Raw genomic sequence first — 56,899 nt, 5'->3', positions numbered from 1 at the left:
GGTCCTGTTGCAGCGCCGCGTTTCTCGGACCTTTCCGCGCCTCAGCAGCGCCTGCTTGCTGGGCAAGGGTGGCGGCCGTCGACGCGATGCTCGCTGTCGGCGGCGTGGTGCCGGCCGCTGACGTGGGTGCGGCGGCTGTCGAGTCCGACGGGGCGGAGTCGGTCGGTGCCGACTGGAGGAAGGCGCCCGGCCGGACATCCGCCGTCGTCGTGACGGCGGTCAGGATCGTGGAGATCCGATCGGAGATCTGGGGGAGTGTGCTGTCGTCGACGGCGGCGCGGTCGTACCAGATCACCAGCTCCAGGTGGTCGCCCGGCGGGGCGATCAGGGTGAGCGGGTAGTGGGTGTTGCCGTGGTTGTGGAACTCGCCGCGCCGCAGGTCGTGCGAGTCCGGTTGCCCGGGGCCGGAATTGGGGAAGTTCTCGAACGCGACCAGGGTGTCGAAGAGGGTGCCGAGGCCCGCGATCCGTTCGATCTCCGCGAGCCCCGCGTAATCGAATTCCTGCATGGCGAACTGGTTCTCCTGCAGGTCGGCCAGCTGGTCGAGCAGTGCGCGGTCGAGATCGAAGGCGCAGCGCACCGGCACGGTGTTGGCGAACAGGCCGACCATGCCCGAGACGCCGGGCAGTTCGGCGGGGCGCCCGGACACGGTCGCGCCGAACACGACATCGGTGCGGCCGGTGAGCTCGGCGAGCACCAGTGCCCAGGCACCCTGGACGAGGGTGTTCATCGTCAGGCCACGACGGCGGCCGAGTTCGGCCAGCTCGGCGGCGAGCGCGGTGGACAGCGGAACCTGCCACTGCCGGAATTCGCGCTGATGGGACGTGTCGGTGCGCACCAGTGTGGGTGCGGCGAGCCCGGCCAGCCGTCGTGCCCAGGCCGCGCGGACGGCGGCGCGGTCGCGGGTCCCGATCCAGGCCAGGTAGTCGCCGTACGAGGAGGCGGGCGGCAGTTCGTCGCCGTGGTAGGCGGCCAGGACCTCGCGCAGCACGATCGGGGTAGACCAACCGTCGATCACGAGGTGGTGGGTGTTGAGCACCAGGCGGTGCGCGTCACCGGGCATCCGGATCATGGTGGCGCGCAACATCGGCGACCGGTCCACCGCGAAGCGGTGCCGTGTCGCCTCGGCCTCCAGCAGGTCGGCCGCGGCTCGCGCGGCGCGCACGGGCAGCCCCGACAGGTCGACCTCGCGCCAGGGCATCCCGACCGCGCGGGGCACGGCCTGCACCGGCTGCTCCAGTCCCTCGTAGTGGAAGGCGGCCGCCATCGTCGGGTGCCTGCCCACCACCGTGTCGAATGCCGCCGCCAGCCGGGCGCTGTCGAGCGGTCCGTGCAGGTCGACGCGCGCGCTCAGGGCGTAGACGTCGTCGGCGCCGTCGCGAATCGCGTGGAACAGCAACCCTTCCTGCAGCGGCGAGAGCGGCAGCAGTTCGGCCAGCGGGCCGTGCGCGGCCTCCAGCGCGTCGATGGTGTCCTGGTCGACGGCCACGCCGGGGGCGTCCGACGGGGTGAGCCCGCCGGGGAACAGCGCGGCGTGCGCGGCGAAGGCCTCCAGCGCCAGCGCGAAGTGCCGCTGGAGCTCGGCCACCCGGTCGGCACCGAGTATCCGGCCCGCCGCGGTCCACTCCACGGCGAGGCGGGCGGCGCCCGGCTGCGCACCTGCCGGCTCGTGCACGAAGACATTGAGGGCGAGCACCTCGGTGAGTGCCTTCTCCGGTGGTTCGGTCACCGCGAACGGGTCGTCCTCGGGCAGGCTCCAGCCCGCGGCGCCGCCGCCACCGAACCGGCCCAGGTAGTTGAGCAGGACCTCCGGCGCGCGCCGGTCGGCGAAGCGCGGCGCGGTCACCGGATCGAGTCGGCGCAGCACCCCGTACCCCACGCCGTTGCCGGGCACGGCCCGCTTGGCCTCCTTGACCGCGCGCAGCAGGCGCCCTGCCGCCGCGCCGCCGGCCAGCGCCTCGGCGAGCCCGGCCTCGTCGGTGATGCCGGTCGCGGGGGTCCACACCGGGAACTCGCTGGTGAACCAGCCGACGGTGCCCGCGAAGTCGGTGTCGGGTCGCAGCGCCTCGCGCCCGTGCCCCTCGACGGTGACGGGCCTGCCTGGCTCGAGTGTGTCGCCGCGCTCGCGGCGCCAGGCGTTGAGCGCCAGCATCAGGGCCGCGAGCAACACCTCGTCGGTCTTCACCCGGTAAGCGGCGGGGAGCGCGGTCAGCAGCGCGTCGGAGACCGCCGGATCGGCGAAAGTCCTTGTCTGCTCAGCGGTCTCGACGCGGTCGGCTACGTGATCGAGCGGTCGGTCACCGAGAGTCGGGACCGTGCTGTCGCCGAGCGCGTGCTCCCAGTGCGCCAGCTCCGCGCGGTAATCGCCCGCGGCGCCGGCTTCGGCGAGCAGCGTGGCGTACCGCCGCCACGAACTTCCCTTCGCGGGCAACCGCACTGGGCGTCCTTCGCGGGCGGCCGCGCACGCCTCGTACAGTTCGGGTACCAGGACGCGCCACGAAACCCCGTCCACCACGAGGTGATTCGCGACCAGCACCAGCTTGTCGGCCGTCCCCGGCGCGGTCCGCACCAACGCCGCTCGAAGCTGAATTCCCGCCGAGGGATCCAATTCCGCGGCGAGGCCGATCGCCACCGCCGCGATCGGCGAGTCCGAACCGGCGGCGGTGTGGCTCGGTCGCGACGGTGTACTCGACCCGGCTTCCGTGACGAGTCGTGGCCCGGTGTTCGGGCTTTCGACAGCGGCGGGCACTCGGGTGGTCTCGGCACGCCTCGGGGTAGCCGCGTGCTCTCGGTGCGCCGTCGCGTCGGCGGCCGTCGTACGGGCTGTGGCGCCGGAGCCCTTAGCGCTAGGTGCGGTCAGCGGTGCGCCCTGTGATGGAGCGGCGGAGATCCCGGTGGGCCGGGTCGCATCCGCGGTCTCCGTCCCGTGCCGGCCACCGGCCGAGTCGACTGCGCTGCGTCCGGGCGAGGGGATGCCGCGCCCGTCCTCGGCGGGAAGCGAGTCATCGAGCACCAGTTCGTGGATCAGGTCAGATGCACCCACGGTGCCGACGCCCACGACCTCCAGCCCGGGGTCGCCGTCCGCATCGCGCAGGACGAGGCGCAGGGCGTCGTGCCGGTCCAGCAGGGTTTGCAGGCCGGTCGTGAGGTGGTCGAGGGTGAGGTCCTCGTGCAGGGTCAGGGCCGTCCACTGGGCGTACCCTGCGATGGCGGCGGGGCTCGGATTCGCCGCCAGGAGCGCCGCCACCATGGGCGGGATCGGGACCGGGCCCGTCGCCTCGTCCGGGGCAGGGGCTGCCACCTCGGCGGCGGTCATCTGGGCGGTGGCGGCGATGGTGGCCAGGTCACGCTGGGCGAGCAGGGTTTTCGGCTGGACCTCCCAGCCGAGGGCGCGCAGGCGGCTGCTCACGCCGATGGCGGTGATGCTGTCGCCGCCGAGCCCGAAGAAGTCGTCGGTGGCGTTGACCTGCGCCAGGCCGAGCGCCGCACCCACCACACCGCACAGGGCCCGCTCCTGCTCGGTGCGGGGCGGACGGCCGGTCGAGGTGAACTGCGGCGCGGGCAGGGCGGCGCGGTCGAGTTTGCCGTTGACGGTGGTGGGCAAGGCGTCGAGGATCACGAGCGCGGAGGGGACCAGGTGGTCGGGGACCAGGGTGGTCAGCAGCTGGCGCAGGGCATCGGGGTCGAGGAAGCGGCCCGCTTCGGGCACCAGGTAACCCACCAGGCGGGTGCTGTCACCGGACTTGCGGACGGTGGCGGCCGCGGCCGCCACCCCGGGCAGCGCGCCGAGGGAGGCCTCGACCTCGCCCAGTTCCACGCGGTAGCCGCGCACCTTGATCTGCGCGTCGGCACGCCCGAGATAGTCGTAGCCCTTGCCGGGCAGCCAGCGCGCCCGGTCACCGGTGCGATACATGCGCTCGCCCGGCACGAACGGGTCGGCGACGAAGCGGTCCGCCGTCACCGCTACCCGGCCGAGGTAGCCACGCGCCAATTGCGGGCCCGCCAAATACAATTCGCCGACCTCGCCGTCCGGGACGAGCTGCAGCGCACCGTCGAGCAGATACGCGCGGGTCCCGGCGAGCGGCCCGCCGACATGCGGGAGTTCTCCGGTGACGGCCGCGCTGAGCGCGTCGACCGTGGCTTCGGTCGGCCCGTACATGTTGCGCGCGGCCACCTTCGACGCCACGATCGTCGACCACAGGGCGGGCGGGGTCGCCTCGCCGCCGAGCAGCAGCAGCTCGGGACGATGCGCGCTGCCGAGCAGCCCGTTGTCGATCAGGGCCGCCGCCATCGACGGTGTCGTGTCGACGACATCGATGCGATCGGCGCGCAGGGCCGCGATCTGCGCGGCGGCATCCTTCTGGATGTCGGTGTCGTACAGGTGGACCCGGTGCCCACACCACAGCCACAGCAACTGGTCCAGCGCCGCGTCGAAGGCGAAGGAGTAGGTGTGCGCGACATGCAGCTGCCGCCCGCCGACGCGGTCGGCGGTGTCGGCGTACACGGTCGAGTGGTGGTGGTGCAGCAGCTGCGCCATCGCGCCACAGGAGATCTGGACACCCTTGGGCTTCCCGGTGGACCCGGAGGTGTACACGACATAGGCCAGGTGCGCCGGGGACCGTGGCGCGGCGAGTTCCGCCGCGGTCAGCGGACCGCTCGGCAGACCGGCGATGCCAGCTTGAATCGTGGTGTCCGACAGAAGGATGAGCGCGCCGGCTCGGCCCGCACCCATCCGCCCATTCGGGACCTCGTCGCCGGTCTGCTCGCCTACCGCCCACCGATCCGCGATCTCGGCGCCGGGCCGGTGAGCTACCGCAAGGCTGTCGTCGGGCGTAGCGCCATCGCGCGGGGTGCTCGTAGTCGGGGCGCCGGACCGGACAGCGGGATCGGTGTCTTCGGTACGCGCGGTGGCCGCGCGCCGATTCGCGAACATCGTCTTCGCGACCACGTTGTCCGTCAGGATCAGCACCGGCTCCGCGTCGTCGACGATGTCGGCGAGGCGCTGGGCGGGATGGCCGATGTCGAGCATCAAGAACGCCGCGCCCGCATGCTGCACCGCCAGCAGAGCGACCACCAGGTCCACCGAGCGCGGGAGCGCGATGCCGACGATGTCCTCGGGGCCGACCGCATGCGCACGCAGGTACCGGGCCAGCCGGTGCACGCGCGCGCCGAGTTCGGCGGCCGTGAGGCGCTCGGCGCCGCCGACGAGCACGACGTCGTCGCCGCGAGCCGTGACCATGCTGTCGAAGACCTCGACGGAGTCCCCGGGTACACCGGGCAGTTCCACACCGGCCCGATCGGCGCCGAAGTCGTTCGGGTACAGGGTGATCGCGCCGATGGGCTTGTCCGCGTCGACCAGTTCGGTGATCAGCGCGACGAGCGCGTCCATGCGTCGCTGGACCGTGGCGGCATCGAGCGAGCGGGCGTCGACCTCGAAGCCGAGCTGGACCCGGTCCTCCGACAGCGGGGTGACGGTCAGACCCAGATCCTCCGGCGGACCACCGGCGACATTGCGCAGGGTGCCGGTGGCGCCGTCGAAATCGAGGGCGAAGTCGAAGGCCTTGAGGTTGATGCCGATGCCGTGCAGCAGCGCTCCGGTCTGCGCGCCGCCGAATTCGCGGGCCAGGTCCTCACCGCGAAAACGCTGATGGGCGCGCATCTCCCGCAGCGCGTCGGCCACGCGCTTGCCGAGATCGCCGAGGCGATCCTGACTGGTCACCGGAACCCGCAGGGGCAGCACGTTGACGGCCATGGACGGGGTGGTGAGGGCGGTCTTGCCGACGCGCGCCATCACCGGCAGCGCGATCACCACATCGGTCTCGCCGAGCACCCGGTGGATGAATCCCACGTACCCGGCGACGAGCACGTCGGCCCAGGTGATCCCGGCCGCCGTCGCCGCCGTCTTGACGCGGTCCATCGTCGCGGCGTCGAGGACGGCGCGGACCTCGTGGGTCCGCTCGACCACGCCCTCGGGCGCCGCACCGCGCCCGTCCAGCGGCGGCAGCGGGGTGAGCCGGTCGCGCCAGTACTCGCGGTCGTGCTGATGTGCCTGGCTCGCACGGTATTCGAGGTCCTCGGCCACCAGCGTCTCGATCGAGCCCCAGCGCAGGCGCGGCACGTCACCGCCCCGGCGCAGCGCGGTGTAGTGGGCGGCGACCCGGCGCGAGACCATGGCCGCGCTGTAGCCGTCGATGATCAGGTGGTGGTAGAGCTGGATGCACCACACGTCGGTGTCGGTGAGGCGCAGCAGGGTGTAGGTGTAGAGCTGCCGGTCGACCATCGCCCGGCACGCGGTGGCCGAGCGCGTGCGCTCGGCGGCGACGAGGCGGTGCGCGGCGGCGACCGGGTCGGCCTCGCCGCGCAGATCGACCAGGGGCCGCAGGTCGGGTTCGTGGTCGGTGATCCGCTGCCGCGGCCCGTCGGGCGTGTCGGCGAAACGCAGTCGCATCGTGTCGGTTTCGGCGATGGTGCGGCGAATCGCGGTGTCGAGCAGGGTCACATCGATCGCGTCGGCGCCGGCGATCTCGAGCACCTCGCCGACCATGTAGCTGAGCGAGTCGGGGTCGAGGCGCTGGGCGTTCCAGATGCCCAATTGCGCTCCGGTGAGCGGTAATCCGGGATGTTCGGCGCTCACGTCGTCCCGTTCCACCGAGCTCACAGCAACTCCTTCATCAACGTTCTCGCCCGTCCGCGCGCGGTCCCGGCTCGAGGACCGGGACCGCGGCGGAGGTAGGTTAGCCTAAGTTTTGTTCGTGTAGCGGATTGTGGCCCGCGTCACCGGGGCCACCGGCGACGCGGGCGAGCGATCAGGCGTCGGCTTGGACGCGGGCCGGATCGAGCTGGCGCAGCAGCTCTTCGGTGCCGGTGACGGCGCCGCACCGCCGGGCGACGTAGTTCAGCGCCATCACGTGCTCGTCGCGGCTGAAATCGGCGGTCGCGTCGTGGACGAGGAACGGGCGCACGTCACCCATGAACGCCTCGGCGGCGCTGAGCATGCAGCCCATGTGCGTGTAGACGCCGGTGACCAGCAGCTGATCGCGCTGGTAGTAGCCGAGCAGCTCGCGCAGGTCGGTGCGCTGGAACGCCGAGTAGCGCCATTTGGTGACCTGGATGTCCTGCGGCTCGGGCGCGAGGGCGTTGATCACCTCGGTGTCGGCGCCCTCCGCCATTCCGCTGCCCCAGAAGTCGGCGAGGATGCCGCGCCGGGACGGGTGCTGGTTGCCGGGCTGCATCGTGTAGATCACCGGGATGTCGAGTTCGTGGCAGCGGTCGCGCAGCCGGGCGATGTTCGCGATGAGGGTGCGGGCCGGATCGCGGTGCAGGTCGTAGGCGTCGAGGAAGTACTGCTGCATGTCGTGGACGAGCAGCGCGCAGCGCCCTGGCTCGGCGACCCAGTCGACCTGTGCGGGGGTGAACTCGTCGGCGCCGGGCATCGGATAGGGCGCGATCGGGGGGATAGGCATGACGATCTCTCGTTCGGGGGAAGCCGGCCTCAGCCGACGGTGACGGGCAGATCCGCGATACCGAGCGGACCGAGGATGCGCTGGAATTTGCCGGTGGTCTCGGCCAGTTCGGCGGCCGGATCGGACGCGGCGACGATCCCGCCGCCCGCGTGCGCGAGCAGGGCGGTGCCGTCGGCGGACAGTTCGGCGCAGCGGATGCTCACCATCCACTCGCCGTTGCCGTCGGCGTCGCACCAGCCCACCGCGCCCGCGTAGAAGCCGCGTTCGCCTTCGAGCTCGGCGATCAGGCGTGCCGCGGCGCCGGTCGGCGTGCCGCAGACCGCGGGGGTGGGGTGCAGGGCGACGGCGAGTTCCAGCGCGGACGGCCCGGCGAGCGGGACCGTCGCCGACAGGGGCGTGCCCAGGTGCCACATCGCCGGCGTGGAGGTGAGTTCCGGTGCGGGCGTGACGACGTCGGCGCACCGGTCCCTGAGCACGGCGGCGACCTGGTCGACGACGTAGCGGTGCTCGGCGTGGTCCTTGGCCGAGGTGAGCAGGGCGTCGGCGGCGGCGCGGTCGGCGTCGGCGTCGGCGAGGACGCGACGGGCCGAGCCTGCCAGCGGATGGCTCAGGACCTCGTTGCCGGTGCGGCGCACCAGGATCTCCGGGCTGGAACCGACCAGGTGGCGACCGGTGTAGCGACCGCCCGCCGCGGAGAGGTCGACGAGGAAGCCGTTCGACAGCGGATCGGAGTCGACCATCAGGTCCAGGATGTCGAGCGCCCGCACCGGTGTCGCCGACACCGCGCGAAGTGCCCTGGCCAGCACCACTTTCCGGACCGGGTGTGCCGGGTCGGCGAGGAGTTCGACCGCGGCCGCGACGCGGCGCTGGTGTTCCTCCGGCGCGGGCACCGCCTCGTCGAGCTCGAAGGCGGGCACCGGTACGTGCGGCCGGGGCAGGTGGGGCGACTCGGTGACGGTCACCGAATCCGGCGCCCACAGCGCTGTCGGTGCGCCGGGGGTGAAGGGCAGTGCGCCGACGATGTGGCTGATCCGGCCGCTGCGCAGGGCCGTCACCGCGTCGTGCGCCGAGCGGAAGATCGTCCCGCCCGCGGACGCGGACACCGTCCGCCGTGGACGGGACAACACGAAAGCGGGGTCTGAACTGTCGGTACTGATGGTGATCACCCTTTCGGTCACATATCTAGCGTTGCGCCACCGTCGACCCGCAGGTCGTGCATGGTGATGTGGCGGGCGCCGTCGGACGCCAGGAAGTCGACGGCCGACGCGATGTCGGCGGGAGCGGCGATGCGGCGCAACGGGATGCCGAGCCGATAGGCGGCGGGATCGCCGTCCAGCAGCGCGGTCTCGGCGGCCGCGTCGAGCGGGTCGCCGCCGAACATGTCGCGCAGCATCGCGGTGTCGGTGGAACCGGGGGAGACCAGATTCACGCGCACGCCCAGCGGAGCCACCTGCAGGGCGAGGGATTTGGTGAACGCGGTGGCGGCGGCCTTGGCGGCGCCGTAGGCGGCCATGCCGATCCGGGGCGTGGCCGCCGCATTGGAGGAGACCACGACGATCGCGCCGCGGCCTGCGGCGGCCATGTCGACGGCGGCGCGCTGGGTGACCAGCATGGTGCCGGTGGCGTTGACGGCCAGGCAGCGTGCCCAGCGGGCCGGATCGAGATCGAGCGGAGCGCCGTCGACCATCACGCCCGCGGCGTGCGCCAGCACCTCGACGGTGCCGTGCTCGGCGGTGAGCCGATCGTAGGCGGCGGTGACCGCGTCGGGGTCGGTGATGTCGACGGTGACGCCGTGCACCGCGGCGCGCCGCGTGGATGCTGTTGCCGCACCGGCACTTCCGGTGCGAGTGTGTTCGGTGGCATCATCGATGGACGCGGCGGTCTCGTGTACCGCCGGGTCGAGGTCCCACAGCGAGACCACCCGCTCCGCCGCCGCGAATCGCGCGGCGATCGCGGCGCCGATACCCCCGGCCGCGCCGGTGACGACGACGATCCGCCCGCTGGAATCACCCTTAGACATGAGGTTAGCCTAACCTGAATATACCGTCGGATGGTTAGCTTCCCTCATAACCTCCGGCCGCAACACCGGAATGCCCGCTGGAAAGAGGTGCTCGACTTGACCGATCCCGTACTCCCCGGCTTCACCCCGTGGCCCGCTGACCTGGCACAACGCTATCGCGACGAGAAACTGTGGGTCGGTGAGACATTCGGCGGCATGCTCGCCGCGCGCGCCGCCGCCACGCCGGATCGGATCGCGGTCCTCGACACCACGCACCGCTGGACCTACGCCGAACTGCACCACCGGGCGCGCGCCCTCGCCGCCGGGCTGGCCCGTCTCGGGATCGTGCGGGGCGAGCGGGTGCTGGTGCAACTGCCCAATCGCGCCGAATTCGTCGAGGTGATCTTCGCGCTCTTCGAACTCGGCGCGCTGCCGGTGTTCTGCCTGCCCGCGCACCGCGCCGCCGAACTCGTGCCGATCGCCAGGGCCGCCGGCGCGACCGCGATGATCACCAGCGGGACCCATCAGCGCTTCGACTACGCCGCGCTGGCCCAGTCGGTGCGCGCCGAGGTGCCCGGCCTGCGCCACGTCCTGCTCGTCCTCGACGAAGGGCAGTCCGCCCCCGAGGGCGCCCGTGACCTCGCCGAATTCCGGGACGAGCCGACGGATCTGCCGGGGCCGGACGCCGGTGACGTGGCGTTCCTGCAACTGTCGGGCGGCAGCACCGGCATCCCGAAACTCATCGCCCGCACCCACGACGACTACCTCTACAGCGTGCGCCGCAGCGCCGAGCTCTGCGAACTCGACAGCGACACCGTCTATCTCGCGACGCTGCCGGTCGCGCACAACTTCCCGATGAGTTCGCCGGGCATCCTCGGCGCGCTGTGGGCCGGTGGCGCGGTGGCGATGACGCCGGACCCCACGCCCGCGACCGCCTTCCCGCTGATCGAGCGGTTCGGCGTCACCATCACCGGCCTGGTGCCGCCCCTGGCGCGGCTGTGGACCGAGCGGGCCGAAGCGGGGGAGACCCCCGACCTGTCCAGCCTGCGCGTGCTGCAGGTGGGTGGCGCGCGCTGCCAGGACGAACTGGCCCGCCGGATCGGGCCCGCGCTCGGGGTCACCCTGCAGCAGGTGTTCGGGATGGCCGAGGGCCTGGTCTGCTACACCCGCCTCGACGACCCGATCGACGTGGTGGTGAGCACCCAGGGGCGTCCGATGTCGGCCTTCGATCAGATCGCGGTCGTCGACGACGACGGCGCCGAGGTGGCGCCGGGCGCGCAGGGCAACCTGATCACGCAGGGCCCGTACACGATTCGCGGCTACTACGACAATCCCGAGGCCGACGCCCGCAGCTTCACCGCCGCCGGGTGGTATCGCACCGGCGACATCGTCTCGGTGCGTCCGGACGGCAATCTGGTGGTCGCGGGCCGGGCGGGCGACTGGGTGAACCGGGGCGGGGAGAAGGTCTCGGCCGAGGAACTCGAGGCGCACCTGCTCGAGCACCCGGACGTGCGCGACGCCGTGATCGTCGGCACCCCGGATCCCGTTCTGGGACAGCGCATCTGCGCCTTCGTGCAGCCCGCCGATCCCGCGCGGCGCCCCACCCTCACCACGGTGCGCAAGTTCGTCCGCGGGCGTGGGGTGGCGGCGTGGAAGATGCCCGACGCGGTGGTGGTGGTCGACGAGTTCCCCGAGACCGGGGTCGGCAAGACGAGCCGCAAGGAACTGCGCCAGTTGCTCGCCGACGGCGCGCACGGGAACTGACCGCGGGCGGAGTGGCGTGCCGGGCACGCCACCCCGTCGCTCAGGCCAGCAGCTCGATCCAGGAACCGAGCACGGGATCCCCCGCGAGCGTGGGAAAGTCGATATCCGCATGGCCGGCCCCCCGCCATTTCTCCACCAGTGACATGATGCGCACCGAATCGAGTCCGGCGTCGAGCAGATCGGTCTCGGCGCTCAGCTCGGCCGCCTCGACCCCCAGCGCGGTGGCCACGTCGGCGATCACCTGTTCGTCGGTCATGGTCATTCCTCTCGATCGAAGTCGGCGACGCCGCGCTTCCAGTAGCCCGCGATGAGCGAGTCCTTGGGACCGATGCCCAGGTCGTTGCGGATGATCTTGCGGATGCCGCGCAGCACCCCGGCCTCGCCTGCCACCCACGCGTAGACGCGGTGTCCGGCAGGCACTTCCACCGTGCGCACCGCCTGCTCGAGCACGTCGCTGGTGCCCGGCTCCAGGTCGCCGCGATGCACGTAGCGCACGGTCACCCCGGCGGGCGGGTCGAGCGGGATCTCCTCCGCGGGCCCGGCCACCTCGATGAACGCCCAGCCGGTGGTGTCGCGCGGCATGCGCTCGAGCCAGCGGGCGATGGCGGGCAGCGCGGTGATGTCGCCGGCGAGCAGATAGTCGTCGTAGGTCTCCGGGATCACCACACCGCCGGGCGGACCGGCGATGTGCACCTTGGTGCCGGGGGTCACCGAGGCCGCCCAGTCGGAGGCCAGGCCGCCGGGGTGGATGACGAAATCGATGTCGAGTTCGCCGTCGGCGACGCTGTGCCTGCGCACGGTGTACTCGCGCGAGATCGGCCGCGGGTTGCCCCATTCGAGCATCGTGCCGTCGAGCTTGGGCAGCCGGAGTACGCCGTCCTCACCCGGGAAGATCAGGCGCACATGCTCGTCCGGCACGTAGCTGTGGAACGTCGCGATGTCCGGGCCGCCGAAGGTGATCCGCAGCAGCGCGGCGCCGACGGGAACGACCCGCAGCACCTCCACCTCCTGCAGGCCGATCGGGTACGGGACCTTGGCGTAGTGGTCCCCGGCGAGCACCTCGGCGATGTTCGCGGCGTAGTCACTGCGATCCTTCACCGTTTTCCTTTCTGTGCAGCGGCCCGGCGACGAGCGCCATCAGGCCGGTGAGTACCAGGACGGCGACGCCGTAGAGCACGAGCGCGCGTCCGGGAGCGAATGTCTGGCCGACGACACCGGCCACCATGGAGCCGACCGCGGTACCGGTGACCGACTGCACCATCAGCAGGCCCGACATCCGCCCACGCATGTGGTCGGGCGCGGCCTGCTGCAGCATGGCGTAGCGCAGCACCATGTTCACGGCCCTGGCCAGGCCGAACCCGGCGAGCCCGAGGAACACCAGGGCCGCGTGCGACCACAGCCCGGCCGCGATCACGCCGATCGGCATCAGCGCGAGCGAGATCAGCAGGGCCCGCCCGGTATTGACGCGGCCCATCCAGCCGCTGGTGAGCGTGCCGAGCACCGCGCCCGCGCCGGGCGCCGCGTAGAGCAGGCCGAGCGTGCCCGGTCCCGCGTCGAGTTCGACATCGGCGAAGGCGGGCAGCAGCACCAGCGGACCGCTGACGAGCATCCCGATGAGCCCGGTCGCCAGGATGAGCCGGATCGATTCGTGGCGGAGCGCGAAGGAGATGCCGGAGGCCAACTCGCGCAAGGGGTTCTGCAGGTCGCGCTGCGGGGGCGGCGACGGCCCGATCGCGGTGATCAGCCCGACCGTCGCGGTGGTGGCCAGGGCGCAGAGGAAATAGGCCGTGGCCACACCGGTTTTCGCGACGAGCAGTCCGGCGATCGCCGGGGTGACCATCGTGCCGAGGTCGGTGGTCAACGAGACCAGCGCGCCCGCGGCCGCCACCTTCTCGCGGCCGACCAGCACCGGCACCATGGCCATCAACGCCGAACCGCTGACCCCGCCCGCGAGGCCGTCGATGACGGCGGCGAGGTAGATCGCGGGCAGCACCGGATCGGGCAGGATCGCGTTCACGCCGAGCAGCAGGAACCCGAGACCGGCCGCGCTGCGCGACCACTGGATCACCGTGCGGCGGTCGTACCGGTCGGCGACCACGCCACCGGCGAGACTGCCGAAGAACAGCGCCGCCGCGGTTGTGGTGGCCACCCCGGCGACCTGCACGCTCGATCCGGTCAGCTCATAGACCTGCAGCGGCAGGGCCACCATGAGCAGCCCGATGCCGAGCACCGACACCAGCCGCGCCGCGAAGGCGCACCGGAACGCGCGCGAGGCCCGCAGCGGGCTGATGTCGATGAGCAGACCCGAGGTCACTTGAAGCGCTCCACGAGCAGATCGAGGGTGGTCATCACGGTGCGGTAGTCGGGGCGCGAGCTGGTCGCCGGCAGTTCGAAGACCTTGTTCTGCTGGAAGGAGGGCAGCGAGGCGTAGAGCGGGTCGGCACGTAGTTCGTCGAGCGAGCGGCCGCCGCTGAGCGGGATGGTGAACATCACCGGGGCGTCGATCACCGTGTTGATCAGCTCCGGGCTGAAGCTGATGAAGTCGGCGCTCTGCTCCTTGGCGGGGTTACCGGCCTTGGCCTCCACCTGCGTGTCCAGCGTGAACCCGACCTCGGCGAGCAGGGCGGGCAGCGCGGCGGTCGGCACGAAGACGGTCGGCTTCTGGCTCTTGATCGACTGGAACACCACGGTCGCGCCTGCGGGCGGCTTGATCTTGCCCTTGGCCTCGGTGAGCTTGGCCTGGTAGTTCGCGATCAGGGTGTCGACATTGGCCGGCTTGTTCACCGTTTCGGCGATGAACCGCAGCTGGTCCTGCCAGTTGGTCGTCTCGGTCGGCATCAGCACGGTCGGGGCGATCGCGCTGAGCTGGTCGTAAGCGTTGACCGACTGCTGGCCCGGGTAGCCCTGGCCGCCACCGATGATCAGATCCGGGCGCTGCGCGGCGATGAACTCGAGGTTGATGTTGTCGCCGGACGGCACGGCCTGCGTGCCCTGCGCCTTCGCGTCCTCGGCCCAGCCGGTCGGGAACTCGCCCGGCTTGTTGGGGACGCCGAGCAGCCGTGGATCGGCGGCGACGACCTTCGCCTCGAGGTCGTAGAGGTAACCGGCGAGATTGCCGTTGAGCACGACGACGCGCTGCGGATCGGCGGGCACCTTGATCGGGCCCTTCGCCGAGGGCACCTCACGGGGCCCGGCGTCGGCGGTATCGGAGGACGAGCTGCCACAGCCGGTGAGCACCGCGACCAGCGCGAGAACCAGCAGGGCGAGGGCGGCGCGGAGACGGCCCGAGGAGCGGTTGGTGAACATGGACGGGGTTTTCCTCATTTCTTCAGTGCACCGGAGCGGCGTTCTCCGCCAGCGGAATCACCAGTGGCGTACCGGTTTCCGGGTCGTCGATGATCCGGCAGCGCAGCGAGAACACCTCGTGGACCAGGTCCGCGGTGACGATCTCGGCGGGCTCGCCGGTGGCGACGATTCGTCCGTCTCGCATGGCGATCAGGTGATCGGCGTAGCGGAACGCGTGGTTGAGGTCGTGCAGGACCGCGACGACCGTGCGTCCGGAATCGCGATTGAGCGAGCGGCACAGATCCAGCAGCTGGATCTGGTAGGCGATATCGAGATAGGTGGTCGGCTCGTCGAGCAGGATGATGGGCGTCTGCTGGGCGAGCACCATCGAGATCCATACGCGCTGGCGCTGACCACCCGAGAGTTCCTCGACCGGCCGCGCCGACAACTCGGCGACCCCGGTGGCCGCCATGGCCTCCGCCACCGCCTCCTCGTCGGCGCGCGACCACTGCCGCAGCAGCGTCTGATGCGGATAGCGGCCGCGGGCGACGAGATCCGCCACCCGGATACCGTCCGGCGCCGTCGAGGTCTGCGGCAGCAGGCCGATCTGGCGGGCCAGTTCCTTGGCCGGATAGTCGGTCACGGGCTTGCCGTCGAGCAGCACCGTCCCGGAATCCGGGGGGAGCAGCCGGGCCAGCGCGCGCAGCAGCGTGGACTTGCCGCAGGCGTTCGGGCCGATGATCACGGTGAACTTCCCGTCCGGAATGTCCACGGAGAGTTGATCACTGATCGTGCGACCCTTGTACCCGAGCCGGACCTGGTCGGCGCGCAACCGCGCGGCGTGAGTGTCGTTCATGTCGCTTTCCCTATTTCCGTCGCGCCTCGGCGACGAGCAGATACGCCAGGTACAGGCCACCGATGGACCCGGTGACGATGCCGACCGGGATGGTGGTCGGCGCGAACGCGTGCTGGGCGATCCAGTCACAGGTGACCAGCAGGGTCGCGCCCATCACCGCGGCAGGCAGCAGCGCGATCGATGGGGTGCGGGTGAGCTTGCGCGCCAGATGCGGTGCGGCGAGCGCGACGAACGCGATCGGCCCGGCCACCGCGGTGGCCAGCGAGGTGAACGCGACGCTGAGCGCGATCAGCCAGCCCGTCGCCTTGCCCGCGTCGAGCCCGAGGGCGCGCGCGGCGTCGTCGCCGAGTTCGAGGATCTGCAGGCGGGGCGCGGCCGGGATGAGCGCCAGCGCCAGCACGGCCAGGATGCCGACGGTCGGCGCGACCTGCGGCCACGACAGGCCGTTGAGCGAGCCGGCGCCCCAGGCCGCCGCCGACATCGCCGCGTCCAGGTCGGCCCGCATGATCAGCCAGGTGTTGATCGAGGCGAGCATGGCGCTCACGCCGATGCCGACGATGATCAGCCGGAACCCGGTGACGTTGTGCCGGAAGGCGAGCAGGTGGATCACCAGCGCCGCGCCGAGCCCGCCGATCATCGCGCCCGCCGCGGTCTGGAACTGCCCGCCGCCGAGGGTGAGGATCACCAGCAGCGCGCCGGTGTAGGCGCCGGTGCTGAAGCCGATGATGTCGGGGCTGCCCAGCGGATTCCGGGTCACCGACTGCAGGATCGCGCCGCTCACGCCGAGCGCGGCGCCCAGCGCCAGTGCCAGCAGGATGCGTGGCAGGCGCCAGTCCCAGACCACCAGCCGGTCGAACCGCTCGTCGCCGACGACCAGCGCGCGCAGCACCCTGGCCGGGGCGATCTGGAAGTCGCCGCTGCCCAGCGCCAGCACTGCCGTGGCGACGGCGACGACCAGCAGGATCGCGCACACCACCAGCGTGCGCACGCCGATCCTGGCGGTCAGCCGCAGCCGCGGCGGTCGCACGATCAGCAGGGTGCGGCCGAAATCGATCTTCGAACTCATGTGGCTGCTCCCACTCGCGAGCGGCGGGCCAGCCAGATGAGCATGGGCGCGCCGAGGAATGCCGTGACCAGACCAGCGGGGACCTCGTCGGGCCGGATGATGACGCGGCCGAGCACATCCGCGGTGAGCACCAGCAGCGGGGCCAGCACCAGCGAGTAGGCGAAGATCCAGCGCTGATCGGGTCCGACGAGCCAGCGCGCGATGTGCGGCACCGCCAGGCCGACGAAGGAGATGGGCCCGACGGCGGCGGTGGCCGTGCCGCACAGCAGCACCAGCGCCAGCGCGGTGAGCAGCCGGGTCCGGGTGACGTGCACGCCGAGCGAGCGGGCCAGATCGTCGCCGAGGGCGACGGCGTTGAGCGAGCGCGCGCAGACCGCGGCGAGCACCAGCCCGACCACGATGAACGGCGCCGCGCCCGCGATGACGTCGAAGCCGCGGCCGGTGAGCGAACCGGCGTCCCAGCGCCGCATCTCGTCGAAAGCCTTGGGGTCCACCAGGATCAGGCCCCTGGTGAGCCCGACGAGCACGGCGGTGGCCGCCACGCCAGCCAGGGTCAGCCGGATCGGATCGGTGCCGGAGTGCCCCGCGGTGCCGAGCCGGTAGACGACCATCGACACCAGCGCGGCGCCGGCGAACCCGAACCAGACGTATGACGTGATCTCACTCACGCCGAGCAACCCCACGGCGATCGCGATGGCGAAAGCGGCGCCCGCGTTCACTCCCAGCAACCCGGGATCGGCGAGCGGGTTCCGCGTCAGGCCTTGCATCAGGCAGCCCGCGACGCCGAGTGCGAGTCCGGCGAGCAGCCCGAGGATCGTTCGGGGGAGGCGATATTCGGCGACGGTGACCTGGTCGGGCGAGATTTCCGGGCCGGTCAGCGCCTGCCAGACATCGGCGAACGGAATCGATTTCGTGCCGACAAGCAGGCTGAGCAAACAGGCCGCGATCAGCAAGCCGACCGCCAGCAACCAGCCGCTCCAGCGCGGACTTCTCATCAGGGATCTCTCTCGCAACGAACGTCGGACAGTTCAGAGGTTAGCCTAAGGAACGTCTTGATAGGTGAGCCTAACCTCGCTATGGTCCCATCTCGTTCGGACCGCAGCTAGTGCGCCGCGCACCCTGATGAGGAACACGAAAGGTTCTGCCCCGTGAAGATCACAAAATTCGCTCTGCTGGCTTCCACTGTCAGCGTTGCCCTCGGCATCGCTGCCGGAACCAGCCACGCAGCACCCGCGGCGGATGAGCCGATCAACTACACCGCCACCACCACCGACACCGCGGCGATCGTCAGCACCGACGCGGGCTCGATGGTCGTCGAGGACGGCGTGTTCAAGATCAAGGGCGCCGACGGCACCACCGTCGCGGGCACCGAATTGTCCTTCCGGATCGACGAATTCGTCTTCCCGATCGCCGCCGACATCGCGGGCCGCACCGCCACGCTGACCCCGCAGCTCGACATGGCGCACGCGACCTACAAGCCGGTCGCGTTGCCCTACGAGGACAAGGCGCCGTGGAAGAGCGAGTACGACCGTGAGCAGGCCGCGTGGAGCCGCATGACCGGCACCATCTCCCTGGGCGCCAGCATCGCCACCCTCGTCGGCGGCCTCGGTGGCGCGGCGATCGGTTGTGTCGCGGGCGCGGCCAGTGGCGCCGTCGCCGGTGGCATCCTCGGCTTCCTGGTCGGCACGGTGCCCGGCGGCATCGGCGGCTGCCTCGTCGGCGCCACCGCGCTCGGCGCGCTCGGCACCGTCGCGGGCCAGCTCTTCATCACCGCCCCCGTCGCGATCATGGCCGCGGTGCAGTACTTCACCACCATCAACTCGCCGATGCCGAACAACCCGCAGCCTGCCAAGTAGGCCGCGCGAAGAACCTCGTCGAGGGGACAACTCGAGGAGAGAAGTGAAATCCCACCCGACTCGCACCGGGTGGGATTTCGCTGTATTCAGTTAGTTTAAGCAAAGTCTTGATAGGGAAGCCTGGCCTGACTTAGGGTTTCGAACTGTTCAAGATCGGTACAAACCGGTCATAACAGTGATGAGGACTTCCACGATGCGAAAAATCCTTGCCGCCACGGCGTTGGCCGCGGCCACACTCGCCGTCGCCGGCGGACCGGCGAACGCGGACACCTTCGTTCCGCTACCCGACGGTGAGAAGGCCGGCCCCGGTGTGACGATCAAGCGCGTGGGGGAGAGCGCGCTGATCTCGCCGTCGATGGCCGCCAACGGCGCGGGCCGGGTGGCATGGGTGAGCGGAACCGTCTACGCGGATGTCACGGAAACCCCCAAGGGTGAACCGAAGCCGTTCATCGGCGGCAACAACGCACCGGGTACCAACAACTCCTCGACGCACGGCGCCTCACGCATCAGCACCGGCTACGTCGTCGGCTGCCAGGTCGCCATCTCCGACAGCGCGGTGTCGGCCGGTCTGTCCGGTGGTGTGTCGACCAGCGGGGTGAGTGGCGGCGGGTCCATCGGCGTGCAGCTCGGGCCGGGCGATGTGAAATTCGTTGGCGTGGAAGGCTTCGACATCGTCGAGGCGGGCAACTACTACGTCAGCTACAAGGACGTCGAGCTGCAGATCCAGGGCTGCGGCGGCTACGCGCAGGCCCGCTCCTACACCGTCGTGGAGATCATCGGCGACGACTACACCAAGACCACCCTCTACGGCGCCCCGTTCAGCATCGGCTGACTCCTCGCACGTTCGACGAATAGGAATCTTTCGATGATCATCTTCACGAAGACGACCGCCCGGGTGGCCGCGGCCGCCGCCGCCGCGACCATGGCGCTCGGCCTGTTCTCCACCGGCGCCGCCAACGCCGACACCTTCATCCCGCTGCCCGGCGGCGAGATCACCGAGACCCTGCCCGACGGCACCGCGGTGACCATTCGGCTGACGAATGAATCGGTGACCATCAGCCCCGGCATGGGCGCGACCCCGCTGCACCGCAACGTCTGGGCTTCCGGCCGGGCCGAGGTGCAGGTGCACGGCGAGCACGCCGGCGCCAAGCTCTACCCGGGCTACGTGGTGGGCTGCCAGGTCGACATCAGCGGTGGCGGGTTCAAGGGCGGCGCCAAGGGCGCGGTCAACAACTCGGGCAAGGGCAGCGGCGGGGTCACCTCCGGCGGCAACCTGACCCTGGGTCCCGGTGAGGCCGCCACCTTCTGGCTGCTCGAGATCGAGGGCGCCGACGCCTACGGCGAGCAGAGCTCGGTCCCCGCGATCAAGTTCAAGGGTGCGGACGGCTCGGTGACCTGGGCCGATTCCACCATCGCGCTCGACGGCTGCGCGGGCTACGCCCAGGCGCGTTCCTTCGTCGCGGTCGAGGTGACCACCAAGACCGGTCGCTCCGAGCTGCGCCTGTGGGGCCAGCCGTTCAGCCTCGGCTGATCAGGTGACGAGTACGGCCCCGCCGGGAGCGATCCGCTCCTGGCGGGGCCGTCGTCGTCAGGCCTCGTCGGTGTCGGTGGCCGCCGCGTTCGGTGCCGGGATGTGCCGCAGCAGCACCATCACCAGGCCCGCCGCGACGGCGGTGAGGCCGATGCCGACCAGCGAATTCACTTGCAGCGCATGGGTGTAGGCCTGCCGTGCGATGGTGCTGAGTTCGGCGCCGAGCGCTTCGGGCAGCGTCGCCGCGACCTGCAATGCCCCGGCGAGCGTGTCCTCGGCGGCGTGTGCCAGCTCGGCGGGCAGCCCCGCGGGGAGCTCATCGGCCATCTGCCCGCGATAGACGGCGGTGCCGATGCTGCCGATCACCGCGACACCCAGCGCCGCCGAGAGTTCCTGCCCGGTCTCGGAGATCGCGGACGCGGCGCCTGCGCGCTCCGGGTCGACGGCCCCGACGATGAGATCCAGACCGAGCACGAACATCGGGCTCAGCCCGAGCGAGAACACGACCATGCCGGTGACGATGAGCGCGAGATCGTCGGCGCCGGAGAGCTGGGTGAAGATCGCGTACCCGGCCATGGCGATCACCAGGCCGCCCGTCATCAGATAGGCGGGGCGGATCCGCGGCGCGAGCGCGCTCACCACACCGGCGGCCACCACCATGGCCAGTGCCTGCGGCACCGTCCACAGCCCGGCCTCGAAGGCCGAGAGTCCCAGCACCAGTTGCAGATACTGCGACAGCAGCAGGAACAGCCCGCCCATCGCGAGCATCGCGACCATGAGCGCGACCAGCGACCCGCTGAACCGCACGTTGCCGAACAGGCGCAGATCGATGAGCGGATCGGTGAGCCGCTGCTGGCGCAGCACGAACACCGCGCCCAGCACCAGGCCGCCCACCAGCACGGCGACGGCATCGAGCGCCCACCCGTCCTTGGCCAGTTCCTTGATGCCGTAGATCACCGCCATCACCGACACCAGCGACAGCACGGCGCTGAGCACATCGAGCTTGCCGGGATTCGGGTCCTTGTATTCGGGCAGCAGGATCGGGCCCGCCACCAGCAGCAGCACCATCGACGGCACCGCGACCAGGAACACCGAACCCCACCAGAAGTTCTCCAGCATGGCGCCGCCGACCAGTGGACCGACCACCATGCCGACCATGAAGCTGGTCATCCACACGCTGATCGCGGTGGTGCGCTGGCGGTCGTCGTGGAACATGTTGCGGATCAGGGCCAGCGTCGACGGCATCAGCGTCGCGCCCGCGATGCCGAGCAGGGCGCGGGTGCCGATGAGAGTGGCCGCGCTGGTGGAATACGCGGCGACCACGGAGGCGACGCCGAAGGCGAGCGCGCCGATCATCAGCAGCTTGCGCCTGCCGATGCGATCGCCGACCGTGCCCATGGTGATGAGGAAGCCCGCCACCAGGAAGCCGTAGATGTCGAGGATCCACAGCAGCTGCGAACTGCTCGGATGCAGTGCCTCGCTCAGGTGCGGGATGGCCAGGTAGAGCACGCTCATGTCCATCGAGATCAGCAGCGTCGGCAGCGCGAGGACCGCGAGCCCGATCCATTCCTTGAGCCCCGCCTTCCCCGTGGGTTCGGCGGTGGTCGGCTCGGGCTTGGTGGCGGTCACCTCGTCGACGGTACCGACGGGCACCGACAGGTTGCCACGGGTTTTACGCCGGCTCGGCCAGCGAGAAGTCACTGGACATTCCGCGGCGGGTGCGGCGAGTATGGGCGCGGTGTCCACACGCAATGAACAGCTCAGGCTCGTCGACCCGCCGCATCTGCCGCAGGACCGGGATGAGCCGTTTCCGTGGTCGGCGGCGATCGACTCCACCTACTCCACCCGCGACGCGATCGACGCGCTCGCGCTCGCGCCGTTCCTGCGCGGCGACCAGTCCTTTGCCCGCCAGGCCCACCTGGACCGGGTGCGCGCCGAGGCGCCGCTGCGTCCCGAGGGCTCCCGGATCGTGCGCTCGGTGGCCGACGACGACAGCAGCGCGCTGCTCGCCGCGGGTGAGGGCTGGTCGCTGCGGGCCGTGCGCTGGGCGGGCGGTTCGGCCACCGTCGAGGTGACCGCCGTCAGTGACGAACTCGCCGTCGAGGTGCTGGCCGCGGCGACCGCCGGCGCCGTCGCCGACCCCCGCGCCGACGCCACCGTGGAGATGGGCTTCTGGCACATGGATGTGCGGCGCCCGCTGCGCAGGCGGCGCCGGATCGTCGCGCCCGCCTGGCCGGAGATCCGCGGCAACTACTCGGCGGCGGTGTCGTCGAGCATGGATCAGCTCATGGCGCTGCGGGTCGACGACATCCGGGGCAGGCTGGTGCTGCTGCACGGCGAGCCCGGCACCGGCAAGACCACCGCGCTGCGGGCACTGGCCAGGGCGTGGGCGTCGTGGTGCCAGGTCGACTGCGTCGTCGATCCGGAGGAGTTGTTCAGCAACCCCGGCTATCTCATGGAGGTGGCGGCGGGCGCCGACGGTGACGACAACAGCCGCTGGCGGCTGCTGGTGCTTGAGGACTGCGACGAACTCATCCGCGGCGAGGCGAAAGAGGCTGCGGGACAGAAGCTCTCGCGCCTGCTCAACCTCACCGACGGCATGCTCGGCCAGGGCCGCAAGGTGCTGATCGCGGTGACCACCAACGAGGATCTGTCGCGTCTGCATCCGGCTGTCGTGCGCCCCGGGCGCTGCCTGGCCCAGCTCGAGGTCGGCCGGTTGTCGGCCGCCGAGGCACAGGACTGGCTCACCAGAAACGACTGCGCCGGAGGCGATCCGGTCCCCGCCGACGGCGCCACCCTCGCCCAGCTGGTAGCCCGCCGAGACGGCGAGATCCTCATCCAGTCGGTCACCCGGGAAACATCGGGCGGCGGAATGTATCTGTGATCGTCGGCCCGGGGTGCCGGACCAGGTGATCGCGGTGCCGCGGGTGATCAGGGGCGCCGGGCGACGATGGGTGCGGCCGCGGCGCTGGCCAGCGTCAGGACGAGCGGGACCGTCAGGGCGGCGGTGAGTGGGACGATCGCGGTCAACCAGCCGATCAGTGCCGGACCGGCGAGCAGGCCCAGATAGCCGATGGTGAACACGCGGGACATGTCCGTGGCGGCTGTGCTGCCGCCGAGATTGCCTGCTGCCGTGAAGATCTGAGGAACCCCGCCGGCCAGCCCGAGCCCGCACATGGCCCAGCCGAGCAGCGTCAACGGCAACCACGGCGAGGCGATCACCACGGCCATCCCCGCCGCCGCCAGCAGACTGCCGTAGCGCAGGATCGCGACCGGCCCGATCGCCCCGCTCACCCGATCGGCCCCGAACCGCCCCAGCGTCATGGTGGCCGAGAACGCCCCGAACGCGAGCGCCGCGTCACCCTCGGAAACCCCGAGGTGCTCGCGCGCCTGCAGCGCGCTCCAGTCGCCCGCCACCCCCTCGGCGAGGAGCAGCACGAACGCGATCACCCCGAGCGACACCACCTTTCGGCTCCGGCGGGATGCGCCGTCGTGCTGATCGAGACGGTCATCCGCCACGCTCGACGGCGGGGTTCCGGTGCGCTCGAGCCGGTTGTCCGCCGAGGCACCCTGCCCTGCGCGGGAGTCATGCTCGGTGCGTCCGGATGTCTCGGTGCGTCCTGATGCCTCGGCGTCGTCGAGCTCGGTGACCGCGAACCCCCGTTCGCTGTCCTTCTCCGGTGTCCGGGGCCGGTGCTCGGTCGGCGGAGTGTCCTGGAGGCGCGGTTCCTGTTGGGGGGCTTCGTCTTCCGGGTGCTCCGCGCGCGAGGTGTCCCGGTGATGGGTGACCAGGTGTGGCACCAGCAGTGCCGTGGTGAGCAGTCCGGCGACCCCCGCGCAGGTCAGTGTCAGCGCCGGTGACCAGCCGGCCCGCTGGGTGGCGGCGCCGACCAGGGCGCCCGCGAAGCCGCCGCCGGAGAACGTGGCGTGGAACGCTGACATGATCGGGCGTCGATAGGCGCGTTCGACGTGCACGGCCTGGGTGTTCATCGAGACGTCGAGCGCGCCGTTGCCCAGGCCGAAACACGCCAGGGCGATGCCGAGCGCGACCGGGCCGGTGGCGAGACCTGGTCCGATGACGGTCACCGAGACCGCGGTCGCGGCCACCGCGACCAGCGTCCGGCTGCCGAACCGGTCGGCAGCCGGGCCCGCCGCCCGCATCCCGATGATCGCCGCCCCCGCGAGGAGCAGCACGAACATTCCGAGCAGGGAGGACGACACCCCGGTCCGGTCGGTGATGGCGGGAATGTGGACCACCCACATGGCCAGCAGGAATCCGTTGAGGGTGAACGCGCCGAACACCGCCGCCCTGGCCAACCGGAGTTCGCGGTCGATCGTCGCTGGGGTCACCGATTCGACGGTACCCGGGCCGTCACCGATCGCGCCGTGCATCGCGACCGGATCGAGATCACCTGGCGCCGGGGTTTCCTCCGCGACACTGCGCCACCGCGACACCGCGGACGGCCGGACTCCCCGCGTGGTGGCCACCCGGGGAGTCCATGCGGTCGCGACCATGAGCGAGTCGGCCTCGTGCATCCACGCGCCGGCTCGGGGGACCGCCGCCGAGACGTGGAGCTCCGATGGTGTCAGGTCCGGGGCGTCCAGACGCCCGTGGCCGCGGCCTCCTTCGCGTACTCGGTGAAATCGCGCGCCTCGCGGCCGAGGGCCCGCCGCACACCGTCGGCGGTGGCGGAGTTGCGGCCGTCGAGAATGGTGCCGAAGAGATAGTCGAGCAGGCTGATCACGTCCTGCGGCACCTGGTATTCGCTCAGTGCCGCAACGAATTCCGGCCGGGAGACGGGGATGAACGCGATCTCGCGACCCGTGGCGGCGGCGATCTCGCCGACCGCGTCGGCGAAGGTCAGTGCCCGCGGGCCGGTGAGCTCATAGACCTCGCCCTCGTGGCGCGGGTCGGTGAGCGCGGCGGCGGCCACCTCGGCGATGTCGTCGGCGTGCACGAACGGTTCGGGCACATCGCCGTTGGGCAGGGCGACCGCGCCGGCCAGGACATCGTCGACGAACGCGCCCTCGCTGAAGTTCTGCGCGAAGAAGCTGCAGCGCACGATCGTCCAGGTCAGTCCCGAATCCCGCACGATCTGTTCGCATTCCAGGGCCTCGGGCTCGCCGCGGCCCGACAGCAGCACCACCGAGCGCACCCCGGCGGCCACGGCGGCCGTGGTGAACGCGCGGATCACGTCGGGCGCGCCGGGAACGGCCAGGTCCGGCTGGTAGGCGAGGTATACGGAGTCGACGCCGGCCAGGGCGGGCGCCCAGGTGCTGCGGTCGGTCCAGTCGAACGGGATCGCGGCCGAGCGCGAGCCGAGCCGGACCGGCCTGCCCGCCGCCTCGAGCAGGGCGACGACCCGGCTCCCGGTCTTGCCGGTCGCGCCGGTGATGAGGGAAAGCTGCTGGTGAGAGGTGTTGTTTGGCATGAATCAAGTACACCGTCGCGCGCGCCACGGCGACATCGTCGAACCGCTCACGGCCATACGCCGTCGTCTACCGCCGTGCCTCATCGATGACGGGGGCTCGACATGCTTGGCTGGGGAGACCGAGCTCGCCGGGTGACAACGGAGGTGTGTTCCGTGATCTCAGCTGACAGTTATCTCTTTCCCGCCGCCGCGGACGACTATCTGTCGGTGCGCGCGTTGACGCTGCGGGGGACCGACGCCCACATCGGCGCCACCCTGGGCGATCTCGCTCGCCGTGACTATCACGTCGCGCTCGCGCCCTACGACTCGCCGGACTACGGCCACGGCCGCCTCACCTATCTCGACCGCAACTATCCGGCCCTCGGTGAGCGGTCACGCGGCGTCGCCGACGCGTTCGGCGTCTCCTCGACGATGGCCGAACACGACACCACCACGCTCGGCTTCGACGTCCCCACCCAGGCCCCCGGCTGCTCGCTGGTGTGGTTCCCGCCCGCGCTCACCAGCACCGGCAGGCCGATGTTCGGCCGCAACATGGACTGGTTCATCGGCTCGCTCAGCGCGCAACACGGCCTGCCCCCGAGCCCCGACGAACACCCCTCCTGTTCCCGCGCCATCCTGCTGACCACCGCGCCGACCATGGGCACCCCGGTCGCCACCCTCGGCAGCCACGACCTGCTCAATCCGGCCCTCGACGGTGTCAACGCCGCGGGACTGATGATGGCGGTACTGGTCGACCACTCCGACCGCGGCAATGTCGGGGCGAGCCTGGCTGGCGGGTTCACGAGCGGGCTCACCGCCTTGCAGGTGCCCGGCTGCGTGCTCAACGCCGCCACCACGGTCGCGGAGGCCAAGGCGGCGGTGCTGTCGCAGGCGATCTTCTGCGCGGGCGAGACCAACATGCACTGGTTCATCGCCGACGTGCACGGCGCGGCCACGGTGCTCGAGATCGACGGCGACTCACGGCAATACCGCTTCGTCGACGCCGAGCCGGACCGGCCCTTCGTGGTCACCAACCACGCCCTGCACCGCTACCCGACGATCGACTCCTTCCCCGAGGTCCCGATGGCCGCCGAGCACAATTCGTTCGTCCGGTACCGGGTGCTCACCGAGGCGATCGCGGCGCATCGTGGCCCATGGGATCCCGCGGACATCACCGCCCTGCTCGACGTCGTGCAATGCGCCTACGTCGACGACGCGGCCGCCGGGATCGAGGGCACGGTGCCGGAGCGGACGCTGTGGCACTACGTGGCCGATCCGGTCGAGCGCCGCTATCGCTTCCGCTTCTACCAGCGCGATCTCGACCCGGAGCCGGGCACCAATCACCTGCGGATCCAGCGCACCGAGCCGATCGAGTGGGACCTCGGCACAGCGATCGGGGCGGGGGCGGGCGGGCGCGGCTAGGGTGGATGTGTGGATGCGTTGGCCGGACTGCTCGAAGGCCCGCGTGCCCGCGGCGCGTTTCTCATGTGTTCGTTGCTGAACCCGCCGTGGTCGCTGCGGATTCAGGACGAGGCGCCGTTGACGGTGCTGGCGATGATTCGCGGAAAGGCCTGGGTCAGTACGGATTCCGAGCCGCCGCGGCAGCTCGTGGCCGGTGACGTCGCGGTGTTCCGCGGGCCGCGGCCGTACACGGTGGCCGACGATCCGGCCACCGAACCGCAGATCGTGATCCGGCCCGGGCAGGTCACCACCACACCCGACGGTGAGATCCTCTGCGAGACACTGAGTTTGGGTGTCCGGCAATGGGGCACCGACCCCGCGGGCGAGACCCTGATGGTCACCGGCACCTACGAGACGGCGGGCGCGGTGAGCAGGCGCCTGCTGCGCGCCCTGCCCCAGCTCGCGGTGCTGCCGCGCGGCGAACTCGACACCCGGCTGCTCGATCTGCTCGTCGACGAGGCCACCAAGGATCTGCCCGCCCAGACCGCGGTCCTGGACCGGCTGCTCGACCTGCTGCTCATCGCCGCGCTGCGCGCCTGGTTCGCCCGCGACGACGCTCCGGCCTGGTACCACGCCTACAGCGACCCGCTGATCGGCAAGGCCCTGCGCCTGCTCCAGCACAACCCCGCGCACCCGTGGACGGTGATCGCGCTGGCCGAGGCGGTCGGCATGTCCAGGGCCGCGCTGGCCCGCCGGTTCACCGACCTGGTCGGCGAACCCCCGATGACCTTCCTGACCGAATGGCGTCTGTCGCTGGCCGCCGACCTGCTCGCCGAATCCGACGCCACCGTCGAGGCCATCGCCCGCCAGGTCGGCTACGGCAGCGCGTTCGCGCTCAGCACCGCCTTCAAACGCCACTTCGGGGTGAGCCCGCGCGACCACCGCCAGGGCACTGCGATGATGTCAGCGTGAACTATCCCGTCCTGTGGCCGATGCCGACCCGGTGGGCCGACAACGACCAGTACGGCCACGTCAACAACGTGACCTACTACTCCTACTTCGACACCGCCGTGAACGCCTGGCTGATGCGGGCCACCGGCACCGACATCACCGCGCTGCCCGCGCTCGGCGTGGTCGCCCAGACCGCCTGCCGGTTCCACGGCTCGGTGAGCTTCCCCGACCAGCTGCAGGTGGGCCTGCGCATCGCCCGGCTGGGGAACTCGAGCATCACCTACGATCTGGCGATCTTCCGCGAGACCGAGGCGGGCCTCGAGCTCGCGGCGAACGGCGATTTCGTGCACGTGTACGTCGACGCCGAGACCCGCAAGCCGGTGCCGATTCCCGACGTCGTGCGCACGGCCGCCGCGGAGCTCGTCACCGACTAGCCGCGTAGCATCGCCTGGAAGCGGCGCATGCCCGAGAGCCAGCGGTCGTAGTCGGCGCCCTTGTGCCGGTACATCTCGAGCACCTCGGGGTGCGGCAGGATCAGGAAGTGCTCGGCAGCCATCGCCGCCACGACGGTGTCGGCGACCTCCTCGGGGGAGAGCACCTGGCCCGCAGTCGTCACGGCCTTGATGGCCAGGGCCGCGGCCTCCGGCGCGTCGGGGATGAGGTCGCCGCTGAGCAGGCGGGTGTCGACGCCCATCGGGCACAGGCAGCTCACCCGCACGCCCTGGTCGCCGTAGGTCATCGAGAGCCATTCGGCGAAGCCGACGGCCGCGTGCTTGGTCACCGAGTACGGCGCGGACCCGATCTGGGTCAGCAGGCCGGCCGCCGACGCGGTCGTCACGAAGTAGCCGCTGCCACGTTCGACCCAGCCGGGCACGAGCAGGCGGGCGGCGCGCACGTGCGCCATGACGTTCACCTCGATGGCCGCCGACCACTGGTCCTCGGTGCTCTCGAGGCCGGGGCCGCCGCCGATGCCCGCGTTCGCGAAATACAGGTCCACCGGGCCGTATTCGCGCTCGGCCGTCTCGATCAGGGTGCTGATCACCGCCTCGTCGGCCACATCACCGCCGACCGCGGCCGCGCCCAGCTCGTCGGCCACCTGCTTTGCGCTCGCCGCGTCCAGATCGGCGACGATCACCTTCGCGCCGCCGTCGACGAGCCGACGCGCCAGCGCCGCTCCGATCCCCGCGCCCGCACCGGTGACGATGGCCACTTTGCCCGCAATCTCCATGCCGCACCTTAACGCGGTGGGTACTCGCGCACGTCGAATCCTGGTGCGGAGCCGCCTCGATGACGACCGGGTGCTGCCTGCGGCCGAGGCCGCATCGAGCACGAGCCATCGCATCGGCGAGTTCGCCGCACGCGCATCCCACGCGGCCGGCCGATGCCAGCTCGCCGCCTTCGGCGCGGTCGTCTCTCAGCCGGGGATCGGCGTGCTCACCGGAGCCTGCGGCGTGATCGAAGCTCGGGCCAGCGTGCCCAGCTTCGTGTGGTTGAAAACCAGGTTGAGCAGGAAGGCCGCGCCCGCGCCGAGGGTGACTCCGCTGTCGAGCAGGATCTGCGCAGAGGTCGGGAACTTGGCGAACATGCCGCTGGTCAGTTCCGGCAGCAGGCCGATGCCGATGGCGGTGGCCGCGATGGTGGCGTTCACCCGGTCGCCGAGATCGGCTTGGCGCAGCGTGTTGACACCGACCACCGCCACGGTCGCGAACAGCACCAGCCCGACCCCGCCGACCACCGGCTTCGGGATCGCCGCGATCACCTCGCCGATCCGGGGCACCAGCCCGAGGACCACCAGGATCGCCCCGCTCACGGCGGTCACGTACCGGCTGTAGACCCGGGTCGCCGCCACCGCGCCGACGTTCTGGTTGAAGATCGTGTCCACGAAGGCGGTGAACACGCCGCCGAGCACACCGGAGAGGCCGTCACCGACCAGACCGCGCGCGAGGTCGCCCTTGCCGATCGGCTTGCCGGTGATCTCGCTGATGGCCAGCATGCTCGCCGTCGACTCGGCGAACACCACGGCCATCACGATGCTCATCGCCACCACGGCGGTCACCGGGAACTGCGGCGCGCCGAAGTGGAACGGCTGGGGGATGCCGATCCAGTCGGCGGTCCCGATCCCGGCGGTCGAGACCAGGCCCATCGGCAGCGCGAGCACGATGCCCGCCGCCAGCGCGATCAGCACGCCCAGCTGCGACCACACCCCGCGACCGAGGCAGACGAACCCGACCGCGATCAGCACGACCACCGCCGCCAGCCCGATGTTCGACGGCGCCGCGAACCCCGGCGCTTTCGGATCGGTCCCGATGATCAGGCCCCCGGCGACCCCGATCAGCGAGACCCCGACCACCGTGAGCACCGTGCCGGTGACCAGCGGCGGGAAGAACCGCACCACCCGCGCGAACGGCCAGGCCAGCGCGATGCCGACCACGCCGCCGATCAGCATCGACCCGTACACGGCGTCGAGGCCGTACTCCTTGGCGATCAGGATCATCGGGTTCAGCCCGACGAAGGTGGCGCCGCAGATGATCGGCAGCCGGGCACCAGCCAGCTTGCCGACGCCCAGACTCTGGATCAGCGTGATGATGCCTGCCACCAGCAGATCGGCGCTGATCAGCAGCCCGATCGTGGCCCGGTCGAGCCCGGCGGCCGCGCCGAACACCAGCGGCACGGTGATACATCCCGTGTACATGATCAGGACGTGCTGGATGCCGAACGCCAGCTGCCGCGCGAACGGCAGCCGGGTGTCGACGGGATGTGCCTCACTCATGCACCTGTTTGTAGCCCGCCATTTTTACCGCGGATGCCCGCCGTGTTTCGTCGGCGTGACGGCTCGGATATATCGCTCAGACGCGACTGAGCAGGGTCAACGGGTCTTCCAGGAATCCCGCGGTGGTGGCGAGGAAGCGGGCGCCGAGTTCACCGTCGATGATCCGGTGATCGAAGCTGAGCCCCAGCGTGGTCACCCACCGCACGGCCAGTTCGTCACGGAACACCCACGGCCGCTTGCGGATCGAGCCGAGGCACAGGATCGCGGCCTCGCCCGGATTCACCAGCGGAACCCCGCTGTCCACGCCGAATACGCCGACATTGGTGATGGTGAACGTGCCGCCACGCAGGTCGGCGGGGGTGGCGTTGCCCGAGCGGGCGGTCTCGGCGGCGTCGCTGATCTCGCGGCACAGCTCGCGCAGGCTCAGCGTCTGCGCCTCCTTGAGATTGGGCACCAGCAGCCCGCGCTCGGCGGCCACCGCGATGCCGAGATTCACGTAGTGCCTGGTGACGATCTCCTGATTCGGCTCGTCCCAGGCGGAGTTGATCCCCGGATACTCCGCGATCGCCGCCAGCGTCGCCTTGGCGACCAGCGCCAGTGGGGTGAGGGTGAGGCCCTCGAAGGATTTCGTCGTGCGCAGGTGATCGAGCAGTTCCATCGACGCGGTGCAGTCGACGGTGACGAACGTGCTGGCCTGCGGGATCGTGCGGGCGCTGGCCAGCATCGCCGCCGCGGTGCGCTTGCGGACGCCGCTCACCGGGGTGCGCACCTCGCGGGCGGTCGGCTCGATCAGTCCACCGTCGGTGTCGCCGGAGTGCCCGTTGACGGGAGCGGGCGCCGAGTCGCCGACCCGGGCGGGGGTGCGCGGCGCCGTCACCGGCACGGCCGAGCGCACGTCGTCCACGGTGACCGCGCCCTCCGGTCCCGACCCCGCCACGAACCACAGGTCGATGCCGAGTTCCTTGGCCAGCTTGCGGGCCGCGGGCGTCGCCGCCGCGCGATGACTGCTCGGCGTGGTCGCGGCCATCGCGGCCGAGGGCACGGGTTTGCGTCTGCGCGAAGTGGATTCGGCCTCGGGGCCGTAGCCGACCAGGACGTCGTTGCGCGTCGCGGTCGGCGGTTCGGTGACCTCGAGATCGTTGCGCACCCGGATCAGCGGAGCGCCGACGGGCACGGTGTCGCCCGGCTCGGCCAGCAGTTCCACCACCACGCCGGAGAAGGGTGACGGCAGCGCCACCACCGCCTTCGCGGTCTCCACCTCGGCGATGGTCTGGTTCAGTTCCACCGTGTCGCCGACCGCCACGGACCAGGACACCAGGTCGCCGTCGGCGAGGCCCTCACCCAGATCGGGGAGGCGGAACTCGAGAACATGACCGTCGTCGGCGGCTTGTTCCGGCACAGGTGCACCTTTCATCTTCACGCGGCGAGAGTGCGATCGACCGCCGCCAGAATGCGGTCGGGGTCGGGCAGGTGGTGCTTTTCGAGCTTAGCCGGGGGATAGGGGATGTCGTAGCCACCGACGCGCAGCACCGGCGCCTCCAGGTGATAGAAGCAGCGTTCGGTGATCCTGGCCGCGATCTCGGCGCCGAGCCCGGCGAACACCGGCGCCTCGTGCGCGATCACGAGCCTGCCGGTCTTGTCGACCGAGGCGGCGACGGTGTCGACGTCGATCGGCGAGAGACTGCGCAGATCGATCACCTCCAGTGAATGTCCCTCCTCGGCCGCGATCTTCGCCGCCGTCAAGGCGGGCGCGACGGTGCCGCCGTAGGCGACGACGGTCGCGTCGGCGCCGCGCGTGCACACCCTGGCCGAGTGCAGCGGCAGATCCGGTTCGCCCTCGAAATCTACGTCGGCTTTGTCCCAATAGCGACGTTTGGGCTCGAAGAAGATCACCGGGTCGTCGAGCGCGATCGCCTGGCGGATCATCGAATACGCGTCGGCCGGCGTGCTCGGCGAGACCACCCGCAGCCCCGCGGTGTGCGCGAAATACACCTCCGGCGACTCCGAATGGTGCTCCACCGCGCCGATACCGCCGCCGAACGGAATGCGAATCGTCAACGGCGCCTTCACCTTCCCGCCGGTGCGGTAGTGGATCTTGGCGACCTGGGAGACGATCTGATCGAAGGCGGGATAGACGAACCCGTCGAACTGGATCTCCACCACCGGTCGGTACCCGCGCAACGCCATGCCGAAAGCCGTTCCGACGATGCCGGATTCGGCGAGCGGGGTATCGATGACGCGGTTGTCCCCGAAATCCTTCTGCAGCGTGTCGGTGACCCGGAAGACCCCGCCCAGCCTGCCGATGTCCTCGCCGAGCAGCACGACCTTGCTGTCGTCGTCCATGGCGCGGCGCAGACCGGTGTTGAGCGCGGCGGCGAAGGTGGTGATCATGACTGCGCTCCTTCGGCGAGGTAGGCCGCGAACTGCCGCGACTCTTCGGCGATCAGGGGGTGCTCGGTCGCGTACACGTGGTCGAACATGCTCATCGGGTCGGGATCGGGCATCTGGGTGGTCGCGGTGCGCACCCGGTGCGCGACGTCGTCGGCGGTGGCGGCGACCTGGTCGGCGAATTCGGGGTCGAGCAGGCCCTCGCGATCCAGCAGCAGGCGGACCCGTTCGATGGGATCGCGGTGTTCCCAGTACTCGGTGTCGGCGGCGGTGCGGTACCGGCTGGGGTCGTCGGCGGTGGTGTGCGGGCCCATCCGGTAGGTCATCGCCTCGATGAAGGTCGGGCCGCCGCCGGTACGGGCGCGCTCGATCGCCTGCCGGGTGACGGCGAGAACCGCCAGCACGTCGTTGCCGTCGACCTGCACGCCCGGGATGCCGTACCCGTCGGCGCGGCGCACCAGCGGCACATGGCTCTGCACGGTCACCGGTTCGCTGATCGCCCACTGGTTGTTCTGGCAGAAGAACACCACCGGGGCGCTCCACGCCGCGGCGAAGCCGAGTGCCTCGGCGATGTCGCCCTGGCTGGTCGCGCCGTCGCCGAAGTAGGTGATGGTGGCCAGGTCGGCGCCGTCGAGGTGGGCGGCGTAGGCGTAGCCGGTGGCGTGCAGGCCCTGGGAGCCGACGACGATGTTGGCGTTGGTCATGTGCACCGTGTCCGGGTCCCAGCAGTGGTGGGCGGCGCCGCGCCACAGGGTGGTCAGCTGCTCGGGCGGCACGCCGCGGACATAGGCGACAGCCGTCTCGCGGTAGGAGCAGAACACGTAGTCGTCGGGGTGCAGGGCGTGCGCGGAGCCCACCTGGGCGGCCTCCTGGCCCAGCAGCGGTGGCCACAAGCCGAGTTGACCCTGGCGTTGCAGCGAGGTCGCCTCGACATCGATCCGGCGGGTCACGACCAGGTCCTGATAGAGCTGCCGCAACCGTTCGGCACCGACATCGGCCACCAGTGCGGCGTGCTCGCGATCGAACACGCGCTTGCCATCCGGCTGGATCAACTGGACCGGGTAGGTCTGCTTCTCCGACATCGAGATCGCCTCCTCTCCACCTGGCCTTGTGGGCCGGTGCGGGTACGACAATCGCTGAGTGCGATGTGTATCACTCAGCATCCACGATAAAGCCGACTGCGCAAGCGACCGACACGGCAGTGCGCAGAATGCACGGTCTGCGGGGGCGGCACGCTGTCATACTGCGTTGTATGACCAGTCGCGAACCCGACGTGACTCTCGACGCCACCGACGCGCGCCTGCTGCGCGAACTCATCGCCAACCCGCGCGCGACGGGCGTGGAGCTGGCCGCGCGCCTCGGCCTGTCGCGCAATACCGTGCAGGCGCGGCTGGCGCGCTGGGACAGCGGCGGGGTCCTTGGCAGTTTCGAACGCCGCGTCGAACCGCGCGCCCTCGGCTATCCGCTGGCAGCCTTCGTCGCGGTCGTCGTCGACCAGCATCAGCTCGACGCCGTCGTCGACGAACTCGCCGACGTCCCCGAGGTCACCGAGGTGTGCGGCATGACCGGCTCCACCGACCTGACCGTCCGCATCGTCGCCCGCGACGCCGACGACCTCTACCGCATCGCCGGCCAGATCCTCAAGATCCCCGGCGTCGAACGCACCAACATGGCCCTGGTCATGCGCGAACTCGTCGGCCCCCGCACCGCCCCCTTGCTCGACCGATTGGCAGGCCCGAACTGAACACCGCCGATTGGCGTTGTTGTCGTGGGGTCGCGATACTGTTGGGCGAGAGAGGGTTCGGTGGGTCCGGGCCTGGAGACGACGGGGTGGGAATTCCATGTTCAAGCGCAGTGTGTTCGTCGTGGCCGTGATCGCGGTGTCCGCGGTGGTCGGTGGGTGTTCGGAGTCGGGTCTGTCGAGTGGGGGGACCTCGTCCGCGTCGAGTGTCGCGGTGTCGGCGCCGGTGGTGCCCGAGGTGCCGTCGCTGCCGCTGCTGAACCGTAGGGCCGGGAACGGTGAGGTCGTCCAGCAGGCCGGATTGGTCGGGGCCGGGACGCTGACCATCGACAACGGCAACAGCTCCGATGTGGCCGTGGTGGTGGCGAACGGGAATCCGGCGGCGCCGCAGGCCACGATCTACGTGCAGGGCAACTCCCAGGCCACGCTCAGCGGGATCGACGGGTCGTACTACGTCTATCTCAAGACCGGTACCGACTGGGACCAGGCCACGCTGAGCTTCACCCGTGATCGCCAGTTCCAGAAGTTCGACGACGTCTTCGACGCCGGGTCGGACTGGGAGATCACCCTGAAGCCGTCGATCGGCGGAAACGCGAGCACGAGCGACGTTCCCGCGTTCTGATCCGGGTCAGGCGCCGCCGGGCAGGAACCGGCGGACCGCCAGGCCCGCGAGCAGTGCCCAGAACGCGCCGCCGATGCCGAGGAAACTCGTCCCGGCCGCCGCGACGAGGAAGGTGACGAGCCCGGCCATCCGGTGCTCTGGGTCGCTCAGCGCGCCCGTCAGCGACGCCGCCAGGGTGGCGAGCAGGGCCAGGCCCGCGACGGTTTCCAGGGTCCCCGCCGGTGCCGCGGCGATCAGGGTGACGAGGGCGGCCGAGGCGAGCCCGAGTATCAGGTAGCTCGCGCCCGCGGTGGCCGCGGCGATCCAGCGGCGCTTCGGGTCGGGGCTCGCGCTCGGCGCGGCCGAGAGCGCGGCGCTGATCGCGGCGAGATTGATCGCGTGCCCGCCGGCACCCGCCCCCGCGATGGTCCCGATCCCGGTGACCAGCATCGACGCCCGCCACGGCACCTGATAGTCGAACGAGCGCATCACCGCGACGCCGGGGATGTTCTGCGAGGCCATCGTCACGATGTAGAGCGGGATCGCGATGCCGACGATCGCCTGCCAATGCCAGTGCGGCGCGGTCCATTCCACCGTCGGGACCATCGCGGCCAGGTCGAGCTCGCGGTCGCGCACCGCGATGTCGATGCCGGTGCCGATCGCGGCCACGGCGAAGGCGACCAGCACCGCCCACTTCGGCGCGTATCGCTGCAGCACCAGCCACACCACGATCACCGGCACCACCACGGCCGGGGAGGTCTGCAGGGCTTTCACCGGCGCCAGGCACAGCGGCACGAGCACCCCCGCGAGCATCGCCTGCGCGATCGGCACCGGAATCGCCGCGACCAGCGAACCCAGCCGCTGCCACAGGCCGGTGATCACGATCAGCACGCCCGTCACCGCGAACGCCGCGACCGCGCCTGCCCAGCCCCCGGCCACCAGCCCGGTGCTCGCCAGCAGCGCCGCACCGGGCGTCGACCAGGCCAGCGTGATCGGAATCCGGTACCGGAAACTCAGCAGCAGAATCCCGATGCCCTGGGTGAAACACAGGATCATCAGGCCCGACGCTGCCTGCGCCGGACTCGCCCCCACGGCCCGCAGTCCACTCAGCACCACCGCGAAGGAACTGGTGAACCCGACCAGCGCGGTGATCGCCCCGGCCCCGAGCGGCTGGGCGATTCCCGTCTGCTGCTCGGTGACTTCATCGGGTGTGGTGGTGGTGACCTGCGACATTGTGCAGATATTGCCCGTCGAAGGGGTCGCTGTCGCCTGCCAGTGGGTCGAAAGTGGCCTGATCGGCGTGAGGCCGGACCGGTCCAGTTCGGTCGAGATTTCCTGGGCGCGCGGCGGCGAGATCGGATGGCCACCGGTACTCGGCCGTGGCCGGGGCAATCGCTTCCGTGGGAGGGATCGACTGCGTAGGGTGGCGCAATCAGGGGGTCCGTAGTGACGGCGAGTGAGGAGTGGGTGTGGGCGCGGTGGTGATCTCTCCGGAGGAGCTCCGGGAAGAACTGGCGGACAACAGGATTCATCTTCTCGATGTGCGGTGGGCGCTGGGTGATCCGGACGGTCCGCAGCACTATCTGGACGGCCACATTCCCGGCGCCGTGTTCGTCGACATGGAGACCGAGCTGGCCGCCGCGCCGTCGCCCGCGCGTGGCCGCCATCCGCTGCCCGATCCCGGCACCTTCGAGAAGTGCGCGCGCAGTTGGGGGCTCGGCGACGGCGAGCCGGTGGTCGTCTACGACGCGACCGGTGGGATGGCCGCGGCGCGGGCCTGGTGGCTGCTGCGCTGGGCGGGTGTCGAGAACGTCCGGCTGCTCGACGGCGGTCTGCCCGCGTGGATCGCGGCGGGCGGCGAACTGGCGACCGGCGCCGAGCCCGACCCGGCCCCCGGTGACCTGATCGTGCGCCCCGGCGCGCTGCCCGTCATCGACGCCGACGCGGCCGCGACCTGGTCGGGCACCCTCCTCGACGCCAGAGCCGCCGAACGCTACCGCGGCGAGGTCGAACCCGTCGACCCCCGCGCAGGCCACATCCCCGGCGCCCTGAGCGCGCCCACCACCGAAAACCTGGACAGCACCGGGCATTTCCGCTCCGCCGAAGACCTGCGCGCCCGCTTCGCCCCCTACGCCGACACCCCGATCGCCGTCTACTGCGGCTCCGGCATCACCGCCGCCCACCAGATCGCCGCCCTGGCCATCGCGGGCATCCCCGCCACCCTCTACGCCGGCTCGTGGTCGCAGTGGTCCAACGACCCGAAACGCCCCGCCGCAACCGGAGCCTGAGCACTGACGCCCTTGCTCGAGCGGATCACGGGCAGCCCCGGGCGACCTCGTGCAGCCGGGCGTTGTCGGCGGCGGTGATGGGCAGGTCGTAGTCGAGGGCCACCGTCAGGTACTTCGCCGCGTAGAAGCAGTGGTTGGGGCGGGCCGGGGGGAGCCAGTCTGCGGGGGTGTCGTCGCCCTTGGACTGGTTGGTCGCGGCGCCGGTGGCGAGCAGGTTCACCGAGAGGTCGTTGGCGAAGCGGGCGCGCCGGTCGGGCGCCCACCCGGCGGCGCCCATGTCCCAGGCGGCGGCCAGCGGATAGACGTGGTCGATCTGGACGCGGCCGCCGTCGGACTTGCGGAAGGTGATCTCGGCGCCGGTGTACGGGTCGGCGAGCACGCCCTCGACCACCACGCAGCGGCCGCGATGCACCACCTCGCGTAGCTGCGCGGCGAGGACGTTGTTGCGGGTGTCGCAGCCGTCGTGCCCACCGGGCGCGTCGGTGTCGTCGGACCAGGCCGGGCCGAACACGCAACCCTGACCGGCCTTGCACCCGCGCTCGTACCCACCGGGACGCGGGCGCGCGACGACCACGCGCACCCGGTCCAGCAGCGCGGTGACCTCGGCGCGCGTGGGACTACCGGGCGCGGGTGTCACCGGCTCTTCGAGCGTGAGCACACCGCAGCCCGCGAGCGCGAACAGGAGCACGAGCGACCCGGCCGATTTCCGCATGCCTGCAGGTTGTACCGGGTGCCACCGACAGCGGCGGCCGAACGCCGCCCCGACACGCGCCTACAGCCAGGCGCGCGCCAGGATGTCGTCGGCGGCCAGCTCGCTGGAATTCGGGGGGAATCGGGTCGCCGCGATCGAGGAGATGTGCGCGCCGTCGTGGCCGACGAGCCACGATCCGCCGCGATCCTCGCATTCGGCGATCTTGGCGAACACGGTGAGCAGGAACGTGATGGCATCACGGGGATCGTTGGTGCGTGCCAGGCGCTGGGATTCACCTGGTCTGATCAGATCGAGCCAGATGCCGGATTGGCCGTCCAATCGCATGCCGACGATCTTGCCGGCGTCGATGAACGTGAATTTGCGCCGTTCCCACGGGGTTGTCGGGGTATAGCTCTGCTCGAGAACCTGGAGCAGAATCGTCATCGCTGCCCTCCGCACGCATACAAGGGGTTCATCGGCCGAGCCGGTGCGAGCCCGGTTCGCCTGGGTCGTTGTGCAGTTGTCGCCGGTGGGTGGTCCGGCCCGTGACCTGGGGATATCTCAGTATGTTCCGGGATCGGCGAGAAATCCAGGGGTGTGGCCGGTCGTGGAGGCTGTCGGTGCCGCCTGCTTGGATGGGGACCATGCTGCACGGTCTGTGGTCCCCCGGTTCGGGCCTGCTGCTGTGGCACGACGGGGAACCGGTCGCCGTGGGCTCGGTCCTGGGCGACATCCTGGAGCGGGCCAGGTTCCGGCACCGCGCCGTGGTGCTCGTCGTCGACGCCGAGGGCAGGTCGGAGACCGCCGAGGTGCGCGCGCACGCGTTGGCGCCGCCCACGGCGGCCGTCGTGCTGCGCAGCAGGCTGCCCGTCGAGAACGTCTCCGGCGACCTGCGCTTCCTCGGCCACGTCGCGCGCGGCATCGAACGCTGGGTGCGGGCCGGCCGGGTGGTCCCGCAGGTCGAGCGGGCCGACGGCCAGTGGTGGGTGCGCTGGCGGCTGGTCGGCGGACAGCGTCAGCGCGCCTGGCTGGCCGAGCTCGCCGCCGCGATGCCCGCGGCGCTGCGGGTGGCCGGGTCGCCCGCGGCGGTGCTCGACGACCTGGTCACCGAGCTCACCGACCCGATCGCCCGCGAGTATCTCGCGCACCGGACGATGACCCACCCGCTGCTCGCGGCCCTGGTCGCCGACACTCCGCTCGAGGCCGGTTCGTACCGGGTGGCGGAGACGCTGACCCAGTGGCGCGCCGGGTACGCCGCCGACGAGCCGGAACTCGTCCTGCGTCTGTGCGAACCCGACGGCGAGTTCGGCGTCACGGACGAGTCGGTGGCCCTGTGGCGGTTGCAGGTGTGCCTGCGTCCGGTCGACGACGCGCCGAAGCCCGTCGCCCTCGACGACGACCCGGTCCTGGTGCGCACCGCCGCCGAGAAGCTGGGGCAGGCCCGCACGGCCTACCCGCGCCTGCGCGATCTGCCCACCGACCCGCGCGGCCTCGACCTGCTGCTGCCCACCGAGGTGGTCGCCGATCTCGTCGCGCACGGCGCCCACGCCCTGCAGGAGGCCGGAATCCGCCTGCTGCTGCCGCGCGCGTGGAACATCGCCGAACCGAGCATGCGCCTGCGGGTGAGCAGTCCGGCCGCCGCAGAATCCACGGTGGGCCTGAGCGGATTGCTGTCCTACCGTTGGGAATTGGCGCTCGGTGACCTGGTGCTCACCAAGGCCGAGATGGAACGGCTGATCCGCAGCAAGTCGAATCTCGTACAGCTGCGCGGGGAATGGGTGCAGGCCGACCATCGCGTGCTCGCGGCCGCGGCCCGCTACGTCGCGCTGCACGCCGACGACACCCCGATCACGCTGGCCGACATGATCGGCGAACTCGCCGCCGAGCGCGTGGACGACGTGCCGGTCACCGAGGTCACCGCCGAGGGCTGGGCGGCCGAGTTGTTCGCCAGGGAAGGCGAACCCGAGCCGGTGCCGGTCCCGATCGGCTTGAAGGCCGAGCTGCGCCCCTACCAGGAACGCGGCCTGAGCTGGCTGGCCACGATGAGCCGACTCAACTGCGGCGCGATCCTGGCCGACGACATGGGTTTGGGCAAGACGGTGCAGGTGCTCGCGCTGCTCGCCTATGAGCGGGAGGCGATGGCGGGTGCCGGACCCGCTCGGGCGCATCGTGCCACGGCAGGCGCGCCAGATCGCGTCCTGACAGCGGGCGATGCGGCGCCGGTGGGACCGACCCTGCTGGTGTGCCCGATGTCGGTGGTGGGCAACTGGCAGCGGGAAGCACAACGGTTCACTCCCGATCTGCGCGTGCTGGTCCATCACGGCTCAGGTCGTCTCTCTGGCGCGGAATTCGTTGCGGCCGTGCGCGATTCGGACCTGGTCGTGACGACCTACGCGCTGCTCGCCCGCGACGCCACCCTGCTGAGCGAACAGCAGTGGGAGCGCATCGTGCTCGACGAAGCCCAGCACATCAAAAACGCCGCCACTCGGCAGGCACGGGCCGCCCGCGCCCTGCCCGCGCGACATCGGCTGGCGCTCACCGGCACCCCGGTGGAGAACCGGCTGGAGGAACTGCGCGCCCTGTTCGATTTCGCCATGCCGAAACTGCTCGGGAGCCCGCAGTCGTTCCGGGCCAGGTTCGCCGTGCCGATCGAACGCGAGCGCGATCAGCACGCCATCGACCGGCTGCGCCTGATCACCGACCCGTTCGTGCTGCGCAGGCTCAAGACCGACCCGGCCGTCATCAGTGACCTGCCCGAGAAGCTGGAGATGACGGTGCGGGCCAACCTCACCGTCGAGCAGGCCGCCCTCTACCAGGCGGTGGTCGACGACATGCTGGAGAAACTGAAGGACGCGAAGGGCATGGCGCGCAAGGGCGCTGTGCTCGGCGCGCTCACCAGGCTCAAGCAGGTGTGCAACCACCCGGCGCACTACCTCGGTGACGGTTCGCCGATGCTGCGCCGCGGCAGTCACCGTTCCGGCAAGCTGGCCCTGGTCGAGGACGTGCTCGACGCGGTCATCGCCGACGGCGAGAAGGCCTTGCTGTTCACCCAGTTCCGCGAATTCGGCGACCTCGTGCTGCCGTATCTCACCGAGCGCTTCGGTACCTCGATCCCGTTCCTGCACGGCGGGGTGAGCAAGCAGCGCCGCGACGACATGGTCACCGGGTTCCAGCGCGAGGACGGCCCACCGCTGATGCTGCTCTCGCTCAAGGCGGGCGGCACCGGCCTCAACCTGACCGCCGCCAATCACGTGATCCACCTGGACCGCTGGTGGAATCCGGCGGTGGAGAACCAGGCCACGGACCGGGCGTTCCGGATCGGCCAGCAGCGCGCGGTGCAGGTCCGCAAACTGGTCTGCGTCGACACCATCGAGGAGCGGATCGACGAGATGATCAGCGGGAAGAAGCAATTGGCTGAGCTGGCGGTCGGCACGGGGGAGAACTGGATCACCGAGCTGAGCACCGACGAGCTGCGCGAGCTGTTCACCCTCGGCGCCGAGGCGGTGGGCGACTGATGACCGATTTCAGTCAGTTCGGTCCGCGCAGGCCCGTCACCGGTGGCGCCAGGGCACACGGTGGCTTCGGGCGGACTTGGTGGGGCCGTGCGCTTCTGGACGCGGTGGAGAAGGTCGCCGACGCGGGCAGGCTCTCGCGCGGACGTACCTACGCCAGGGTCGGTCAGGTGGTGAACTACCGGATCGAGCGCGGCGCCGTCACGGCGGAGGTGCAGGGCAGTCAGCCCAGCCCGTTCACCTCGGTGCTGGCGATGCGGCCGCTGCGTCCGGAGGAGGTCGAGCTGCTGCTCGCCGAGATCAGGCAGGCGCCCGGCATGCTCGCCGAGATCGCCTCCGGCGCACTACCGCCCGCCCTCGGCCCGCATCTGCTTCCCACCACGGCGTCCGAGCTGGATTTCTCCTGCTCCTGCCCCGACATGGGCTGGCCGTGCAAACACGTGGCCGCCGTCTGCTACCTGCTCTCGGAACGTCTCGACGAACAGCCCAGCGAGATCCTCACCCTGCGCGGCCTCGACCTCGACACCCTCATCGGCGGCGTCGAGAAGTCCACCCGCGCCGAGGAATCCGACGACCCCTACGGCGACACCCTCGTCCTGCCCGACCTTCCGCGCATCGAGTTCCACCCCGTCATCGACGACCTCGACCCGGTTCCGCTGCGCCGCGCGCTCCGCATGACGACCGAAGACGAACAGACGGCCGCCACCGGCCTCCGCGAACTGCGTTCCCTCTACCCCGAATTCGACAGCTGAGGCCTCAGGGGAGCTCGTAGTCGAACCAGATGTGGTGGCCGCCGGTGCTGTCGACGGACAGGGCGCCCGTTCCGGTGATGCCGGTGAGCGCGCCGGTGCCGCTGGCCGGGACGATGTGGAAGAACTCGTCGGTGCGGTCGGTGCCCTCGGTGGTGGCCGAGTGGACGAAGTTGAACGCGCCGGCCCGGTCGTGCAGGGTGCCTTCGAAGGACTCCATGGCGATGTAGGTGCCCGCGCCGGAGGCCATGTCGAAGGCCGCGGTGAACAGGGTGGCCGAGCGGCCGGTGATCTCGCCCGCGTATTCCTTGGTGATGGTGCTGACCCCGACCGGGAGTCCGGTCTCGATGGGTGGCCGCGGGCCCAGGTCGGTGGGGTCGAACGCGGTGACTTCGAACGTGCCGATTGCTTTCATGCGGTGATGCTAAACCGGGGCACCGACAGGTCGCGGCGCCCGCGCGTCAGTCGATGCGGTACACGCGGGTCGCGGTGCCGCCGAACACCTTCCGCAGGTCGTCGGTGTCGGCGCCGGCGTCGGTGAGCACGGTGGCGACGGTCTCGGCGGCCCCGGTGATGCTGGTGATCGGCCGATCCACCGGGAAGTTCGAGCCCCAGATCAGCCGGTCGGCGCCGAACACCGCGAGCGCGTGCGTGAGCATCGGCCGCACTCGCTCCACCAGCACGGGCACCGGCGTCGGCGCGCCGCGCGGCGGCACCGGATGGCCGAGCACCGGCATCATCAGCCCGCTGACCTTGGCGACCACATTGGGCTGCGCGGCGAGATCGGTGAGGTCCTGGCGCCAGCGCTCGAACAGGGTGTGCCGCTGGGTCACGGTCCGGCCGGTGGACTTGCCGACCGGCCCGAAGATCCCGGCGGGTGTGCCGAGGTGGTCGAGCACGATCGGCACCTCGGGGAAGCGTTCGGCCAGCGCGGTCAGTTCCGGCAGCTGGACCGAGTAGATCCAGGTGTCGAACGAGAGTCCCCGCTCGGCGAGCTGGGCGAACCCGTCCAGGAACGCGGGCGCGGTGAGCCGCCCGTCGTGCGCCGCGAACGATTTCACGGCCGGATCGGGATGGTGGGCCACGTTCGTCCTGATGCCGTGCAGCAGCGGTGAGGCCGACTGGTGCGCGTCCAGGACGGCCGCGAAGTCCGCGGCGGCGGGGTCGGCGGCGCCGACGATCGCGGCCAGCCGTGGCGTGTCGACCCCGAAGGGCAGGCTCGCCACCCAGCGGGTCTCGTCGGGTTGCCAACCGGTCCAGTCCGCCTCGACGTGGACCAGCGCCGATGCCGCGGTCGGACCCAGATCGGCGCGGTAGTCGGCAGGCAGATACGGGCCCATGTAGGCCGAGGCCTCGCCGACGAATTCGCGGTCGCGCCGCGGGGTCAATCGCGTCGCGATATCGATCGGAATCGGCAGATAGCGCAGCAGGGTGGCGTGCTTGCTGAATTGCCGCGGTGTCGAATGCGGGTCCCACTGGTGCAGGTGCGCGTCGATGATGTCGATATCGGTCAGTGTCATGCCGCCGCCGTCCCGTCGGTGCCGATCGCTTCGGTGGCGCGATTGTCACACATTCCGACGGGACGGGGTGGATGAACAGCGGGCGGTTCAGCGTGCCGGGGTGAACACGTAATCGGCCAGGTCGAAATGGCCGCTGCGCCAGGCCGCCTCCAGTGTCGACGACGGCCGCAGCGGCACGTCGCCGTGCTTGTCGAAGTAGTAGCTGTTGGCGTTGGCGCAGCTGTCCTGCCAGAACACCTGCCCGCCGCGCCGCGCGAGCACCTCGCGGAAGAACCGGTCGTTGGCCTCGTGGCGCACCTCCACCCTGGTCGCGCCGGTGTCGCGGGCCCGGCGCAGGCACCGCAGAATATGGCGGGTCTGATTTTCGATGAGCGTGAAATACGAGGCGCCGTTGTAGCCGTACGGACCCATGATGGAGAAATAGTTGGGAAATCCCGGCACACTCACGCCCTCGTAGGCCTGCAGCCGGTTCTCGTCCCACCATTTCTCCAGGTCGAGGCCGTCGACGCCGTGCAGATCGTAGGTCGGCATATTACCCGACTCCATCACTTTGAATCCGGTCGCGAGAATCAGTACATCGGCCGGGTGTTCGGTTTCCGCGGTGCGTACGCCGGTCGCGGTGATCTCGGTGATGGGCCTGGTCTCCAGCGTGACATTCGCGCGGTTGTAGGTGGCCAGATAGTCGTTGGAGAAGCTGGGCCGTTTGCAGCCCAGCGCATAGTTCGGGGTGAGTTTCGCGCGCACGTCCGGGTCCTTCACCTGGCGGCGCAGATGGGCCAGGCCGGCGCGTTCGCCGATCGCGGCGGTGGGCAGCGAGCGGTGGTAGTGGGCGGCCAGCGGGAAGGTGACCTCGACGTAGGTCTGGCTGATCAGCCGCGTGAGGGTGCGGCCGCCGGGTAGGCGCAGCGCCCAGCGCGCGGGCGGCGGTACGGGCAGGTCGGGCCTGGGTAGGCACCAGATCGGGGTGCGCTGGAAGACGGTGAGGTGCTCGACCCGCGGGGCGATCTCGGGGATCACCTGCACCGCCGACGCCCCGGTGCCGATGATCGCGACCCGCTTGCCGCGAAGGTCGAGGCCGTGATCCCAGCGCGCGGTGTGCACCGTGGTCCCGGCGAAGGTCTCGATGCCGGGAATCTCGGGCAGCTTCGGGCGGGTGAGCACGCCGGTCGCGCTGAGCACGAAGCGGGCCGTCAGCTCGGCGCCGTCGGCGGTGCGCAGCACCCAGCGGTCGGCGTCGGCGTCGAAATCGGCGGCGACCACGGTGGTGTTGAACCGGATGTGGGGCCGCAGACCGTATTTGTCCACGCAGGATTCGGCGTAGGCCTTGAGTTCGCGGCCCGGCGCGTACACCCGCGACCACTCGGTGCGCTGGTCGAAGGAGAACTGGTAGCTGAACGACGGGATGTCCACGGCGACACCGGGATAGGTGTTCCAGTGCCAGGTGCCGCCGACACCGTCGGCATCGTCGACGATCAAGAAGTCCCCGAATCCCGCTTCCCGCAAGGCGATCGCGGCGCCGATCCCGGAGAAGCCCGCGCCGACGATGACGATCTCGTGATCGAGGGTGCTCACACCGGGACCGCTGGTTCGCTCGTTCATGCTGATTCCTTCCGGCCGGCCGCGCCGACCCTGGCGGCTGTCGCGGGCAGGTGTCCGCCGCGACCGATGGTGCGCACGACGTGGTGGGTGTCGTCGGCGAAGACGATGGTGTCGACCCGGTGTTCGATTCCGTCGACGGTGCGCACGCCCAGCGGTGCGAGCCGCGCGATCGGCCAGGTGACCAGGCGGCAGTGCGGCTGCCGCAGCGTGCGGTAGTAGCTGTCGTGCACGGCGACGCCCGCGTCGCCGTCGGGGGTGAGCCGGTACCGCATCCACGAATCACGCACCTGGATGCGGAGATTCGCGCGGGCGATGAGCCGCACCAGCCGATCCGGCGCGTGCCGCAGTGCGCCCGCGGGCAGCGGTGCGCGCGGCACGATCCAGGCGGCCTCGGTCTGGAACACGGTCACCCGCGCCGCCTCGGCCGCGATGCCGGGGAGCAGGCGTGCCGCCGCCGCGCCGGAACCGATGATCGCCACCCGTTCGCCGGTGAACTCCCCGCGCGGATGGAAGTCGAGGTGGTGCGCGATCCGGCCGTCGAACGTGCCGGGGAGCGCGCTCATTTCGCGACCGGATCGTAGGTGAGCTCGCGGACCCACGACGGACGGTGACCGAGGACCCGGACCGGGAACCGGTCGATGCACGCGCTGGACACGTCGGCGAGCAGCTGGAACGGCTGGCGCCGGTCGATGGTGGCCTTCGCGTGCAGCCGCACGACGTGATACAGCGGCAGCCGCCGGATCCGCGGGCTGCGCTCGCCGACGGTCTCGTAGCGGCGCACCGCGTTCCACAGTTTGTCCTCGTCCAGGCCGAGCGCCACGATGTTCGCCGCCATCCGGGACAGCAGCGGCGCGTAGAGCAGCGCACCGAGCACGAACGACGGCCGCGCCGCGAAACCCGCTGTCTCGATGGCGATCTTGCGCAGCGGCCCGGCGCCGAGCTGTTCGAGCACCTGGAAGCCGACCGCGAGGTGCCGGGATTCGTCGCTGTTGATGTGCCGGAACACCTCGTGGCACACCGGATCGTCGACCTCGTCGAGCAGGAACTTCACCAGCGCCCCGTCCAGCGCCGTCTCCAGCGACGGGATGACGGTGCCGAGCACCGGCAGGGTCATGTGCTCGGCGTAGCGGTCGAGCCAGCTGATCACCAGGCGGATGTTCTTGTTGGGCACCGGCATCGCGTCGTCGCCGAGCATGCCCCAGCGGCGCATGAGCGCCAGCTCGGCATTGGCGTGCTTCTGCTCCTCGGCGTGAAAGTGCCGGTAGATCTCGCGCAGCGCGCCCGGCGGCGCCTGCTGGACCAGCGCGGCGAATCCGCGGGCGCCGACGTGTTCGATCCACACCAGATCGGACATGAACGCGGCCAGGCGCGGTCGCTGCTCGTCGGTGACCAGCTCGGCGCCCGGTGCGTCCCAGTCGATATCGGCCAGGGCCCATTGCTTGGCGCGCACGGTGGCGAGCATGTCGGGATAGGCGAACGTCATTGTCCGTCTCCTCTCGGTCGGTTCAGCGCACCACCCGCTCGAGCAGGCCCGCCGAACGGGTGTAAGTGGCAGGCATCCAGCGTTTGGCCTGCCACAGCACTTTGGCTTCCAGTTGTGGCACCACGTAGAGGTCGCCACGGTCGACGGCGTCGAGGGTGGTCTTCGCGATGCTCGCGGGTGGGCGGCCGGTCCACCGCAGCAGCAGCCCGCCCAGGCGCTCCGCGGTCTCGTCCATCGGCGAATCCGCTTGCATGATCCCGGTTTTCACCCCCGTGGGGCACAGGACCGTCACGCCGACCCCGGTGCCTGCCAGTTCGGCCGACATCGTCTCCGACAGCGCGAGCACGCCCGCCTTGCTCACGTTGTAGGCCGCCATCCGCGGGGCGGCGCCGAACGCGGCGGCGGAGGCGACATTGACCACCGTGCCCCGCCCGGCCGCGCGCAGGATCGGCGTGAAGACATGACAACCGTTGATGACGCCCCACAGGTTCACTCCGAGGGTGCGCTCCCAGTCGTCGAGGGTGAATTCGCCGACCGGCGGCCCGCCCGCGCCGATCCCGGCGTTGTTGATCACGAGGGTGGGCGCGCCGCCGAACCAGTCCTGCGCGAGGGGCGCCAGCGCGGTGACCTCGTCGATCGCGGTGACATCGCAGCGGGCGCCGATGGCCTTTCCACCCACCTCGTCCACCAGGGCGGCGGTGTCGGCGGCCCGGCTCGCGTCGAGGTCGGAGCACACCACCCGCCCGCCGCGCCTGCCCAGTTCGACCGCGAAGGCGCGGCCGATGCCGCTGCCGGCGCCGGTGACCACCGCGTCGGCGTGTTCGGTTCGGCGACGACGAAACAGGCGCATGGTGACTCCCGGGTCCTAGCGGTCCGACTCCAATTGGTGTCACACGCCACCATTGGCCGCACCTGACACCAATTAGGCGCCGGGGGGAGTACTTTGTCAACCATGGATGTGCGCGCACCGGCCCGGACGTGGGGTGGCCGCACCGCGGAGCAACGCAGGGCCCAGCGCCGCGCCGACCTGGTCGAGGCGGCGCTGGCGATCTGGCTCGACAGCGGATGGGCCGCGGTGACGATGCGTGGCGTCTGCCAGCGGGCGGGTCTCAACGACCGGTACTTCTACGAGAGCTTCGCCGACCGCGACGACCTGCTCGCCGCGGTCTGGGACGAGGTGTGCGCGGAGGTCTTCGCCGATCTGGCCACCATCCTGGCCGACAACGCCGGACGCGCGCCCATGGACATCCTGCGCGCCGCGATCGCCCGCGCCGTCGCGTTGCAGACCGACCAGCGTGGCCGGGCCCGCATCCTGCTGGCCGACCACGCGGGCAGCGCCGTCCTCGAACAGCGGCGCAAGGCGATGCTCACCGACGCCACCGACCTGCTGATCGCCGCCGCCTGGCCCCATCTGCGCCCCGACGTCGACGAGACGGCCGTGCGGATGAGCACCCTGGCCGGCATCGGCGGCTTCATCGAACTGCTCACCGCCTGGCGCACCGGCGCCGTCGACGTGGACGCCGCGCGGATCGTCGAGCACACCTTCGCCATCGCCACCCAGCTCGGCGCGATGTTCCTGCCCGCCGAGATCATCGGCGGCTGAGCCTCACACGGTGCGCCGGTACTGCCCGCCCACCGCGAAGAACGCGTCCGTGACCTGCTGCAGCGAGCAGACTCTGGCCGCGTCCATCAGGACCTCGAAGATGTTGCCGTCGGTGTGGGCCACCTCGGCCAGCCGCGCGAGCGCCGCGTGGGCCTGCTCGGCGTGTTCGTCCTGGAAGGCACGCAGGCGATCCAGCTGCGAGCGGCGTTCGGCCTCGGTGCCGCGGGCCAGTTCCAGCGGGCCGTGCGCCGCCTCGTCGTCGTGCCCACGGAAGGTGTTCACGCCGACGATCGGCAGCGACCCGTCGTGTTTGCGCTGTTCGTAGCGCATCGACTCGTCCTGGATGCGGCCGCGCTGATAGCCGGTCTCCATGGCGCCGAGTACGCCGCCGCGCTCGCTGATCCGCTCGAACTCGAGCAGCACCGCCTCCTCGACCAGGTCGGTGAGCTCGTCGATGACGAAGCTGCCCTGCAACGGATTCTCGTTGACCGCCAGACCCCATTCCTTGGCGATGATGAGCTGAATGGCCAGCGCGCGGCGCACCGAATCCTCGGTCGGGGTGGTCACCGCCTCGTCGAAAGCGTTGGTGTGCAGGCTGTTGCAGTTGTCGTAGACGGCGATCAGCGCCTGCAGGGTGGTGCGGATGTCGTTGAACTGCATCTCCTGCGCGTGCAGCGAGCGGCCCGAGGTCTGCACGTGGTACTTCAGTTTCTGCGCGCGCTCGCCGCCGCCGTAGCGGTTGCGCATGGCCACCGCCCAGATCCGCCGGGCGACCCGTCCGATCACCGTGTACTCCGGATCCATGCCGTTGGAGAAGAAGAACGACAGATTCGGCGCGAAGTCGTCGATGGCCAGCCCGCGCGCGAGATAGGTCTCCACATAGGTGAATCCGTTGGCCAGCGTGAACGCGAGCTGGCTGATCGGGTTCGCGCCCGCCTCGGCGATGTGATAGCCCGAGATGGAGACCGAGTAGAAGTTGCGAATGTCGTTGCGCACGAACCATTCCTGCACGTCGGCCATCATCCGCAGGCTGAACTCGGTGGAGAACAGGCAGGTGTTCTGGCCCTGGTCCTCCTTGAGGATGTCGGCCTGCACGGTGCCGCGCACGGTCGACAACGTCCGCGCCCTGATCGCGGCGGCCTCCTCGCCGGTGGGTTCGCGGCCCTCGGTCTCGCGGAAGCGGTGCACCGCCTGATCGATCGCGGCGTTGAGGAAGAAGGCGAGGATGGTCGGCGCGGGGCCGTTGATGGTCATCGAGACCGAGGTGGTCGGCGCGCACAGGTCGAAACCGTCGAAGAGCGTGCGCATGTCCTCGATGGTGGCCACCGAGACGCCCGAGGTGCCGACCTTGCCGTAGATGTCGGGCCGCTCGGCCGGATCGTGGCCGTAGAGGGTCACCGAGTCGAACGCCGTCGACAGCCGGGTGGCCTCCGCGTGCGCGCTGAGCACCTTGAAACGGCGGTTCGTCCGCGCCGGATCACCCTCACCGGCGAACATCCTGGCCGGGTCCTCGTTGTCGCGCTTGAAGGCGAAAACACCTGCGGTGAAAGGGAACCGGCCGGGCAGGTGCTCGGCGCGCAGGAAACGCAGCAGCTCGCCGTGGTCGGTGTAGCGCGGCAGGGCGACGCGCGGAATGCTCGACCCGGACAGCGATTCGCGGCGCAGCGGGGTGCGGATCTCGCGGTCGCGGACGCGGACGACCTGTTCCTCGCCCTGGTAGCTCTCGGCGAGGGACGGCCATTCGGCGAGCAACGCCGCCGATTCGGGGGAGAGCTCGGCGCGCGCCTTCGTCAGCAACTCGGCGACCGCGGTGTCGTCGGGCAGTTCCGCGGCCACGGCGGCGAGTCGCTGAACGCGCTGTGCCGCTGCGCATTCCCGCGCGGTCTCGGCGTGGTAGGCCCGCACGGTCTCGGCGATCTCGGCCAGGTACCGGACCCTGGCCGGTGGCACCAGCGTGGCGAAGCGGGAGGAGACCTTGGTGTCCACCTTCGGCAGCGTGCCCGGTTCGAGGGCGAGGCCGTGCTCGGTCAGCAGGCCGGTGAGGTGCTGGTAGAGCGCGGTGACGCCGTCGTCGTCGAAGGTGGCCGCGCTCGTGCCGAAGACCGGCATGTCGGCCGGGCTCACACCGAATTCGCCACGGTTGCGGATCAATTGGCGGGCGACATCGCGCACGGCGTCGGCGGCGCCGCGGCGCTCGTACTTGTTCACCGCGACCACGTCGGCGTAGTCGAGCATGTCGATCTTCTCGAGCTGCGAGGCGGCGCCGAACTCGGGCGTCATCACGTACAGCGCCACCTGGACGTGGTCGACTATGCCTGCGTCGCCCTGGCCGATGCCCGGAGTCTCGAGGATCACCAGGTCATGGCCCGCGGCGCGGCAGGCGGCGATCATGGTGTCGATGTCGTCGGGCAGTTCGTGATTGCCGCGGGTGGCCAGCGACCGGAAGTACACGTGCTCGCCGTCGAGGGCGTTCATCCTGATGCGGTCGCCCAGCAGCGCGCCGCCCGCGCGCCGCCGGGTCGGATCGACCGCGAGGACGGCCACGCGCAGTTTGTCCTGCTGGTCGGTGCGCAGTCGGCGCACCAATTCGTCGGTGAGCGAGGACTTTCCGGACCCGCCCGTACCGGTGATCCCCAGGACCGGAACCCGGCGTCGGTCCGCCGCTGCCCGTATCGCGGTGCGGTCGTCCTCGGTGAGGGCGCCCTGTTGCAGGCAGGTGATGGTGCGCGCCAAGGCATTCCGGTCGCCGGTGTAGAGGGCGTTCAGGTCGGGTGGGGTGCGGGCGGGATCGACATCGCACTCGCGGATCAGCTCGTTGATCATGCCGGGCAGGCCGAGTCGCTGACCGTCCTCCGGCGAGAAGATCCGTACCCCACTGCGCGCGAGCCGCTCGATCTCCTCGGCGACGATCACGCCGCCTCCACCGCCGAAGATCCGCACGTGTCCCGCGCCCGCCGCCCGCAGCGCCTCGGCCAGGTACTCGAAGAACTCGATGTGCCCGCCCTGGTACGAGCTGACCGCCACGCCCTGGACATCCTCTTCGACGACGGCGTCGACGATCTCGCGGACCGAGCGGTTGTGGCCGAGGTGGATCACCTCGGCGCCTTGGGCCTGCAGGATGCGCCGCATGATGTTGATCGCCGCGTCGTGCCCGTCGAACAGGGCCGCCGAGGTCACGAATCGCACGGGATGGACCGGGACGTGCAGTGCGCCGGACTCGCTCATGACCGCCTCCACGAACAGTGGGTGGATCGCCCGATGCTAGGACGTCCAACTAATTCTAGTATGACCTGGGTCACGCCGCTGCGAAACGCGGCGCGCGCGAATCGCCGGATTCGGCGGCGCCGCTCGACATACTCGACGGATGGTTCGCGAGCATCGGGTCGGGGTGGCGCTGGAGCGGCTGGTCGCGGCCGGGGTGATCAGCGCCGACCAGCGCGGGGCGATCCTGCGGGCCGTCGACGCCCAGGAGCGGGCGGGCCGGGCGAGCGCGGGCCGGGTACTGGCCGAGATCGTCGCCTACCTCGGGGCCGGGCTGGTGCTGGCCGGGCTTGCCCTGTTTCTCGGGCGGGCCTGGACGCAGGTGGCGCAGACCGGGCGGGTGGTGTTGCTGCTGGTCGTGGCAGGCTGCGCGGTCGGGGGAGCGGTGGTGCTCGCGGGCGGGTGTGGCGGGGTGTTCCGGCGGGTCCCGATCGCCGCGGCCGGGCGAAGCAGGCTCGCGGCGGTACTGCTGGCGCTGGCGGCCGGGGCCGTGTGCGGCGCCGTGGCCACCGCGCTCGGTGACGGTGCGGGCGCCGAGATCGCCGCGTCGATCGCGGGACTGCTGATGGCGATTCTCGGCTATCTGCTGGTGCCGAGCGTGCTCGGCATGGCCGTGCTCGGCGCCTTCGGTGTCGCGAGCGTCGTGAACTCGACCGGCGAGATCTTCGACTACCGCTCGGCGTGGCCGGGCGTGCTGTTGATGGTGCTCGGCGCGTTGTGGTTCGCGCTCGCCTGGGCGCGGCTGCTCGTCGCGGAGTGGGCGGGTTACCTCATCGGCGGGCTCATCGCGGTCGGCGGAGCCCAATCGGTGGCCTGGGGCGATTCGCTGTGGCGGCCCGCCCTGACCCTGCTGGTCGGCCTGGCCTGTTGTGCGCTCTACGCGCTGCGCCCCGAACCCGTGCTGGTCCTCGGCGGCGCGGCGGCGGTGGCGGTGGCGGTCGCCCAAACGGTGGCCGACCACACCGACGGCGGTCCCGCCGCCGCCAGCATCGTCCTCGCCATCGGCGCCGTGGTCCTCACCAGCGGCCTGATCGCCGCCCTGGTGGGACCGAAACGTCAGGGCTGACTCACAGCCGCCGAGCGCGGGCGGTGGCCGGCGCTGTACCTGGCCGTGGACGCCACGTTCACCACGGTCACGGAACTGGTCGTCGACGGCGGCTTCGCGCAGGGGCTGGGTCAGCGCGCTCGGGCGGCGGCCCAGCGGGATTCGGCGTCCTTGCGGTGGATGCCGAGGCCGGATCGGTCCGGGTGGTGGGCTTGGCGCAGGTTCCACTCGGCGTCGTAGTCGCCGCTGTCCTGGTGGCGGTAGGGGATGGGCGCCGCGGTCGGCAGGGCGAGCAGGCGGGTGCGCAGGTCGGCGGTGATGGTGGCGAACCGGTCCGCGCTGACCCGGTTGGTGCCGGGGATGATCACCGGCTCGACCACGTCCATGCCCGTGTAGAAGAAGGTGCCGTGGAGCAGGGGGAACAGGGCCTCGGTGAGGTCGCCGTGGATGCCGCGGGGGCCGAGGCCGGTGTGCGCGCCGACCGACACCACGGCCGTCGCCCGCTTGCCCGCCAGTCCGCCGTCGCCGTAGCGCCGGGTGCGGCCGGTCGCGGGATCGCGCACGCCGTAGGCGTAGCCCTGCACCATGACCCGGTCGAGCCAGCCCTTCATGATGGCGGGCACCCCGTACCACCACAGCGGGAAGTGCAGCACCACCGTGTCGGCCCAGGCCAGCTTCTCGTGCTCGGCGCGGATGTCGGGGGCCAGCCGTCCGGCGCGCAGGGCCGACTCGGACTCGCGGGCGACGTCGAGCCGCTCGGCGCCGTCATGGGCGAAGTCCGCGGCCGTCACGACCGGATTCCAGTGCATCGCATAGAGATCGGATTCGACCACCTCGTGCCCGGCCTCGCGCAGCGCGGCGATCCCGGCGGTGCGCAGCTGGGCGGTCAGCGATCGTGGCTCGGGATGGGCGAACACCCACAACACTCGCATGGGGCCTGTCCTTTCCTCGGATCTTCGGGACGCCATCCAGGCTGCCGAGGACGACCGGCCGCGACCAGTGGCTGGATGGGCAATATGTGAAAGAATCGGGCCATGGCTGTCCATCGGGTCGCGGTGCTGGCGCGGGACGGGGTGATGCCGATGGAGCTGGGGATCGTGCACCAGCTCTTCGGCTCGGCCCGCTCCGGGGCGGGCGCGCGGCTCTACGACGTGCTCACCTGCGCGCCCGAGCCCGGTCTGCTGCGCACGGACGCCGACTTCTCCGTCGCCGTCGAGCACGGCACCGCGGCCCTGGCCACCGCCGACACCATCGTTCTGCCCGCCTCACACGAGCTGGACGAACGCGACGACCCCGCCGAAGCCGAGATCGCCGACCGGTTGCGCGCGGCCCGGCGGGCGGGCTGCCGGATCGCCTCGATCTGCACGGGCGCCTTCGTCCTCGCCCGCGCCGGTCTGCTGGACGGGCGTCGCGCGACCACCCACTGGTTGTCGGCCGACCGGCTGCGAGCCGAGTTCCCCTCGGTGCGGCTGGACGCCGCCGTGCTGTTCACCGAAGACGACGGCATCTTCACCGCGGCCGGTGAAGCGGCCGGAATCGACCTGTGCCTGCACCTGATCCGCACCGATCACGGCGCGGCCGTGGCCGGTGACGTGGCCAGGCGGACGGTCGTGCCGCCCTATCGCGAAGGCGGCCAGGCCCAGTTCATCGACCTGCCACTGCCCGCCGCCGACGAGTCGACGACCAGCGGCGCCAGGGCATGGGCACTGGCCCACCTCGATCAGCCGCTCACCCTGAAGGTCCTCGCCGCGCACGCCGCCATGAGCCCGCGCACCTTCACCCGCCGGTTCCGCCGGGAGACGGGCATGTCGCCGGGCGCCTGGCTCGCCGGACAGCGCCTGATCCGGGCGCGGCAGCTGCTGGAGCAGAGCACGCTGAGTGTCGACCAGATCGCTGACCAGGCCGGATTCGGCACCGGAGCCTCACTGCGCCAGCACTTCTCGCGAGCACTGGGCACCAGCCCGTCGGCCTATCGCGCCACCTTCCACGGCGGGGGATAGGTCAGCGGATCAGCGTGGTCTGCTGGGCGCGGATGGTGCGGAAGAAGCGCGGGCCCACATCGGCACCGTCGTGGTTGTAACTGTCGATGATCTCGGCCAGCTCGGCGGCGAGGCGGCGCAGGTCCTCGGTGGCGGTGGTGCGGTCGAATTCGTCGAACTCCCAGCCCCAGGACGGCGGGATGTCGTCGATGGTGACGACGATCTGGTCGGCGAACGGCGTGTACACCGTCACCGTGAGCTCGGCGGGCGCGGCGGCGAGCGGGCTGTGCACCGTCACCTCGCCCGGCCCGCCGACGACGGCGAACCGGCGGGCGAAGGCGATGTCCTCGCGCACCGATTCGACGATCGAGGCTGTGCTCGCGTGCCTGCCCGGCCGATCGTGGCGTTTGCCGTACACCCGATCGGCGTCGGCGCGGGTGGCCTCGGGAGATTTCCGCAGGATCCGGTCGAGCATCCGCTGCGCCGTCGCGCGCTCGTCCGGGCCGGTGTTCTCGTGCTCGATCAACGCGCGCAGGCGGGTGATCCGCACGAAATGGTCGGTGCCCATGCCCCGATTGTGCCGTAGGCCCGCCGGTGGAATGCGTCACATCGCTCCGGGTTCGCGCGGCGCCGAATTTATCGTGACGGGCATGAGTGAAGCGGAAGTGCTGTTCGAGGTACGCGACGGGCTCGGTCTGATCACGCTGAACCGGCCGCGGGCGATCAACGCGCTCACCCACTCGATGTGCTCGGCCATCACCGCGTCCCTGCGCGAGTGGGCCGCCGATCCGGCGATCCGCACCGTCGCCATCGTCGGGGCGGGCGAGCGCGGGCTGTGCGCGGGCGGCGACATCGTCGCCATCCACCGCGACGCGAAGGCGGTCACCGACGGCGGGCCCGCGCCGCTCGATACCCCGTCGGCCGCGTTCTGGCGCGACGAATACCTGCTCAACGACCTCATCGGCGGCTACCCGAAGCCGTATGTCGCCTTCATGGACGGCATCGTGATGGGCGGCGGGGTCGGCGTGTCGGCGCACGGCAGTCACCGCGTCGTCACCGAACGCTCGCAGATCGGCATGCCGGAGACCGGGATCGGTTTCGTCCCCGATGTCGGCGGCACCTACCTGCTGTCGCGCACCCCCGGTGAGCTGGGCACCCACGTCGCGCTGACCACGGCGCGGATGGGCGCGGGCGACGCGATCTTCGCCGGTTTCGCCGACACCTTCGTGCCCTCGGCCGACCTGCCCGCCCTTCTCGACGCCCTGCGCACCCTGCCCGCCGACGAGGCGATCGCCCGCTTCGCCGCTCCCGCGCCGGACTCCGAGCTCGCCGCGCAACGCGGCTGGATCGACACCTGCTACGCCGCTGACACCGTCGAGGAGATCGTCGAGGCCCTGCGCGCCGCCGACGCGCCCGAGGCGACCAAGGCCGCCGAGGATCTGCTCAGCAAGTCGCCGACCGCGGTGAAGGCCACGCTGCGCGCGTTGCGCGGGGCCCGCGAGCTGCCGACGCTGGCCGCCGCGCTCGCGATCGAACTGCGGATCACCGTGGCCGCGCTGAGCACCCATGACCTGGTCGAGGGCATCCGCGCCCAGGTGATCGACAAGGACCGCGCGCCGCGCTGGTCACCGGCCACCCTGGCCGAGGTCACCCCGGCTCAGGTCGACGCCTACTTCGCTCCGCTGGGCGCGGGCGAGCTGAATTCGGCGGTGTAGAAGCCCCGCGGTGCCGCTGGGTATCGTCAGCGGCATCCGTGACCGTTGACGAACACAAGAGGGTGCGCCGTGACCGATTTCGAGACGATTCTGCTGGAGCGCAAGGGCGGCAGCGAGGGTAAAGGGGCGGTCGGCTGGATCACGCTGAATCGGCCCAAGGCGCTCAACGCGCTCAACAAGCAGGTTCTCGACGATGTGATCGCGGCGTTGGATGAGCTCGAGGCCGATGATTCGATCGGTGCGGTGGTGATCACCGGTTCGGAGAAGGCGTTCGCGGCGGGTGCCGATATCAAGGAGATGGCGCCGCAGTCCTACATGGACATGTACATGTCGGATTTCTTCGCGGGCTGGGATCGGCTGGCGAATTTCCG

At 70.8% G+C, this 56,899-nt stretch carries 49 protein-coding genes (1 of these 49 cut by a window edge); 18 read left to right on the top strand and 31 right to left on the bottom strand.

The window, feature by feature from the left end; translation table 11 throughout:
- The 4 genes from AB0H56_RS08725 to AB0H56_RS08710 all read right to left on the bottom strand — a co-directional run.
- On the bottom strand, positions 1–6,658 hold the 5' portion of the coding sequence (locus AB0H56_RS08725) for an amino acid adenylation domain-containing protein (protein WP_357159345.1). Its footprint begins 2,591 nt before the window's first position; only the first 6,658 of its 9,249 coding nucleotides appear in the window; it begins with the start codon at positions 6,656–6,658; its stop codon lies off the left edge, out of view.
- Positions 6,659–6,806: 148 nt separating this feature from the next.
- Positions 6,807–7,463, bottom strand: coding sequence for an isochorismatase family protein (locus AB0H56_RS08720; RefSeq protein ID WP_357159342.1), 657 nt, complete (start codon positions 7,461–7,463; stop codon positions 6,807–6,809).
- A gap of 29 nt (positions 7,464–7,492) precedes the next feature.
- The gene (locus AB0H56_RS08715) at positions 7,493–8,566 is read right to left on the bottom strand and encodes a chorismate-binding protein (protein WP_357159339.1); all 1,074 of its coding nucleotides are present in this window, start codon (positions 8,564–8,566) and stop codon (positions 7,493–7,495) included.
- A gap of 71 nt (positions 8,567–8,637) precedes the next feature.
- Positions 8,638–9,483: an SDR family oxidoreductase gene (locus AB0H56_RS08710; protein WP_357159336.1), complete on the bottom strand. Its 846-nt coding sequence runs from the start codon at positions 9,481–9,483 to the stop codon at positions 8,638–8,640.
- 87 nt (positions 9,484–9,570) lie between these two features.
- Between AB0H56_RS08710 and AB0H56_RS08705 the strand changes: the two genes are divergently transcribed.
- Positions 9,571–11,226 (top strand): AMP-binding protein, encoded by a 1,656-nt coding sequence (locus AB0H56_RS08705; protein ID WP_357159333.1) that lies wholly within the window; start codon positions 9,571–9,573, stop codon positions 11,224–11,226.
- A 40-nt stretch (positions 11,227–11,266) separates the two neighbouring features.
- Here the strand turns inward: AB0H56_RS08705 and AB0H56_RS08700 are convergent, their stop codons facing one another.
- Genes AB0H56_RS08700 through AB0H56_RS08670 form a run of 7 tightly spaced genes read right to left on the bottom strand, consistent with a single transcriptional unit; the run spans position 11,267 to position 17,428 of the window.
- Positions 11,267–11,482 (bottom strand): phosphopantetheine-binding protein, encoded by a 216-nt coding sequence (locus AB0H56_RS08700; RefSeq protein WP_357159330.1) that lies wholly within the window; start codon positions 11,480–11,482, stop codon positions 11,267–11,269.
- A gap of 2 nt (positions 11,483–11,484) precedes the next feature.
- Positions 11,485–12,324 carry a siderophore-interacting protein gene (locus tag AB0H56_RS08695; protein WP_357159327.1) on the bottom strand — a complete coding sequence of 280 codons (840 nt, stop codon included), beginning with the start codon at positions 12,322–12,324 and terminating at the stop codon, positions 11,485–11,487.
- Entirely contained in the window at positions 12,308–13,540 is a 1,233-nt protein-coding gene (gene entS, locus AB0H56_RS08690) for an enterobactin transporter EntS (RefSeq protein ID WP_357159324.1), read from the bottom strand. Before entS ends, AB0H56_RS08695 begins: the two co-directional genes overlap by 17 nt.
- Complete coding sequence (locus AB0H56_RS08685) at positions 13,537–14,550, bottom strand: ABC transporter substrate-binding protein (protein ID WP_357159321.1); 1,014 nt, start codon at positions 14,548–14,550, stop codon at positions 13,537–13,539. The genes entS and AB0H56_RS08685 overlap by 4 nt, the downstream gene beginning before the upstream one ends.
- 4 nt (positions 14,551–14,554) lie before the next feature.
- Positions 14,555–15,367, bottom strand: coding sequence for an ABC transporter ATP-binding protein (locus tag AB0H56_RS08680; RefSeq protein WP_280346357.1), 813 nt, complete (start codon positions 15,365–15,367; stop codon positions 14,555–14,557).
- 10 nt (positions 15,368–15,377) lie between these two features.
- Entirely contained in the window at positions 15,378–16,433 is a 1,056-nt protein-coding gene (locus AB0H56_RS08675) for an iron chelate uptake ABC transporter family permease subunit (RefSeq protein ID WP_357159317.1), read from the bottom strand.
- A complete protein-coding gene (locus AB0H56_RS08670; RefSeq protein ID WP_357159314.1) occupies positions 16,430–17,428 on the bottom strand; it encodes an iron chelate uptake ABC transporter family permease subunit in 999 nt (332 codons plus the stop codon). The genes AB0H56_RS08675 and AB0H56_RS08670 overlap by 4 nt, the downstream gene beginning before the upstream one ends.
- A gap of 153 nt (positions 17,429–17,581) precedes the next feature.
- On the opposite strand from AB0H56_RS08670, the gene AB0H56_RS08665 reads away from it, so the two are divergent.
- From AB0H56_RS08665 to AB0H56_RS08655, 3 genes are all read left to right on the top strand, one after another.
- Positions 17,582–18,289 carry a hypothetical protein gene (locus tag AB0H56_RS08665; protein ID WP_232996907.1) on the top strand — a complete coding sequence of 236 codons (708 nt, stop codon included), beginning with the start codon at positions 17,582–17,584 and terminating at the stop codon, positions 18,287–18,289.
- 193 nt (positions 18,290–18,482) lie between these two features.
- The gene (locus AB0H56_RS08660; protein WP_357159310.1) at positions 18,483–19,121 is read left to right on the top strand and encodes an MspA family porin; all 639 of its coding nucleotides are present in this window, start codon (positions 18,483–18,485) and stop codon (positions 19,119–19,121) included.
- A 33-nt stretch (positions 19,122–19,154) separates the two neighbouring features.
- The gene (locus tag AB0H56_RS08655; RefSeq protein WP_357159307.1) at positions 19,155–19,820 is read left to right on the top strand and encodes an MspA family porin; all 666 of its coding nucleotides are present in this window, start codon (positions 19,155–19,157) and stop codon (positions 19,818–19,820) included.
- A gap of 57 nt (positions 19,821–19,877) precedes the next feature.
- On the opposite strand, the gene AB0H56_RS08650 is transcribed toward AB0H56_RS08655, so the two are convergent.
- Complete coding sequence (locus AB0H56_RS08650) at positions 19,878–21,449, bottom strand: MFS transporter (RefSeq protein WP_357159304.1); 1,572 nt, start codon at positions 21,447–21,449, stop codon at positions 19,878–19,880.
- 100 nt (positions 21,450–21,549) lie between these two features.
- Between AB0H56_RS08650 and AB0H56_RS08645 the strand changes: the two genes are divergently transcribed.
- Complete coding sequence (locus tag AB0H56_RS08645) at positions 21,550–22,704, top strand: DUF5925 domain-containing protein (RefSeq protein ID WP_357159301.1); 1,155 nt, start codon at positions 21,550–21,552, stop codon at positions 22,702–22,704.
- A 47-nt stretch (positions 22,705–22,751) separates the two neighbouring features.
- Here AB0H56_RS08645 and AB0H56_RS08640 read toward each other — a convergent pair whose 3' ends face one another.
- Positions 22,752–24,170: an MFS transporter gene (locus tag AB0H56_RS08640; protein WP_357159298.1), complete on the bottom strand. Its 1,419-nt coding sequence runs from the start codon at positions 24,168–24,170 to the stop codon at positions 22,752–22,754.
- 236 nt (positions 24,171–24,406) lie between these two features.
- Positions 24,407–25,252 carry an NmrA family NAD(P)-binding protein gene (locus AB0H56_RS08635; protein ID WP_357159295.1) on the bottom strand — a complete coding sequence of 282 codons (846 nt, stop codon included), beginning with the start codon at positions 25,250–25,252 and terminating at the stop codon, positions 24,407–24,409.
- Between the two features lie 153 nt (positions 25,253–25,405).
- On the opposite strand from AB0H56_RS08635, the gene AB0H56_RS08630 reads away from it, so the two are divergent.
- Genes AB0H56_RS08630 through AB0H56_RS08620 form a run of 3 tightly spaced genes read left to right on the top strand, consistent with a single transcriptional unit; the run spans position 25,406 to position 28,017 of the window.
- Entirely contained in the window at positions 25,406–26,653 is a 1,248-nt protein-coding gene (locus tag AB0H56_RS08630; RefSeq protein WP_357159292.1) for a hypothetical protein, read from the top strand.
- A gap of 9 nt (positions 26,654–26,662) precedes the next feature.
- Positions 26,663–27,604 carry an AraC family transcriptional regulator gene (locus AB0H56_RS08625; protein WP_357159289.1) on the top strand — a complete coding sequence of 314 codons (942 nt, stop codon included), beginning with the start codon at positions 26,663–26,665 and terminating at the stop codon, positions 27,602–27,604.
- 20 nt (positions 27,605–27,624) lie between these two features.
- Positions 27,625–28,017 carry a thioesterase family protein gene (locus AB0H56_RS08620; protein ID WP_280220854.1) on the top strand — a complete coding sequence of 131 codons (393 nt, stop codon included), beginning with the start codon at positions 27,625–27,627 and terminating at the stop codon, positions 28,015–28,017.
- Here the strand turns inward: AB0H56_RS08620 and AB0H56_RS08615 are convergent.
- The 5 genes from AB0H56_RS08615 to pdhA form a co-directional block, all read right to left on the bottom strand.
- Positions 28,014–28,811: an SDR family oxidoreductase gene (locus AB0H56_RS08615; RefSeq protein WP_357159286.1), complete on the bottom strand. Its 798-nt coding sequence runs from the start codon at positions 28,809–28,811 to the stop codon at positions 28,014–28,016. The two genes, AB0H56_RS08620 and AB0H56_RS08615, sit on opposite strands and share 4 nt — an antisense overlap.
- A gap of 186 nt (positions 28,812–28,997) precedes the next feature.
- Entirely contained in the window at positions 28,998–30,353 is a 1,356-nt protein-coding gene (locus AB0H56_RS08610; RefSeq protein ID WP_357159284.1) for a nucleobase:cation symporter-2 family protein, read from the bottom strand.
- Positions 30,354–30,429: 76 nt separating this feature from the next.
- Positions 30,430–31,767, bottom strand: coding sequence for a dihydrolipoamide acetyltransferase family protein (locus tag AB0H56_RS08605; protein ID WP_357160238.1), 1,338 nt, complete (start codon positions 31,765–31,767; stop codon positions 30,430–30,432).
- A gap of 2 nt (positions 31,768–31,769) precedes the next feature.
- Positions 31,770–32,744, bottom strand: a complete 975-nt coding sequence (locus tag AB0H56_RS08600; protein ID WP_357159281.1) for an alpha-ketoacid dehydrogenase subunit beta — start codon at positions 32,742–32,744, stop codon at positions 31,770–31,772.
- Complete coding sequence (gene pdhA / locus AB0H56_RS08595; protein ID WP_357159278.1) at positions 32,741–33,823, bottom strand: pyruvate dehydrogenase (acetyl-transferring) E1 component subunit alpha; 1,083 nt, start codon at positions 33,821–33,823, stop codon at positions 32,741–32,743. The genes AB0H56_RS08600 and pdhA overlap by 4 nt, the downstream gene beginning before the upstream one ends.
- Positions 33,824–33,993: 170 nt before the next feature.
- Here pdhA and AB0H56_RS08590 point away from each other — a divergent pair, with 170 nt between their 5' ends.
- Complete coding sequence (locus AB0H56_RS08590) at positions 33,994–34,485, top strand: Lrp/AsnC family transcriptional regulator (RefSeq protein ID WP_232996920.1); 492 nt, start codon at positions 33,994–33,996, stop codon at positions 34,483–34,485.
- A gap of 97 nt (positions 34,486–34,582) precedes the next feature.
- On the top strand, positions 34,583–35,104 hold the full coding sequence (locus tag AB0H56_RS08585; RefSeq protein WP_357159275.1) for a hypothetical protein: 522 nt from the start codon (positions 34,583–34,585) through the stop codon (positions 35,102–35,104).
- 6 nt (positions 35,105–35,110) lie between these two features.
- On the opposite strand, the gene AB0H56_RS08580 is transcribed toward AB0H56_RS08585, so the two are convergent.
- Positions 35,111–36,316 carry a benzoate/H(+) symporter BenE family transporter gene (locus AB0H56_RS08580; protein ID WP_357159272.1) on the bottom strand — a complete coding sequence of 402 codons (1,206 nt, stop codon included), beginning with the start codon at positions 36,314–36,316 and terminating at the stop codon, positions 35,111–35,113.
- Between the two features lie 236 nt (positions 36,317–36,552).
- On the opposite strand from AB0H56_RS08580, the gene AB0H56_RS08575 reads away from it, so the two are divergent.
- Positions 36,553–37,371 (top strand): sulfurtransferase, encoded by an 819-nt coding sequence (locus AB0H56_RS08575; protein ID WP_357159269.1) that lies wholly within the window; start codon positions 36,553–36,555, stop codon positions 37,369–37,371.
- A gap of 25 nt (positions 37,372–37,396) precedes the next feature.
- Here the strand turns inward: AB0H56_RS08575 and AB0H56_RS08570 are convergent, their stop codons facing one another.
- Complete coding sequence (locus AB0H56_RS08570; RefSeq protein ID WP_357159266.1) at positions 37,397–38,083, bottom strand: HNH endonuclease family protein; 687 nt, start codon at positions 38,081–38,083, stop codon at positions 37,397–37,399.
- A gap of 60 nt (positions 38,084–38,143) precedes the next feature.
- A complete protein-coding gene (locus AB0H56_RS08565) occupies positions 38,144–38,506 on the bottom strand; it encodes a hypothetical protein (RefSeq protein ID WP_357159263.1) in 363 nt (120 codons plus the stop codon).
- A gap of 200 nt (positions 38,507–38,706) precedes the next feature.
- On the opposite strand from AB0H56_RS08565, the gene AB0H56_RS08560 reads away from it, so the two are divergent.
- Together AB0H56_RS08560 and AB0H56_RS08555 are read left to right on the top strand one after the other, a co-directional pair.
- A complete protein-coding gene (locus tag AB0H56_RS08560) occupies positions 38,707–41,577 on the top strand; it encodes a DEAD/DEAH box helicase (protein ID WP_357159260.1) in 2,871 nt (956 codons plus the stop codon).
- Positions 41,577–42,326: an SWIM zinc finger family protein gene (locus AB0H56_RS08555; protein WP_357159257.1), complete on the top strand. Its 750-nt coding sequence runs from the start codon at positions 41,577–41,579 to the stop codon at positions 42,324–42,326. The genes AB0H56_RS08560 and AB0H56_RS08555 overlap by 1 nt, the downstream gene beginning before the upstream one ends.
- A 4-nt stretch (positions 42,327–42,330) precedes the next feature.
- Here the strand turns inward: AB0H56_RS08555 and AB0H56_RS08550 are convergent, their stop codons facing one another.
- The 6 genes from AB0H56_RS08550 to AB0H56_RS08525 all read right to left on the bottom strand — a co-directional run bounded on the left by AB0H56_RS08550 (position 42,331) and on the right by AB0H56_RS08525 (position 47,775).
- Complete coding sequence (locus tag AB0H56_RS08550) at positions 42,331–42,738, bottom strand: DUF3224 domain-containing protein (protein ID WP_357159255.1); 408 nt, start codon at positions 42,736–42,738, stop codon at positions 42,331–42,333.
- Between the two features lie 46 nt (positions 42,739–42,784).
- Complete coding sequence (locus AB0H56_RS08545; RefSeq protein ID WP_357159252.1) at positions 42,785–43,843, bottom strand: amidohydrolase family protein; 1,059 nt, start codon at positions 43,841–43,843, stop codon at positions 42,785–42,787.
- 87 nt (positions 43,844–43,930) lie between these two features.
- Positions 43,931–45,442 (bottom strand): NAD(P)/FAD-dependent oxidoreductase, encoded by a 1,512-nt coding sequence (locus AB0H56_RS08540; RefSeq protein ID WP_357159249.1) that lies wholly within the window; start codon positions 45,440–45,442, stop codon positions 43,931–43,933.
- A complete protein-coding gene (locus AB0H56_RS08535) occupies positions 45,439–46,005 on the bottom strand; it encodes an NAD(P)/FAD-dependent oxidoreductase (RefSeq protein WP_357159246.1) in 567 nt (188 codons plus the stop codon). The genes AB0H56_RS08540 and AB0H56_RS08535 overlap by 4 nt, the downstream gene beginning before the upstream one ends.
- Positions 46,002–46,925, bottom strand: coding sequence for a ferritin-like domain-containing protein (locus AB0H56_RS08530; RefSeq protein ID WP_357159243.1), 924 nt, complete (start codon positions 46,923–46,925; stop codon positions 46,002–46,004). Before AB0H56_RS08530 ends, AB0H56_RS08535 begins: the two co-directional genes overlap by 4 nt.
- A 22-nt stretch (positions 46,926–46,947) precedes the next feature.
- Positions 46,948–47,775 (bottom strand): SDR family NAD(P)-dependent oxidoreductase, encoded by an 828-nt coding sequence (locus AB0H56_RS08525; protein ID WP_357159240.1) that lies wholly within the window; start codon positions 47,773–47,775, stop codon positions 46,948–46,950.
- Between the two features lie 102 nt (positions 47,776–47,877).
- Between AB0H56_RS08525 and AB0H56_RS08520 the strand changes: the two genes are divergently transcribed.
- Positions 47,878–48,528 carry a TetR/AcrR family transcriptional regulator gene (locus AB0H56_RS08520; RefSeq protein WP_357159238.1) on the top strand — a complete coding sequence of 217 codons (651 nt, stop codon included), beginning with the start codon at positions 47,878–47,880 and terminating at the stop codon, positions 48,526–48,528.
- 3 nt (positions 48,529–48,531) lie between these two features.
- On the opposite strand, the gene icmF is transcribed toward AB0H56_RS08520, so the two are convergent.
- The gene (gene icmF / locus AB0H56_RS08515; RefSeq protein WP_357159235.1) at positions 48,532–51,753 is read right to left on the bottom strand and encodes a fused isobutyryl-CoA mutase/GTPase IcmF; all 3,222 of its coding nucleotides are present in this window, start codon (positions 51,751–51,753) and stop codon (positions 48,532–48,534) included.
- A 139-nt stretch (positions 51,754–51,892) separates the two neighbouring features.
- Here icmF and AB0H56_RS08510 point away from each other — a divergent pair, with 139 nt between their 5' ends.
- On the top strand, positions 51,893–52,855 hold the full coding sequence (locus AB0H56_RS08510; protein ID WP_357159232.1) for a DUF2157 domain-containing protein: 963 nt from the start codon (positions 51,893–51,895) through the stop codon (positions 52,853–52,855).
- 110 nt (positions 52,856–52,965) lie between these two features.
- On the opposite strand, the gene AB0H56_RS08505 is transcribed toward AB0H56_RS08510, so the two are convergent.
- A complete protein-coding gene (locus AB0H56_RS08505; protein ID WP_357159229.1) occupies positions 52,966–53,766 on the bottom strand; it encodes an NAD(P)H-dependent oxidoreductase in 801 nt (266 codons plus the stop codon).
- Between the two features lie 102 nt (positions 53,767–53,868).
- Between AB0H56_RS08505 and AB0H56_RS08500 the strand changes: the two genes are divergently transcribed.
- Positions 53,869–54,834 (top strand): helix-turn-helix domain-containing protein, encoded by a 966-nt coding sequence (locus tag AB0H56_RS08500; protein ID WP_357159226.1) that lies wholly within the window; start codon positions 53,869–53,871, stop codon positions 54,832–54,834.
- 1 nt (position 54,835) lies between these two features.
- On the opposite strand, the gene AB0H56_RS08495 is transcribed toward AB0H56_RS08500, so the two are convergent.
- Positions 54,836–55,381 carry a hypothetical protein gene (locus AB0H56_RS08495; protein ID WP_357159223.1) on the bottom strand — a complete coding sequence of 182 codons (546 nt, stop codon included), beginning with the start codon at positions 55,379–55,381 and terminating at the stop codon, positions 54,836–54,838.
- An 82-nt stretch (positions 55,382–55,463) separates the two neighbouring features.
- On the opposite strand from AB0H56_RS08495, the gene AB0H56_RS08490 reads away from it, so the two are divergent.
- Positions 55,464–56,528 (top strand): enoyl-CoA hydratase/isomerase family protein, encoded by a 1,065-nt coding sequence (locus AB0H56_RS08490; protein ID WP_357159220.1) that lies wholly within the window; start codon positions 55,464–55,466, stop codon positions 56,526–56,528.
- A 69-nt stretch (positions 56,529–56,597) separates the two neighbouring features.
- Positions 56,598–56,899: enoyl-CoA hydratase-related protein (locus AB0H56_RS08485; RefSeq protein WP_357159217.1), on the top strand; the 302-nt coding region annotated here is incomplete at its 3' end.

It is taken from the genome of Nocardia sp. NPDC050717 (genome assembly GCF_040654275.1).
Lineage (GTDB): Bacteria > Actinomycetota > Actinomycetes > Mycobacteriales > Mycobacteriaceae > Nocardia.
Note: the sequence above shows the minus strand (reverse complement) of the source record. Positions and strands in the feature narration are given on the sequence as shown.

Excerpts from the sequence above, each read along its gene's own strand:
- AB0H56_RS08620 (WP_280220854.1), top strand. The coding sequence starts at position 27,625 with ATGCCGACCCGGTGGGCCGACAACGACCAGTACGGCCACGTCAACAAC.
- AB0H56_RS08720 (WP_357159342.1), bottom strand. The coding sequence starts at position 7,463 with ATGCCTATCCCCCCGATCGCGCCCTATCCGATGCCCGGCGCCGACGAG.
- AB0H56_RS08590 (WP_232996920.1), top strand. The coding sequence starts at position 33,994 with ATGACCAGTCGCGAACCCGACGTGACTCTCGACGCCACCGACGCGCGC.
- AB0H56_RS08490 (WP_357159220.1), top strand. The coding sequence starts at position 55,464 with ATGAGTGAAGCGGAAGTGCTGTTCGAGGTACGCGACGGGCTCGGTCTG.
- AB0H56_RS08560 (WP_357159260.1), top strand. The coding sequence starts at position 38,707 with ATGCTGCACGGTCTGTGGTCCCCCGGTTCGGGCCTGCTGCTGTGGCAC.
- AB0H56_RS08495 (WP_357159223.1), bottom strand. The coding sequence starts at position 55,381 with ATGGGCACCGACCATTTCGTGCGGATCACCCGCCTGCGCGCGTTGATC.
- AB0H56_RS08670 (WP_357159314.1), bottom strand. The coding sequence starts at position 17,428 with ATGAGAAGTCCGCGCTGGAGCGGCTGGTTGCTGGCGGTCGGCTTGCTG.
- AB0H56_RS08655 (WP_357159307.1), top strand. The coding sequence starts at position 19,155 with ATGATCATCTTCACGAAGACGACCGCCCGGGTGGCCGCGGCCGCCGCC.
- icmF (WP_357159235.1), bottom strand. The coding sequence starts at position 51,753 with ATGAGCGAGTCCGGCGCACTGCACGTCCCGGTCCATCCCGTGCGATTC.
- AB0H56_RS08645 (WP_357159301.1), top strand. The coding sequence starts at position 21,550 with ATGGGCGCGGTGTCCACACGCAATGAACAGCTCAGGCTCGTCGACCCG.
- AB0H56_RS08550 (WP_357159255.1), bottom strand. The coding sequence starts at position 42,738 with ATGAAAGCAATCGGCACGTTCGAAGTCACCGCGTTCGACCCCACCGAC.
- AB0H56_RS08535 (WP_357159246.1), bottom strand. The coding sequence starts at position 46,005 with ATGAGCGCGCTCCCCGGCACGTTCGACGGCCGGATCGCGCACCACCTC.
- AB0H56_RS08710 (WP_357159336.1), bottom strand. The coding sequence starts at position 9,483 with ATGTCTAAGGGTGATTCCAGCGGGCGGATCGTCGTCGTCACCGGCGCG.
- AB0H56_RS08610 (WP_357159284.1), bottom strand. The coding sequence starts at position 30,353 with ATGAGTGAGGCACATCCCGTCGACACCCGGCTGCCGTTCGCGCGGCAG.
- AB0H56_RS08505 (WP_357159229.1), bottom strand. The coding sequence starts at position 53,766 with ATGCGAGTGTTGTGGGTGTTCGCCCATCCCGAGCCACGATCGCTGACC.
- AB0H56_RS08500 (WP_357159226.1), top strand. The coding sequence starts at position 53,869 with ATGGCTGTCCATCGGGTCGCGGTGCTGGCGCGGGACGGGGTGATGCCG.
- pdhA (WP_357159278.1), bottom strand. The coding sequence starts at position 33,823 with ATGTCGGAGAAGCAGACCTACCCGGTCCAGTTGATCCAGCCGGATGGC.
- AB0H56_RS08660 (WP_357159310.1), top strand. The coding sequence starts at position 18,483 with ATGCGAAAAATCCTTGCCGCCACGGCGTTGGCCGCGGCCACACTCGCC.
- AB0H56_RS08510 (WP_357159232.1), top strand. The coding sequence starts at position 51,893 with ATGGTTCGCGAGCATCGGGTCGGGGTGGCGCTGGAGCGGCTGGTCGCG.
- AB0H56_RS08555 (WP_357159257.1), top strand. The coding sequence starts at position 41,577 with ATGACCGATTTCAGTCAGTTCGGTCCGCGCAGGCCCGTCACCGGTGGC.
- AB0H56_RS08540 (WP_357159249.1), bottom strand. The coding sequence starts at position 45,442 with ATGAACGAGCGAACCAGCGGTCCCGGTGTGAGCACCCTCGATCACGAG.
- AB0H56_RS08685 (WP_357159321.1), bottom strand. The coding sequence starts at position 14,550 with ATGAGGAAAACCCCGTCCATGTTCACCAACCGCTCCTCGGGCCGTCTC.
- AB0H56_RS08565 (WP_357159263.1), bottom strand. The coding sequence starts at position 38,506 with ATGACGATTCTGCTCCAGGTTCTCGAGCAGAGCTATACCCCGACAACC.
- AB0H56_RS08580 (WP_357159272.1), bottom strand. The coding sequence starts at position 36,316 with ATGTCGCAGGTCACCACCACCACACCCGATGAAGTCACCGAGCAGCAG.
- AB0H56_RS08570 (WP_357159266.1), bottom strand. The coding sequence starts at position 38,083 with ATGCGGAAATCGGCCGGGTCGCTCGTGCTCCTGTTCGCGCTCGCGGGC.
- AB0H56_RS08545 (WP_357159252.1), bottom strand. The coding sequence starts at position 43,843 with ATGACACTGACCGATATCGACATCATCGACGCGCACCTGCACCAGTGG.
- AB0H56_RS08635 (WP_357159295.1), bottom strand. The coding sequence starts at position 25,252 with ATGCCAAACAACACCTCTCACCAGCAGCTTTCCCTCATCACCGGCGCG.
- AB0H56_RS08605 (WP_357160238.1), bottom strand. The coding sequence starts at position 31,767 with ATGAAAGGTGCACCTGTGCCGGAACAAGCCGCCGACGACGGTCATGTT.
- AB0H56_RS08525 (WP_357159240.1), bottom strand. The coding sequence starts at position 47,775 with ATGCGCCTGTTTCGTCGTCGCCGAACCGAACACGCCGACGCGGTGGTC.
- AB0H56_RS08675 (WP_357159317.1), bottom strand. The coding sequence starts at position 16,433 with ATGAGTTCGAAGATCGATTTCGGCCGCACCCTGCTGATCGTGCGACCG.
- AB0H56_RS08600 (WP_357159281.1), bottom strand. The coding sequence starts at position 32,744 with ATGATCACCACCTTCGCCGCCGCGCTCAACACCGGTCTGCGCCGCGCC.
- AB0H56_RS08530 (WP_357159243.1), bottom strand. The coding sequence starts at position 46,925 with ATGACGTTCGCCTATCCCGACATGCTCGCCACCGTGCGCGCCAAGCAA.
- AB0H56_RS08615 (WP_357159286.1), bottom strand. The coding sequence starts at position 28,811 with ATGGAGATTGCGGGCAAAGTGGCCATCGTCACCGGTGCGGGCGCGGGG.
- AB0H56_RS08700 (WP_357159330.1), bottom strand. The coding sequence starts at position 11,482 with ATGACCGACGAACAGGTGATCGCCGACGTGGCCACCGCGCTGGGGGTC.
- AB0H56_RS08680 (WP_280346357.1), bottom strand. The coding sequence starts at position 15,367 with ATGAACGACACTCACGCCGCGCGGTTGCGCGCCGACCAGGTCCGGCTC.
- AB0H56_RS08520 (WP_357159238.1), top strand. The coding sequence starts at position 47,878 with ATGGATGTGCGCGCACCGGCCCGGACGTGGGGTGGCCGCACCGCGGAG.
- AB0H56_RS08585 (WP_357159275.1), top strand. The coding sequence starts at position 34,583 with ATGTTCAAGCGCAGTGTGTTCGTCGTGGCCGTGATCGCGGTGTCCGCG.